We start from the raw sequence: 57392 nt of genomic DNA, 5'->3' as shown, positions 1-57392 counted from the left end.
CACCGTTCTGGTTTCGGCCGGCTACCGCAACCGCTGGGGATTCCCGAGTCCCCAGGTGATGGAACGTTACCGGCGCTTCGGCATCCGGGTGTTCGACACCGCCAGCGGCGGCGCACTGACCGTTCTGCCCGCTGCCGACGGTCCAGGGACCGAGATCCTTCCCTACCGTCTGCGCCACCGCCGCTACTGGCACGACACCGCGATCAGGACAGAACGCCCTGCCGGCGCAGCTCCTCGATGAGGTCGGCCACATCCCGACCCTCCACCGACAGCATCAGCCGTCCCTCCCCCGCACCGAAATCGGCATGCATCAGCGGGCACAAACAGATCAGCCCGGCATGGTTGACGAGTTGCGCCGCCCGGATCAGCTCGGCACCGAAACCTTCGTCCTCGAGCACCGTCGCCGGATGGCCGATGTCGAACAGGGCCCGCTCGAGCCGATAGGCCATCTCATGACGCTGGGGTCCGGTGAGCCAGACGGTGACGGCCTTCTGGCCGAAGCGGGCAGCACGCTCCTCGGCGGTGACCTTGCGGAAGCCGGTTTCGCCCTGGACGGGCCCTGCGATCATGCCCGCCCCGACCGTGACGTTGGTCAGCCGGTCGATGACGATGAAAGCGCCGGTCCCCTTGCAGCGGGCATAGGGATCGAACGCCAGCGGCGCGCTCAAGGCCAGCTCGCACAAACCGATCTCGTTGAGATTGAGCTGGCCGGCCGGGTGCCGCTCCAGGGTGTTGACGTCGATGCGGTGGCGGATGGCGGCCACCGAGCCGGAGAGGGTCCGGGTGGCGTGTTTGAGGAGGTATTGCTTCCCCGGAATCAGCGGGGCTTCGGTCATCCACACGACGTGGGCCTCGAAGCGACTGTCGAGGTACGGCAAGCGGTCCGGATGCACCAGGAGGTCGCCGCGGCTGACGTCGATCTCGTCCTCCAGCGTGAGGGTGACGGCCTGGGGCGGAAAGGCGGCCTCCAATTCGCCATCATAGGTGACGATGGACTGGATCCGGCTGCGGGTCTTGGCCGGCAGCACCAGGACCGGATCGCCCGGCCTGAACACCCCGGCGGCGACGGTGCCGCTGTAGCCGCGGAAATCGAGATGGGGGCGGTTGACGTACTGCACCGGGAAGCGCGGATCGTCGAAGTTGCGGTCCTGGGCGATCTCGAGAGTGTTGAGCAGCTCGATCAGGGACGGTCCGCCGTACCAGGGCATGGCTGCGCTCCTGTGCACCACGTTGTCGCCGTTCAAGGCGGAGATCGGGATGAAGCGCACGTCGTGCAGCTCGAGCTTGTCGGCGAAGGCGAGGTAGTCGGCGCGGATACGGTCGAACACGGCTTCGCTATGGTCCACCAGATCCATCTTGTTGATGGCGACCAGGACATGCCTGATCCCCAGGAGCGACACGATGTAGCTGTGGCGGCGGGTCTGCACTTGCACTCCGTGGCGGGCGTCGATCAGGATGATGGCCAGGTCACAGGTGGAGGCGCCGGTGGCCATGTTGCGGGTGTACTGCTCATGGCCAGGGGTGTCGGCGATGATGAACTTGCGCTGGGTCGTGGAGAAATAGCGGTAGGCGACGTCGATGGTAATGCCCTGCTCGCGCTCGGCCTGCAGGCCGTCGACCAACAGGGCCAAGTCGAGTTCGCCGCCGGTGGTGCCGGATTTGACGCTGTCTCGCCGCACCGCACTGAGCTGGTCCTCGTAGATCATCTGGGAATCGTGCAGCAGCCGCCCGATCAGGGTGCTCTTGCCGTCGTCGACGCTGCCACAGGTGAGGAGCCGCAAGAGCTCCTTCCGCTCGTGCTGGGCCAGGTATGCGTGGATGTCGGTGCCGATGAGGTCGGATTGGTGTGACATGGGCGTGATCAAAAGTCGCGGAGCGAATGCCGAATCACCCTCTCCCTTGGAGAGAGGGCCGGGGTGAGGGAAACCGTCATTGCCATCGGAATCTGCAACGGCATGGGGCACCGACGGTCAGAAATACCCTTCCTTCTTCTTTTCTTCCATGGACCCGGCCTGGTCGTGGTCGATGAGCCGGCCCTGGCGCTCGGAGGTCCTGGTCAGCAGCATTTCCTGGATGATCTCCGGCAACGTGGCGGCGTCGGATTCGATGGCGCCGGTCAAGGGGTAGCAGCCCAGGGTGCGGAACCGCACTTTCTTCCGCATCGGCACTTCGCCGGGCAACAGCGGCATGCGCTCATCATCCACCATGATCAGCATGCCATCGCGCTCGACCACCGGCCGCTCGGCGGCGAAGTACAGCGGGACGATGGGGATGTCTTCCAGGTAGATGTACTGCCAGACGTCGAGTTCGGTCCAGTTGGACAGGGGGAACACACGGATGCTCTCACCCTTGTTGATCTTGCCGTTGTACAGGTTCCACAGCTCGGGGCGCTGGTTCTTGGGGTCCCAGCGGTGATGCCTGTCGCGGAACGAGTACACCCGCTCCTTGGCGCGGGATTTCTCCTCGTCCCGGCGGGCCCCGCCGAAAGCGGCGTCGAAGCGGTACTTGTCCAGGGCCTGTTTGAGCCCTTCGGTCTTCATGATGTCGGTGTGCTTCTTGCTGCCGTGGACGAAGGGATTGATGCCCTGGCGCACGCCCTCTTCGTTGACGTGGATGATGAGGTCCAGCCCCAGCTCCTGCGCCCGCCGGTCGCGGAAGGCGATCATGTCGCGGAACTTCCAGGTCGTGTCCACGTGCATCAGCGGAAACGGCGGCTTGCCCGGGTAAAACGCCTTCATCGCCAGATGCAGCATCACCGCCGAGTCCTTTCCGATCGAGTACAGCATCACCGGCCGCTCGAACTCGCTCACCACTTCCCGAAATATGTGGATGCTCTCCGACTCCAGCTGCTTCAGGTGGGTCAATTTGTGTGCGTTCATGCGGTACGGCCGAGAGAAAAATAGGGTTCGGTGAAACCTGTAAAGAATACCACAACGTGCCCCCGGCTCATGACCGAACATTGCCGCCGCACGCAACAGGACCATTGACTCCTTCCCGCCGAAGCGCTATATGGCCGCTTGCGGAGCCGGATTTCGACGTCGCGGCCCGATGGCAATCACCCTGATATTTTTGGTGCACCAAAGCAAAATATGCCGAGGCGACCTACAGCACGGAGGATGGCATCATGAAAAATTTCGAACAGGTCAGGGATGTTCTGGATCATGGCAAAGAACTCCACGATCAAATACGAGCCTATTACGAAACCTTGAAAAAACAGACGGATCAGTCGGAAATCCGGTTGAAGATGGCTCTCGACTATCTGAGCCGGCACGAAGACGAACAGAAGGAAATGCTGGAGCGTTTCGAGGAAAACGCCCGCAGTGCCCTTCTCAATACCTGGCTGCAGTTCGCCCCCAGCGACCATGTCGAAGAGCTGCTGGCAAAGACCAAACCCCGTCCCGGCATGAGCGTGGACGAAGTGGTGCAAATCGCCTGCGCCTTCGACGACGCCCTCGTGACCCTGTACAAGGAAGCAGCGGCGGAAATGGACGATCCCAAGGCACGGAACGTCTTCAACAATCTGGCCGAGGCGAGCGAGAAGGAAAAACAGCGCATCGTCCGCGACACACAGCAGATGCTCCACGAAATATGATGCCACGCGCGGAGGGGCCTGCCCCTCCGCCCAAGTCCACGGTTTTTCTGGTATGATGGGTTCAGATCGGCCGTCAGGGAAACTTTCGTTTAACCGCGCGGTCTGACTTGTCAACCCGGGGGCGACATGGCTTCGACGTGGATCGCGAAACCTGAGGTGCATGCCGAGGTGCAGATGACCTCGTAAATCCATCTGCAAACCAAATAAACGCCAACGACGACGTTTACGCACTGGCCGCTTAAGCCGGCCGGCCTCTGATCAACAGCTCGCTTACAAGCGGCTGGTTGGGGGTAACCCAATTGTAAGCTCGCGCTGAAGTCTGTCCGGGGCCGAAGCGCTAAAACCCAACGGAATCGCCGTCCGTCTTCCCTGCCACTCGGGTAGCGTCCGGCTAAATCAATAGAGTGGATACGCATGTAGAACCGATGGCAGAGGATTTGCGGACGCGGGTTCAATTCCCGCCGCCTCCACCAATATATAAAGGTCAACCGTTCTCGGTTGGCCTTTTTTATTCGCGCCATCCTTCGCGCTCACCCTTCGGGCCGTCGCTGCGCGACGTTCGGCGCCGCTCCTGCGGCGCTCGTCTTGCGCGCTCCCGCGTGCTCGCGGGGACTCTCGCGGACGCCTGCGGACTTCCTTCCCCGGCCGTCTTGCCCACCTCGGGCCGCATTCCGCTCTCTCCCTGCCGTTATTCTCTCCAGGCTCGCCCCCCTTTAAGGCGCCGAAGTCCGCAAAGGCCGTCCGCAGCCTCCATGAATATCAACAAGTTACGTGCTGACCGTTCAAGCGGTTGGATGAAGGCATCGCTGTTCCAGAGGAAACGGCCCGCCGGCTTACTTGCTGTTGTCGTAAACAAATTGGCAGCCTTGTTGACGCAATACACAAACACGCCTACGATTGATTCAACTGAAACAAGTCATGGGGCACATCTTGGATCCGAGCAACCTCGTCGGCATCAGCGAGATCGCCGATCTCGCCAAGGTCACTCGTCAAGTCGTCAGCAACTGGCGCCAGCGCTATGATCACTTTCCGCGCCCGGTGAAAACGCTCCAGAGCGGCCCGGTCTGGGATCGAGAGGTGGTCGAGGCCTGGGTCAAGAACTTCAAGGGCGAAGCCACGCACGTCCTGAGTTTCATCAACCTGAAGGGCGGCGTCGGCAAGACCACGACCGCGGTTGGCGTCGCTGAAATCCTTGCGCAGGAAGAGCGCAAGCACGTTCTGGTCGTGGATCTCGACCCGCAGACCAACGCCAGTGTCACGCTGATCTCCGAGGAACGCTGGGCGGAGATGGACAAGGCGGGGCAGACGGTCGCCCAACTGTTCGCCGATCGGCTGAACCCCAACGATCCGCCGAAGTTCGAGATCGAAAAATCCATCGCCCGCGGCGTCTCCACCATCAACGATGGCATTGCGCGTCTCGACCTGCTGCCGTCGAGCATACGTCTGATCGACATTCAGGACCGCATCCCGATGATCGCGTTGTCGGGCAACTTCACCGTCAACCCGCTGGACATCCTGAAGCACGCCCTGCAGCCGGTCATCGACCGGTACGACTACGTGATCATCGATTGCCCGCCGAGCCTCGGCACGGTCACCAAGAACGGCCTGCGCATTTCCACGGGATACGTCATTCCCACCATCCCAGACATCCTCTCCACCTGGGGCATCTACCAGATCGTCGACAACGTCCAGCGTTTTGCCGACGACATCGATCGGCCCATCCCGTCGCTCGGCATCGTCGCCACAAAGGTTCAGGGCAACAATCTCCATCGCCGCGTCATGGATGACCTGGGCGCCGGGCGTCTCGGTCGTTTCGGCGAAGCGGGTGCGCTGCCCCAGCCGCCCCTCTTCGCCAACAGCATTCCACAGACCGTGAATGTCGCACGTGGCGCGGACGTGGATGCCGACATCCGCACATTCAAGGGAAAATACGGCACGGCATACGAATCCATCCGCGGGCTGGCCAAGGAAATCAAAACACTATGCGAAACGAGAAAGCCCTGATCAAGCTGCTGCGCGGGCTGGTCGATCTCCTTGCCGACGAAGCAGGGCGCAACCCCGACTTCGCCGCGCGCCTGGACGACGTGTTGACCGGTCTGCCGGCAGGGTCAGCCAAGCCCCCCAAGCAACGCGCCACGCCGCCCGCCGAACTGCCGGACATTCATGCTGAATGGAACCAGCGCAGCGAAACCGACTTCCGCCTGTGGCTGCGCGACCAGCCGATGCCGGTGCTACGCGCCCTGGTTCGAACCCACGACTTCGACCCCACCCGCCGCACGACCAAGTGGAAGGAACCTGAAAAACTCGCCGACTTCATCGCTGACGGCCTGAAGGCCCGCCTGGCGCGCGGGTCGTCATTCCTCGGGCGGGGGACAGCGTCATGAGTCTCAGCTCCATCAGTCCATGTAACCACTGTCAGACCCAGGAAGAGTGAACAGCCCATGTTCCACCTCACTGCACGTGTTGCTTGGCACGATTCGCGTTGGAACGGAGCCGTCTGCCGCAAGCCTTCCTGCAACTCTTTCTGCGCGGCTCTCGACCGCATCCGCTTGGAGCGCGATGACGCCCGTGAGGATGCTCTGGCAGGGAAGCGATGGAGCACTCTGGACCCGGACGAACTGCCCGCGTGCAAGGCCGAGTCGGGCGCGTTCATGAACGAAGAGGAGTGGTCGCGGCGCTTCGTCCACCCCTACGCCGGCATCAAGAAAGCCGAGGAGACGCACGGCCACCTCAAGCCGACGCTGGTCAGGGTCCCTTCCTACGCCACGTTCGTGGTGCCGTTCGCGTGGATGCTCCGTAGCGAGCAGGAGGCGATCGACGAACGGCTTCCGACACCGCTTCCGCCCGACGAGGATTCCCCGTTCGCGAGTCCTTGGGTCTTCGGCCGCGAGCGACAGGAGGCGATCCTCAAGCTGTTCTCGAGCAGGCTCACGCCAGAGCGGTCGCTGGTGTTCTTCTACTGCAAGGAGGGCCAGCCGCTCGGCGACACCATCTCGCGGCTCGTGATGGGCGTCGGGAGGATCGCGACAGTCGCGCAGCCGAAGGCCTACGACGTCACGAAGACGAAGCCCACGCACCTCATGTGGGACCTGCTCATTCGGCACACCATCCGACCCGACGGAGAGGACGGCTTCCTGCTCCCGTACCACGACTACCTCGAGCCGACAGGCGATGCCGCTGAAGACGCTCGGCGTGAACGCCTCCTACAAGAGATTGCGGTGCCCGCCGACCCGGCACACGTTCGCGTCTTCTCCTACGCCGCGGAGCTGGCACCTGCCGACATCGCACTGTCGACGCTGGTCCGTTGCCTCGAATCGGTGCGCAAGATTCGAGAGCACGGGATCGCGAAGGGGCCGTGGGAGCGTCGCGAGGAGTGGCTCAACCAGCAGATCGCGCTGGCATGGCAAGACCGAGGACCGTTCCCTGGGCTGGGCCCCGTGCTCGAAGCTCTCGGGATGCGACTCGGGACGGCCCTCGCGCTGGAGCTGCGGTCGTCGGGAATGGTCAAGGCCGACGTCGACCCGTGGCCGACCGTGGACGCGATCCTCCGAGGCAAACAGAAGCCGCCGCAGCCGGCCTATGCGGAGGATCTGAAGGCGATCCGAGAGACGTGGACGAGCCTCCCTGACGAGCGCCGCGCTCTGCTCACGCTGCTGTCGCGGTTTGCGTTTACGTCGGCGCAGGCGCTTCGCTGGTTCGATCCGAAGGAGAGAGCCAAGGGCACAGCCACCAAGGTCAGCGACGAGGACATCCTCGCGAACCCGTACCGGATGAGCGAGGTGGACCTCGGCGACTGGAACGACTCGCCAGTATCGGTGGGGCTCATTGATCGCGGCTTGCTCCCTGACGCGACCATCGCAGCAAAGCACCCGGTCCCAGCACCCTCGAAAGTGGGCTCGCCGAACGACGCGCGGCGTCTTCGCGCCGCGCTGGTTGCGGTGCTGCGTGAAGCATCGGAGAACGGCGACGCGCTCCTGAGCGTCACCGAGGCGCTGCAGCGCGTCGGCTCGCTGGATCTTGTTCACCCTTGCGTGATCGGTTCGGACTGGCCGAACACGAACCGCAGCACGCTGTCCGGCGTCATCGAGCTCGTGGATGTCGCCGGCGCCGGCGCTACATCGACCGCTGCGCTGCAGCTCACGGAGCTGAAGGGACGTGAGGATCGACTCCGCTCGGTCCTGGGCAAGCGCGCCGGCAAGCCTGCTGCCCCCGTGAAGGCCGATTGGCAGAAGCTGCTCGTCACCGCGATCTCGGAGGCAGGCGGCAAGTTCGACAAGAGGAACGAGCTGCATCGCCAGGCGATCGAGGAACAGGCGGTTGCGCTCGAACGGCTGCTGTCTCGACGGCTGAGCGTTCTCGTCGGCCGGGCCGGCACGGGCAAGACGTCGGTCATGGGCGCCTTGATGTTGTCCGAGGCACTCACGAAGGACGGCATACTCCTTCTCGCGCCGACCGGAAAGGCGCGCGTGCGCCTCGGCAAGGCGACGAATGCCGAGGCGATGACCGTCGCACAGTTCCTTCACCGGCTCGGTCGGTACGACGGCGCCCGCCAGCGACCGAAGTTCGACGGCAAGGACAAGTATCGGAAGGAGAAAACCGTCGTCATCGACGAGTGCTCGATGCTGACGATGGACGATCTCGTCGCGGTGCTGGAGGCGCTCGACCTCGCCCACGTGCAGAGACTCATCCTGGTGGGCGACCCGAACCAGCTTCCACCAATCGGCGTGGGTCGCCCGTTCGCCGACCTCGTCTCGTATCTCGAAACCACCGATGCGCAGAGCGATGACGGTTCACCCCTGGGGCACGCCCTCGCTCGGCTCACCGTCGAGGTGCGCGCAGCGGCTGCGGCCTCCGCGGCGTCGGACGCGCTGCGCCTAGCATCATGGTTCACGCGCGAGCAGCAGCCCGTCGATGCGGATCGCGTTCTCAGCGATCTCGAGCTCGGCGAGAAATTCAACGACCTCGAGATCGTGTTCTGGAAGACGCCCGGCGAGCTACGCTCGCAACTGCTCCAGACCTTTCAGAAACACCTCGGGCTGAAGAATGGCAGCGACGTGGCGGACTTCGACGCTTCGCTCGGGCTCGACGATCGCGGCTGGGTGCCCTTCGATGCGCCGGAGGGCTCCGAACGTTGGCAGATCCTGTCCCCGGTTCGGATGCACCCGCACGGCGTGTACGACATCAACCGGTGGGTGCAGCGACAGTTCCGGGCGAAGGAACTCGAAGCGGCGTCGACCGCATGGGGCGTCAGTCTTGGCGACGAGAGCATCGTAGCCAAGGACAAGGTTATCCAGACCACGAACCAACGCCGCAAGGCGTACAACTGGAGCGATCGAGCAACCGAGGAGCACTACATCGCGAACGGCGAGGTGGCACTGATCGCGAAGGTGAAAAACATGCTCAAAGGCGTATTTGCCGGACGGCCGAACCTCACTTTCGACTACTGGCCCAACCAGTTCTCCAACGGCTACGCGCCCCTCGAGCTGGCCTACGCACTCACCGTGCACAAGTCGCAAGGCAGCGAGTTCAAGAAGGTCTTCGTCATCCTACCGAAGAACTGCAGGCTGCTCTCGCGTGAGCTCGTCTACACGGCGCTGACGCGCTCACGCGAGCAGCTCGTGCTCCTCATCGAGGGCGACGACGCAACGGTCCTCTTCGACCTCACGCGACCGGAGCGCTCGGAGACGGCGCGCCGGAACACGAATATCTTCCAGGGCGTCATTCGCGTCGCTGACGACACTGTGCCGTTCGCAGAGCACCTCATCCATCGAACCGAGAAGGGCCACCTGGTTCGCAGCAAGTCGGAGCTGGTCATCGCCAACATGCTGTTCCAGCTTGGTATCCCTTACGAGTACGAGCGCGTCTGCGAAGGCACCGCAGCACCGGGCCGCCTTCGCCCCGACTTCTCATTCGTGACGGCCGATGGCGACCTGATCATCTGGGAACACCTCGGGATGCTGAGCAGGCCCGACTACAAGCGGGGCTGGGACTGGAAGCGCGAGTGGTATGCGCGCAATGGCTTCGTTGAGGGCAAGACCTTATTCATCTCGACCGAGGATGCCCAGAAGGGGCTGGACTCAGCGCTATTGAGGGAGACGGCAAACGCCATCAAGACTCTCATCGAGTAATCTGCCTCTAACATCCGGTTCGCGGCCCGCGAATCGGAGTGTTGAACGTCTGCCTGCTTCGATTGGCTGCAAAGGCCGAAAACGGATTCTGGACTCGCCTCCGTTTCTTAGCGTGGGACTCGCGCTTTCACCGTACCAATGAGCCGATCCCGCTGCTCCTCCCACAACAACGGCGTCCCCGACGCCAGATCGAACAGGGTCACCTCCGGCGGCAGGGTCTCGTCGAGGATGGCGGCGACGATGTCCGGCGCCAGGGTGGTGAGGTTCACCATCCGACTCACATAGGCCCGATCCATCCCCTCGCGTTCGGCCACCTCGGATAGCGTGCGCGCCTCGCCGGACTCCACCATCGCCAGCCAACGGTGGCCGCGGGCGAGCGCGAGCTGGATCGGCGTCGGCGTGTCGTCCCACGGGCGTGGTTGCACGGCGCCGCCGTCCGGCAGGGTCACGGCCTTGCGGCTGCCGCGGCGCTTGATCCGGATTGGCACGGTGACGGTGAGGCTGCCGTCGCTCGCGGTGATCACCTCTGGCTGGCCGGTCTTGTCGATCAGTATCTCGTTCATGCCACGGCCTCCTCAAGCGTCTCTGGGGCGGGCTCGGGGCGCAGCTTCAGGGCGAGCACCTCGATGCCGTTGGGCCGGAACCGCACCTCGATGTCGTTCGGCGAGACGATCACCTTGTCGATGAGGAGCCGCACGATGCGCTGCTGCTCGGCCGGAAAGAGCTGATCCCAGATCGCATCCAGCCGGGTCATGGCCACCGTAACCTGGGCCTCGTCCAAAGAGGGGTCGAGCCGGGCGGCGCGCTCGGCCACCCCGGCGACCATGTCCGATGCGCGCAGCACCCGGCGCATCTGCTCCAGCACGGCGGCCTCCAGCTCCCCGGCCGGCAGGCGCGGCAGCCCGGAGGCGCCGGCGTGCTCCTTGTTCTCCCGCGTCGGCAGGTAGTAGCGGTAGATGCGTCCGTTCTTCTTGCGCGTGGACCAGGGCGTGAGTGCCCGGCCATCGATTCCCACGACGATCCCCTTGAGCAGGAACGGCACCCGGGCGCGGGTGTTATTGCCTCGCACACGCGAGTTCTGCGCGAGGATCGCCTGGACAGCGTCCCACAGTTTGCGCTCGACGACGGGCGGGTGCTCGCCTGCATACCACTGATCGCGATGGCGGATCTCGCCCAGGTAGACCCGGTTGTTGAGCAGCTTGTAGACGAGGCTCTTGTCGATGGGCTTGCCCTCGCGCACCCGCCCGTCCTGGGTAGTCCAGGCCTTGGAGGTCACGCCGTCGAGGCGCAGCTCCTTCACGAGCATGGTCGAGGACCCGAGTTCGACGAAGCGCTGGAAGATGTGGCGCACGATCTTGGCCTCGCGCTCGTTCACCACCAGCCGCCGGTTCTCGACGTCGTAGCCGAGCGGCGGCACGCCGCCCATCCACATGCCCTTGCGCTTGCTGGCGGCGATCTTGTCGCGGATGCGCTCGCCGGTCACCTCGCGCTCGAACTGGGCAAAGGACAGCAGGATGTTGAGCATCAACCGCCCCATCGAGGTGGTGGTGTTGAACTGCTGGGTGACCGAGACGAAGGAGACCCCGTGGCGCTCGAAGACGTCGATCATTCGCGAGAAGTCAGTCAGCGATCGCGTCAGGCGATCGATCTTGTAGACCACCACGATGTCGACCTTGCCGGCCTCGATGTCGGCCAGCAGCCGCTTGAGCGCCGGCCGGTCCATGTTGCCACCGGAGAAGGCGGGATCGTCGTAGTCGTCGGCCACCGGAATCCAGCCCTCCGCGCGCTGGCTGGCGATGTAGGCGTGGCCGGCGTCGCGCTGGGCGTCGATGGAGTTGTACTCCTGGTCGAGCCCCTCGTCGGTGGACTTCCGAGTGTAGACGGCGCAGCGCAGGCGGCGCTTCAGGGCTTCGCTCATCGCCGACCTCCCTGCTTCTTCGGATTCTTCGCCTTGGCCGGTGCCTTCACGCCGAAGAAGAGCGGCCCGGACCAGCGGGTGCCGGTGATCTCGCGGGCGATCATGGACAGGCTCGGGTAGCGCCTACCCTCGAACTCGTACTGCCCGTCCTGGGCGACCGTCACCCGGTGCTCGATCCCCTGGTACTCCCGGGTGAGCACGGTGCCGGGCATCAGCCGGATGTCGCGATCGAGCTTGCGCGCCTTGCCGGTCTCCACCAGGGCCTTGATGCGCCGCTTGTTGCGCTCCAGCAGGTTGGGATCGACCTTGCGGAACTCGATCTCCTGCAGCTTGTAGGCGATCCGCCTCTCCATGAACTGGCGGTTGGGTGTCGGGTTCTCGCTGCCGAAGAGTTCTCGCCAAAGCGCCCTCATTTCCTCTATCGAGAGATCCGGGAGCCCGGCGATCCGGGCGACGACGCTCGGCGGGGTGGGTGGGACGATGCTTGCCTTCATGGAGCCTCCTCCAAAGTGTTGTTGACGGGGTGGCTATGAAGGCGCTGGTGGCCGGAGAAGCCAAGCTCAAACTCGCTCTCCGCGGGGCCGCCTGCGGACTGAGCGAACCCGGCCTCGCGCAGTCGGACGAGGCCGTGGGCCAGCAAGGATGCGACTTCGCGCCGGCGCTGCTCCGGCGTCATCCGTTCGGGTGGTAGGTGGTTGATCGTGCACATCGGTATCGGTCCTGAGCGTCCAACTCGCTCGATGACGAGATTGTCCGGTCAGGCCGCTACCGAGGCCATCAGGGAGTTTCGGGCCGGTGCGGACCGATGGGGGCTGCTGCCAAGGAGGACGCAAGATCGGGTCGCGGCAAGCCGCTAGAATCGCCGTTGTTTACAAAATCAATACTTGTCCGTAAACTGTAAACAAAAGAGGATGCCCCCATGTTCGGCGAAAGATTGAAACTGGCCCGCAAGCGCTCCGGCCTGTCCCTTCGGGGACTGGCCGATGCCATCGACCATGCGGTCACCGCCCAGGCGATCGGCCGCTATGAGCGCGACGAGATGCTGCCGGGGTCGGCGACCGCCCTGAAACTCGCCAAGGCGCTCGGCGTCCCGCTGAGCTACCTGTTCAGCCCCTCGGAGATCCGCCTCGAGGGGGTGGAGTTTCGCAAGACCGCTGCGACCCGGGCCCAGGAGCGCGCCATGGTGGAAGCCGCCGTCCTGGACAGCCTCGACCGCTACCTCTTGGTCGAGGATCTGCTGGAGATCGGCAGCCATGTGTGGGACAAGCCCGAAGGGGCTCCCTTCAAGGTCTCCGACCTCGATGATGCGGAGACCGCCGCCGAGAGCGTCCGCAAGGCCTGGAACCTGGGTGGCGACGCGATCCCCAACGTGACCGAGCTGCTCGAAGAGCACGGCATCAAGGTGCTCAAGCTCGACTTCCCGCTTTCGGTCGACGGACTGACCTGCCGGGTGGCGCGACCGGACCAGGAGAAGGTACCGGTCATCGTGGGTTCGGTGTCGAAATCGGTGGAACGCCGACGCTTCACCCTGGCCCACGAGCTCGGCCATATGGTCATGGCCATCGACGGTGACCTGGACGAGGAGAAAGCGTGCCAGCGCTTCGCCAGTGCCCTGCTGATGCCGCGAAAGGACCTGCTGTTCGAGGTCGGGCAGCGCCGCCATGCCTTCGGCTACGCCGAGATCATCGAGATCAAGCGCATGTACGGCGTCAGCGCCGCCGCCCTGATCGTCCGGCTGCGCGACCTCGGCGTCATCACCGAGGGGACGTTACAGACCGTGTTTCGCGGCGTCGGCCGGACCTGGCGCAAGGCCGAGCCCGAACCGCTCCCGGAGAACGAGGAACCCAGACGCTTCCAGCGCCTGGTGCTCCGCGCCCTGGCAGAGGACGTCATCTCGCTTCCCAAAGCCGCAGAGCTGCTGCGCAAGAGTACGGGCGAGGTGAGCCGGATCATGTCAGGACCCGCGGAGTGACCTATCGTGCGGGTATTGGTGAGCGATGCCTCGATTCTGATTGAGCTGGCGAAATGGTCCCTCCTCGAGGCGCTCTTCAAGCTGCCGTTTGAGTTCGCGGTACCCGACGCCCTGTACGAAGACGAGCTCATCGATCTCGGTGAGATCGATCGGGAGCAGCTCAAGGGGTTGGGCCTGCGGGTCGAGTCCCTGGATGCGGAAGGCATGGCCCAGGCCGTCTCCTATCAGACGGCCCAACCCAAGCTCACCCTCCACGACTGCCTTGCCGTCACCCTGGCCGTGACGAACGACTGGCCGTTGCTGACGGGTGACAAGCGCATGCGTGCCCTCGCCGACGAAGAGCACCTCGAGGTGCACGGCGTCTTGTGGGTCATCGACCGGTTTGCCGAGCACCGCATCGTGCGCAAGCCCACGCTCGCCAAGGCGCTGCGCGGCATGCTGGACGACCCGCGGACACGGCTGCCGAATGCCGAGATCAACAAGCGGCTCGCCCTCTTCACCGCGAAGCAAGATTGAGCGGCCGGCTCTGACGCCCGGAAAGGATTCTTCGTCACATGGGAGAACAAGAACGAATGAATGATGCTGAAAATCTGGCCAAGCTGCTCGGGCACCTGAAGCCCGAGCGGCTCCAGTCCTTCATGGCGGAGGAGTTCGGGCTCGTCATGCCGGAACTCGAAAAGAAGAAGACCAAGACGGAACATCGCCAGGTCATGGAGGCCGTGCTGGCCGCCTTGCCCGTACTGGAGCGGCAGAGGATCGAGGAGGTCGCCGAGAAGATCATCCTGTTGACTGACGGTGCGGGTCAGGACGTCGTCGAGGGGTTCCGGGACGGCAGCCCATAAAAGACAAAGGCCGCTGATTCGCTACGCGGGTTCAGCGGCCGAGACCTCGATAGGTTCAAAGCCGATAGGCAGTGAACTCAGCGTAAGAGTCTATCCCAAGCGGCATTTTTGTCAAGCCTGCTTTGGCTTGACTCAAAGCCGGGCCTATCTGCCCGCCTGGCGCCAAACCGCCGCACCAAACACCGCTCCCGAACATGCCCTAGCGAGGATGACTCACGAACAGAATAGGTGGCCTCGATGACCGGGACGACCCAAATCATGACCGAAGCCGACACCTGCCGCGAGTTCGTCACGCCCCGCCTCGTCGAGGCAGGATGGGGCACGGCTCCGCACGCCATCGGCGAGCAGCGCAGCTTCACCAATGGCCGCATCATCGTGGCCGGTGGTAAGGTCCGTCGCGGCAAGCAGAAACGTGCCGATTACCTGTTGTATTACCGCCGTGACTATCCCCTCGCCGTGGTCGAAGCCAAGGAAATCGGCCTGCCTGCCGAAAACGGGGTGCAGCAGGCGCGCGAGTACGCGGAGATCCTGGGGCTCAAGTTTGCCTATGCCACCAACGGCCACCGCATCATCGAAATCGACTACACCACCGGCACCGAGCATGAGGTAGATCGCTACGCGACGCCCGACGAGCTGTTTGACCGCCTGACTGCCGCAGCGCAGCTGCCCCCGCAGGCCACATCACACCTGCTGGAGCCATTCAACCTGGTCTCGGGCAAGGTGCCACGCTACTACCAACAGATCGCCATCCATCGAGTGATCGAGGCGATCCTGCTCGGGCAGAAGCGCATCCTTGCCACCCTGGCCACGGGCACCGGCAAGACCTGCGTGGCGTTTCAGGTGTGCTGGAAGCTGTGGAGCAGCCGCTGGAACCGCGAAGGCGCTTACCGCCGGCCAAAGATCCTTTTCCTGGCCGACCGCAACATCCTGGTCGACGACCCGATGGCCAAGATGTTTGCGCCCTTTGGCGATGCCCGGCACAAGATTGCAGGCGGCGACGTGAGCCAGAGCCGGGACATGTACTTCGGCATCTACCAGGCGCTTTCCACCGCCAGCACTGACGTCTTTCGCCAGTACCGCCCGGATTTCTTTGACCTGATCATCATCGACGAGTGTCACCGTGGCTCCAGCCGTGATGAAAGCGCCTGGCGTGCCGTGCTGGACTACTTCGAGCCTGCCGTGCAGTTCGGCATGACCGCCACGCCCTTGCGCGAGGAAGCCCGCGACAGCTACGAATACTTCGGCAACCCGGTCTATACCTACAGCCTGCGCCAAGGCATCGAGGACGGATTTCTGGCCCCCTATCGCGTCCACCGCGTCATCACCACTGTCGATGCCGCAGGTTGGCGGCCGAGCAAGGACGAACTGGATCGCTACGGCCGGGAAGTGCCTGACGACGAATACCAGACCAAGGACTTCGAGCGTGTGGTGGCCCTGCGCGCCCGCACCCGGGCGATGGCGCGACACCTGACGGACTTTCTCAAGGGCACCGACCGTTTCGCCAAGACGCTGGTGTTCTGCGTCGATCAGGAACACGCTGCCGAGATGCGCCAAGAATTGCTCAACCTTAACAGCGATCTCGCCAAGCAGTACCCCGACCACGTCTGCCGCGTCACCGCCGATGAAGGCGCCATCGGCCTGACCCACCTGTCGCACTTTCAGGACGTGGACAAACCCACGCCGGTCATCCTCACCACCTCCCAGTTGCTGACCACCGGCGTCGATGCCGAGATGGTCAAGAACGTGGTGCTCGCACGTGTCGTCGGCTCCCGAGCCGAGTTCAAGCAGATCGTCGGTCGGGGTACGCGGCTCAAGGTCGATTACGGCAAGGAATACTTCAACATCATCGACTTCACCGGCACAGCCACGCGCCACTTTGCCGATCCCGATTTTGACGGCGATCCGGCGCGGATCGAAGAAGTGACCGTGGATGAAGCTGGCGAACAGGTTGCCATCACCGAGGCGGAAGCTGAAATGCCGCAGGAAGATACGGCGGTGGAGTACGCGCTTTCCGAGGAGCAGATCGGGCCAGACACCGGCATCCTCATCAATGAACCACCGCCCGAGCCGCGCAAGTTCTACATCGACGGCGGCGAAGTCGAGGTCATCGGTCACCTGGTCTACGACCTCGACACCGACGGCAAGAAACTGCAGGTGGTCAAGTACACCGAATACTCCGGCCGCGCCGTGCGCACCCTGTACCCGACGCGCGAGGCCTTGCAGTCGGCCTGGGCCAATCCCGACACCCGCGCCGAGGTGCTGCGCGAACTGACCGAACGCGGCATCAGTTTCGAGGAGTTGGCCTCCAGCAGCGAACAGCCCGATGCCGATCCATTCGACCTGCTCTGCCATCTGGCCTGGAACGCACCGCTGCTCACCCGCCGTCAGCGTGCCGAGGCGGCCAAGCGGCAGACTCAGGACCTGTTCGCCCAGTACGGCGAGACGGCGCGCGAAATCCTCTCGCTGCTGCTTGACCGCTACGTCGAGCGCGGCATCCTGCAATTCAATGCGCTGTCCGAGTTGATGAAAGTGCAACCCTTCGACCGCTACGGCACGCCTTCCGAAATCGCCACCCGTCACTTTGGCGGCCTGCGCGGCATGAAGGATGCCGTCTCCCGACTGCAGACGGCGCTCTACCAATAACGAGAATCCGACCCGATGGCCAAAGCCACTACAAACTCCGAAAAGAAGCCCCGCGCGCCACGCAAAGCCAAGACGCCGCTCACCACCCGTGAAAACCTGTCCGCGCTGATCGGCAGTGCCCGCAAGATTCTGCGCAAGGACAAGGGCCTCAACGGCGATGTGGACCGCCTGCCGCTGCTCACCTGGGTGATGTTCCTCAAGTTCCTCGACGACCTTGAAAGGGTGCACGAGGAAGAAGCCGAACTCGACGGCAAGCCCTACCGGCCGATCATCGAGGCCCCTTACCGCTGGCGCGACTGGGCCGCCCGCGAGGATGGCCTCACCGGCGACGAATTGCTGGCGTTCATCAGCCAGGAAATCACCGTGCGCGCCGATGGCAGCACAGGCAAGGGTCTGTTCGCCTACTTGCGCGGTCTGGCGGGCGAAGGCGAGAAAGGCAGCCAGCGCGAAGTCATCGCCAACGTGTTCAAGGGCGTGCAGAACCGCATGGTCAGCGGCTACCTGCTGCGCGACATCATCAATAAGATCAACGGCATCCATTTCAGCGCCAGCGAGGAAATCCACACCCTCTCGCACCTGTACGAGTCAATGCTGCGCGAAATGCGCGATGCGGCGGGCGATGCCGGCGAGTTCTACACACCGCGCCCGGTGGTGCGCTTCATGGTGCAGGTCACCGATCCGCGCCTGGGTGAAACCGTGCTCGACCCCGCCTGCGGCACTGGCGGCTTTCTGGTCGAGGCCTATGACCACCTCGCGCCGCAAGTCACCACGCCGGATCAGCGCCGCACCCTGCAGCGCGACAGCCTATTTGGCCAGGAAGCCAAGCCGCTGCCCTACATGCTGGCCCAGATGAATCTGCTGCTGCATGGGCTGGAAGCACCGCAGATCGCCTATGGCAACACGCTCGAGCGCCGGATCAACGAGATCGGCCATGGCGAGCGGGTGGACGTCATCCTCACCAACCCGCCCTTCGGCGGCGAGGAAGAGGCCGGCATCAAGGCCAACTTCCCGCCCAATATGCAAACGGCGGAAACCGCCTTGCTGTTCCTGCAGTACATCATGCGCAAGCTGCGCGTGGCCGGCGCGCTGATACCCGGCGGCAAACCAGCCGAGCGCGGTGGCCGCGCCGCCGTGGTCGTGCCCAACGGCACCCTGTTTGGCGACGGCATCAGCGCGGTCATCAAGGAGGAACTGCTCAAGGAGTTCAATCTCCACACCATCGTGCGCCTGCCGCAGGGCGTGTTCGCGCCCTACACCGACATCCCGGCCAACCTGCTGTTCTTCGAGCGCGGCGGCCCGACCGACACCATCTGGTACTACGAACTGCCCTTGCCCGAAGGGCGCAAGAAGTACAGCAAGACCGCACCGCTACAGTTCGAGGAATTCGCGCCGGTGCTGGCCTGGTGGAACAACCGGGAGGAAGGCCCGCAGGCCTGGAAGGTGGATTTCGCGGCCAAACGCGCTGCCGCCATCGAAGCCGCCACGCCGCACTGGCAGCGGGCTAAAGCCGAGCGCAGCGCGGCACTTGCGCTTGGCAAGCCCATCCGCGAGCTGGAGCAGGCCGTGCAAAACGCCGCCAACGGCGACAAGGCCACCTTGCAGGACAAGCTGCGTGCCTTGAAAACCGAGCAACAGGCGCGCGAGCAGGCCGCCAAGGCGGCCCAGGCCGAGGGCGATGCCCTCTACTGGCCCATCTACAACCTGGACCTGAAAAACCCCCATGCCAAGGCCGGGCTGGAACACGCCGACCCGAAGGAGCTCATCGCCTCGATGCGGAGCCACGAGGCCGAGGTGATGCGCCTGCTTGCCGAGATCGAAGCCTTGGTAAACGAGGTGCAGGCATGACGGAACGTACCCCACCAGCCATTTCGGACCTAGCCGACTATGCCGCCGTCCACGCCGACATCGTTGCGCTGCTGGAAGCCGCACGCCGTGCCGCCGCGCGCAGCGTCAATGTGGTGATGACGGGGACTTACTGGGCGATTGGACGGCGCATCGTCGAAGGCGAACAAGGCGGGCAGGCGCGGGCGGCCTATGGCGAAGCCTTGATCAAGCGGCTTGGCGCTGATTTGAGTCGCCAGTTCGGGCGCGGCTTTGGCTGGCGCAATCTGGCCCAGATGCGCGCCTTCTATCTTGCCTGGCCTGCCGACCAGATTTTGCAGAGATCATCTGCAAAATCACCCGCTCTCCAGATTCTGCAGGGGCCGTCTGCAAAATCTCCTGCCGAGGCAATTCGCCCGATGGTGTCTGGCGAATCTCTCGACCTGTCCACCCTGGCCCAGGCCTTCCCCCTGCCCTGGTCGGCCTATGTCCGCCTGCTCTCGGTCAAGAACCCGCAGGCCCGCGCCTTCTACGAAGCCGAGGCGCTGCGCGGCGGCTGGACCATTGCCCAACTCAACCGCCAGATCAGCAGCCAGTTCTACGAGCGCACCGCCCTGTCCACCAACAAGGCCGCCATGCTGGAAAAGGGCGAGGTGGCCGAACCCGGCGATGAGATTACCCCCGAGCAGGCCATCAAAGACCCCTTCGTACTGGAGTTCCTCGGCCTCAAGGACGAGTATTCCGAATCCGACCTCGAAGACGCGCTGCTCCAGCACCTCGCCGACTTCCTGCTGGAACTGGGCGACGACTTCGCCTTCGTCGGCCGCCAGCGGCGGCTGCGCATCGACGACAGTTGGTTCCGCGTCGATCTGCTGTTCTTCCACCGCCGCTTGAAATGCCTGCTGGTCATCGACCTCAAGGTCGGCAAGTTCGGCTACGCCGACGCCGGCCAGATGCACCTCTACCTCAACTACGCCCGCGAGCACTGGATGAAGCCGGGCGAAAACCCGCCCGTGGGCCTGATCCTGTGCGCCGAGAAGGGCGCGGCCGAAGCCCATTATGCGTTGGAAGGACTGCCCAACAAGGTGCTCGCCGCCGAATACCAGACCGTGCTCCCCGATGAAAAGCTGCTGGCCGAGGAACTCGACAAGACGCGACGGGAGCTGGAAGCGCGGCGGATCGCGCGCGGCGGCGATGCGGAGGGCGGCAAATGAAGGCGTGGCCTGTTGTTCCCCTTCGGTCGGTGCTTCGCACATACATTGACGCCGTGCCGAGTAATCAGCTCGACACCGTGAATCTCGCTGGCGTGTATGGCTTCGGACGAGGATTGTTTCAACGCGGTCCCATCTCGCCATTGGATACGACTTACAAATCCTTCCACCGTTTGAACGCTGGTGACTTCGTCATTAGCTCACCCAAAGCCTGGGAAGGTGCAGTTGCCCGAATCCCGGAGGAGTTTGATGGCTGGTTTCTGTCATCTGTATTCCCGACTTTTCGAGCGAATTCGGAAGCGCTCGATACGCGTTTTCTTGACTGGTACTGCAAGCGCGATGCTGTCTGGCGGCAGCTTCAAGGAAAGGCGAAGGGAATGGGCGCGCGGCGCGAATCCGTCAGTCCGGATCAATTCCTCAGCCTTGAAATCCCCCTTCCGCCGCTGCCCGAACAACAAGCCCTCGTCGCCCGCCTCGACGCGCTGGCCGAGAAAACCCGGCAGGTGGAGGCGCATCTGGAGGCCGCCGAGCGCGATGCCGAGCGCTTGCTCAGAGCATACATCTTTCACCCTCCGGGTGAGCAGCCGGCGAAGCGACCGATGTCAGAATTGGTCTCACAACGTCAGCCAGATGTGATAGTGGATCGAACGGCTCAATACCGTTTTGCTGGCGTGTATTCGTTCGGGCGTGGCGTATTCCCAAGCGTCGTCAAGACAGGTAGTGAGTTTGCCTACGAACGGCTGTCGACTGTCCGGGCTGGTGACTTCACATATCCCAAGTTGATGGCTTGGGAAGGTGCCTTGGGTGTCGTGCCGCCGGAGTGCGACGGAATGGTGGTCTCTCCAGAATTCCCGGTGTTTTCCATCAACACTGACGAAGTTCTGCCTGAGCTGCTGGATATCTACTTCCGCACGCCTGAGGTCTGGCCTGAGCTGGCCGAACTTAGCGGCGGCACCAACGTCCGCCGTCGCCGCCTACAACCTTCGGCATTTCTGACCTACGAAATACCTGTTCCGTCGATGGCAACGCAACTGAAGTTGCGCGAGGTATTCAGACGCACACAAGCCCTCAAGGCCAAGCACGCCGCCATTCGCCAGGCCAACGCTGCGCTGTTGCCCGCCACGCTGGAGCGAATCTTTGCCACTTGATCCCAACGAGGTTTCCCCATGAAACTGCGTCGCCTGCATATTCACAATGTCCGCTCGATCATCGATGCCGATATCGAAGTCCACGACTACACGATGATCGTGGGCGCGAACAACGCGGGCAAGAGCAATGTGCTAGCGGCACTGCGGCTGTTTTACGACGACATCAAGTGGTCGGCCGACGATGCGCCCAAGGCCGGTCAGAGCCAAGATGACGAAAGCTGGGTCGAACTCAGGTTCGAACTTTCCGAAGGCGAATGGGCATCGCTGGCCGACAAATACAAGGAAGGCGCCACGGATCGTCTGCTGACAGTGCGCCGCTACTTTGTCTCCAAGGATCGTGTCAAGGCCAATCAGAGCAATATCTACGGTCGCGTCAAAGGAGAGCTGGCCGACGAACAGTTTTACGGTGCCAAGAACGTCGGTTCGGCAAAAGTCGGTCGGGTGATCTACATACCGGCGCTTACCACCGCCAGCGACCAGATGAAGACGACTGGGCCTTCGCCTTTGCGCGACATGCTCAACTTCATGCTCAAGCGCGCGGTTTCAGAAAGTGCCGCTTACAAGGACGTCGCACAGGCTCTCGGAGCCCTCAATGACGAGGCGCAGGGAAGCGACGGCTTTCTCAACAAGATTGTGCAGCCGATCAACAAGGCCATTGATGAATGGGGCATCCGCTTTCAGATGTCCATCACTCCGCTGTCCCCCGAAGACATCACGAAGAATCTGGTCAAGCATGCCTTTGCCGATGCGATGCTGGGTGATGCCGCGTTCGCACTGGATCGTTACGGCCACGGCTTCCAGCGTTCGTTTCTATACGAACTGATCAAGCTCGCGCCGTCGTTTGCCGACGGGAAGAAGGCTGACAAGAAGGAGTTCGACCCCGAATTCACGCTGATTCTCTTCGAGGAGCCGGAAGCGTTTCTGCACCCGGCGCAGCAGGAGAACATGGCCTATCACCTGCGCCGTTTGGGATCGGGCGAGGGGCAGCAGGTGATCCTTACGAGTCACTCGCCGATCTTCGTCGGCAAAGGGGCTGATGATCTATGCCAGATCGTGCGGGCGCGAAGAATCGAGGGAAAGACAGTTCTCGGCCAGTTGGAGCGAGAGGAATGTGCGAGCATTTTCGCCGATGGACAGGCGCTCAGGGCATGCCTTCAAGCGTTTGTTGACGATTCTTCGATTCCCGACCAGGACAAAAAGGACGCAAGAGAAATGCTCAACTCCGCGGATGCCAACGAGGACATTGCCGCCCAGGAGGAGCGGTTTCGATACCAACTCTGGCTGGACTCCGATCGTGCGGCGATGTTCTTTGCCGACCGCGTGCTACTGGTGGAAGGCGCGACCGAAAAAGCGCTCTTCAGCTGGCTTCTGGCACGAGACTGGCACGAACTGACCCGTCACCGTATTGCCATCGTCGATGTGCTTGGCAAGTACAACTTTCACCGCTACATGGCATTGCTGGACCGTTTTGGCATCCCCTATGGGCTCATCCTCGACGACGACGGTGACAAGAAACACCACAAAGCCGTCAACGAGTTGTTGCGTCACCGGCACGGCCCGCATCGTCTGGCGGCCCCCGTATTCGTTCCCACGCACATGGAAGCGTTTCTCGGCCTCAATCTCCCCGGGCGCGCCGATGTCAAGCCGGTGCAAGTCATGAAAGCGTTGGAAACGGGCTCTCTTTTACCCAAGAAACTGAATGCTCTGAGAAACAAGTTTTGCGAGGCGCTTGCACTTCCGCAGGGTTCTCCGTGATATCTATGAGCACCCCTCAACAGGTACGTTTCAGGGTCCAGCTTACCGACCTCAACTGCATAACCTCGCTCCGGGGGGCAGCCGTCTATGACTACCTCCGATTCGATCGCCAACAGCCCGGCTATCTATGGAACAGGAGCGTGTGGGCTTTTGCTGGTTGTGCGATCGACCGGCGCGTTTTCCCGCGGGAGCCCCAGTGGCCCCGCCCCCTCGCTCGTAAGCTCGGGAGCCGCTTTTCCGCTGGGTAAACCACCCGCCACCCATCACCCAAGGCCAACCCTTGTCGGTTGGCCTTGGCCGAGGCGCTGTCGCGATGTCCCGTTTGCCCGAGGATCCCAGCGCCCGCCTGCGACGGACGCACCTGATCCTCGTAGCCGCCGGGCCACTCTCCTTCATCCTCTACCTGTACGACATCGTCGCTTCCTGCATGGCCCGACGCATCACTTGGCGGGGTATCGTTTGCGAGAGGGTATATCCATCGGGATCAAGGCAATCGGACCGTCGAGTCCGGCAGGGCGCCCCTTCCGGTCCGATCGAGCCCGCCCGTTTCAAAACGGCACGTCGTCGTCGAACCCTTCGTCGAACTGGCTGCTTCCGGCACCGCTCCCGCCGGTACTGCCACCGCCATGACCGCCACCCGAACTGCGCGGCCGGGAGCCGCCCCCCGCCGGCGGCGCATCCCAGTCGGGTTCGCCCACGCCCATGCCGCCGCCCATCCCTCCCCCGGCACGGTCGAGCATCTGCATCTCATTACCGATGATTTCCGTGGCATAGCGGTCCTGGCCGGTGTTCTTGTCCTGCCATTTGCGGGTCCGGAGGCTGCCTTCAATATAGACCTTGCTGCCTTTCTTGAGATATTCGCCGGCGATTTCCGCCAGCCGGCGGTACAACACCACGCTGTGCCATTCGGTACGCTCCTGGGTCTGACCGGTCTGTTGATCTTTCCAGGACTCGCTAGTGGCAATGCGCAGATTGGCGACCGCGCCACCGTTCGGCATGTAACGCACTTCCGGATCTGCGCCCAGATTGCCGATGAGTATGACTTTGTTGACGCCTCGACTGGCCATGCTTGATTCTCCGTTGGATACCTTGTGCGGGCGGCTAGGCGCCCGCCGTTTCGTTGAGCAGTGCTTCGAGTCGGCTCCGGTCCAGCCGCTCGCGTTCGACCTTGAGATAGGCCACCCCCTCGTCGGGAACGACCACGGCGTCGGCAATGCCGGGAACGCCACGCAGCCGGGCTGAAAGATCGGCCGCCGCAGAGGCGCTGATTTCGCCGAGATTGACCATGAGGCTGCTCAGATGCCGCGGCTTCTGCATGCCGAAGGCCACCGCCAGCCACAGCAGGGCGATGCCGGCGCAGAACAGGAACACGGCCGGAATGCCATGATGCCCCTGAATCCAGCCCGCGCCGGCACCACCCACGAAGGCTCCGAGAAACTGGGTGGTGGAATAAACCCCCATGGCCGTTCCCTTAAGATCGGCCGGCGCCACTTTGGAAACCATCGAAGGCAAGGTGGCTTCCAGCAGGTTGAAGGCGGTGAAGAACAGGTAAAGCAGCAGGCCGATACCCAGCGTCGTCGGAGTGAAGCCGGCGAGGCTCACATCAACGGCGGCGGTCAGCAGGATGAAAGAGAGGAACACCGGTTTCATCTGCCGCTTCTTCTCGGCCACGATCACGAAGGGCACCATGCTGACCATCGACAGCACGAACACCGGCAAATAGATTTTCCAGTGCTCCGGCGTATCCATATGCAGTTCGTCGCGCAGGACCAGCGGCAGGACCACGAAGGTCGCGGTCAGAATGGCGTGCAAGGCGAAGATGCCGAAATCCAGACGCACCAGTTCGGGATTGGTCAGCACGCTGGAAAAACGCGCGGGCTGAGCCTCGGTGTCGCGGTGAAAACGGACCCGCTGCGGTGTCGGAACGACGGAATAAAGGACGGCGATGCCGAGCAGAGCCAAGCCGGCCACGCTCCAGAAGATGCCCCTGACGCCGATCCATCCGGACAGCACCGGCCCCGCCACCATCGAAAATGCGAACGAAATCCCGATGCTGACACCGATCAGCGCCATCGCCTTGGTGCGGTGCTCCTCCTGGGTGAGGTCGGCGGCCAGCGCCATGATGACCCCGGCGACGGCACCCGCCCCCTGCAGGGCGCGGCCCGCAACAATGCCGTAGATCGAATCGGCCACCGCCGCCATGACGCTGCCGCCCGCGAACATCAGGAGACCGATGACGATGAGCGGTTTACGCCCGAAGCGGTCCGACCAAATGCCGAAGGGAATCTGGAACACCGCCTGGGTCAGGCCATAAGCGCTGATGGCCAAACCGATCAGGACCGGTGTCGCACCGGGCAGGTCTCGCGCATAAATCGAGAACACCGGCAGGATCATGAACAAACCCAGCATGCGGAACATGTAGATCGCCGCAAGCGAAGTGGCGGCCCGGATTTCGGTGCGGGTCATCGGGCTGTCGATATCGATGGTGTGGCGCACGAGTTGCGTCTCCTTGAGGGGCGCTTCCAAACTTCCAATGGTACCAGCTTCACCGTCCCCTGGGCGTCCCTGCCGGCGGACTTCGGCACCTACATCAGAACTCCTTTCACCGCATCGAGCGGTGCCGGGACCTCGGCTTCGCCGAGCTGCTGCCGGAGGTCGATCTCGATGGTGCGGCACAAGGCCGACATGGGAGTGTCGTTGACATGATTCTCGAACGGATCGCGCAGTTCCGAGCCCAGCCGCTCGATGGTGACGAACACGAAAGCCAGCAGCGTCTCCATGATGATGGCCACTGCGTCGAAGCGCTGGTCGGTCTGGATCAGACTGAAAGGGATCAGGCTGGCGACCAGCCAGACGAAGGCATGCGTGTGAAACCGGAAACGATCGGGGAAGGCGGTGCGTTTGATGCGCTCGCAGCCGCCCTGGACGTCATAGAACAGATTGAGAGAGTCGTCAATCTGCAGCAGGATTTGCTGCTCGGCCCAGTCGCTGCCGACGATTTCGGCGAGCCTTTGAGCCTGGCGTTGGATCAACTGTGTCGGCACATTGCGCGCATGCTGCAGGCGTTCGATTTCATCGTCACCGAGCCAGTCCTTCAAGATCCGCCAGCCTTCCTCACCCACGCTGCCGCCCGAGCGCAAGCCGATGCGCAAAGCATTGGCGTAGGCGATCTGCCGGTGTATCAACTCCCGGTGCAGCGCCGTCGCCTGCGCTTCGTCGGCGAGTGCCGCGATACGCTTGGGCGTCAGCAGGGTCGTCACTTGGCGGCCGAACGACCGGCTCACGTTGACCAGTTGTCCCCACAGCCGCCGCGCCTCCCACCAGCGCTCGTAACACTGATTGATCTGGAATCCGAGGAAGATCGACATGCCGGTGATCAAAACACTCACCGGCAACATGGGGAGCGCCGTGTGTTCCAGGTGGGTGTACTCGTAGATGAACTCCGCCAGGAGCGACAACGCCAGGAAATAGAGCAGAGCGGGCCAGTCGCTGCGCAAAGCCCGCCACAGGGTGGTGCCGCTTCGAATGATCATGACGGTCTCCTGGCTCGGGAAAGGCACCGGTGAGAGGGTCGATCCAGACTGACCGCCCCAAAAAACAGGCTTCCGTCTGCCCGCAACGGCAGCCCCTTGTCCCTCCGCCGGCAGCCGGCCCGCTGGACTGCCGCCCTTGAACCGGGCGTCAGCGCCTGGGCATCGATGCCCAAGAACTCAGGAGTGGATTCGTTCCCAACGGCATGGCGGGGATGCGGATTCAGTTCGCCCATGACCTTCCTCCGGGGAGGCGCGCAGCGCCGGATCGGATGTCGCGATGGTACACCAAGTTCCGGACGTCTGTCTGGCGGCCCCGGCCGGCTCCGGGGAGCCATTGCGCCGCTTTGCCAAAGCGTCACCAAAACCCTTATATTCAGGCGTTTGACCACGCGGCGAGCGCATGGACCTCATCAGCATCCGGGGCGCCAGAACCCACAATCTCAAGAACATCGACCTCGATCTTCCCCGCGACAAGCTGATCGTGATCACGGGGCTGTCGGGCTCGGGCAAGTCCTCGCTGGCCTTCGATACGATCTACGCGGAAGGCCAGCGGCGCTACGTGGAATCGCTGTCGGCCTATGCCCGCCAGTTCTTGTCGATGATGGAAAAGCCGGACGTCGACCACATCGAGGGGCTGTCGCCGGCGATCTCCATCGAGCAGAAATCGACCTCGCACAATCCGCGCTCCACCGTCGGCACCATCACCGAGATTTACGACTACCTGCGCCTGTTGTTCGCGCGCGCCGGGATTCCACGCTGCCCGGAACACGGGGTCTCGCTGGAGGCACAGACCATCAGCCAGATGGTGGACCACATCCTGGCCCAGCCGGAAGGATCACGCTGGATGCTGCTGGCGCCGGTGGTGAGCGAACGTAAAGGCGAGCACGTGCAGGTGCTGGAAGATCTGCGCGGGCGCGGCTTCATCCGGGCGCGGATCGACGGCTCGGTGTACGAACTGGACGAACCGCCCAAGCTCGATCTGCGCAAGAAGCACAGCATCGAGGTGATCGTGGACCGCTTCAAGGTGCGCGCCGATCTGGCGCAGCGCATGGCCGAGTCGTTCGAGACCGCGCTCAAACTGGCCGATGGCATCGCCATCGCGGCTTCCATGGACGACGAATCCCGGGAAATCGTCTATTCGGACAAATACGCCTGCCCGCACTGCGGCTATTCGCTGAGCGAACTCGAACCACGGATCTTCTCGTTCAACAACCCGCGCGGTGCCTGCCCCGAGTGCGACGGCCTGGGCGTCAAGCAGTATTTCGATCCCGCCCTGATCGTCCACAATCCGGAACTGAGCCTGGCCGGCGGCGCGGTGCGTGGCTGGGACCGCCGTAACGCCTATTACTACGGCATGATCCAGTCGCTGGCCGAGCACTACGGCTTCGATCCGGAGGAGCCGTTTTCCGGTCTGCCCCCGCATGTGCGGAAGGTGATCCTCCACGGCAGCGGCAGCGAGGTGATTCCGTTCAAGGTGCTGTCGCCGAAGGGAACCGTCCTGGTGCAGCGCTACACCTTCGAAGGCGTGATCCCGGTGATGGAGCGGCGCTACCGCGAGACCGATTCCACCCTGGTGCGCGAAGAGCTGGCCAAGTACCTGTCGAGCAAGCCCTGTCCCGCCTGTGAAGGCACCCGTCTCAATCGGGGCGCCCGCCACGTCTTCATCAGCGACACCAACTTGCCGGACCTGACCCATTTGCCGGTCCGGCGCGTGCTGGAGTTCTTCGACGGGCTCGAGATGGGCGGCCGGCGCGGCGAGGTGGCGGCCAAGATCGTCAAGGAGATCCGCGCCCGGCTCCAGTTCCTCATCAATGTCGGTCTGGACTACCTCAGCCTGGACCGCAGCGCCGATACGCTCTCCGGCGGCGAAGCCCAGCGCATCCGCCTGGCCAGCCAGGTCGGCGCCGGTCTGGTCGGTGTCATGTACGTGCTGGACGAGCCCTCCATCGGCCTGCACCAGCGCGACAACCAAAGGTTGCTGGACACGCTGATCCGGCTGCGCGACATCGGCAACACCGTGATCGTGGTCGAACACGACGAGGACGCGATCCGCCTGGCCGACCACGTGGTCGACATCGGTCCCGGCGCCGGCGTGCACGGCGGCCAGGTCATCGCCCAGGGCACGCCGGAAGACGTGATGGCCACGCCGGAGTCGCTCACCGGCCAGTATCTCTCCGGCCAACGCCGGATCGCCTTGCCGGCTCGGCGCAACCCGCCCGATCCCGAACGCCGGCTGACGGTGCGCGGCGCCAGCGCCAACAACCTCAAATCGCTCGACGTGTCGATCCCGGTCGGACTGCTGGTCTGCGTCACCGGCGTGTCGGGCTCGGGCAAGTCCACCCTGGTCAATGACACCCTCTATCCCGCCGCCGCCCGCGAACTCAACGGCGCCTCGCTGACGCCCGCAGCCTGTTCCGGGATAGAAGGACTGGAACACTTCGACAAAGTGGTGGACATCGATCAGAGCCCGATCGGCCGCACGCCCCGCTCCAATCCGGCCACCTACACCGGATTGTTCACCCCCATCCGCGAGCTGTTCGCGGCGACCCCGGAGGCGCGCGCGCGCGGCTACACCCCTGGCCGTTTCAGCTTCAACGTCAAGGGCGGGCGCTGCGAAGCCTGCGCGGGCGATGGCGTCATCAAGGTGGAAATGCACTTCCTGCCCGACGTGTTCGTGCACTGTGACGTCTGCAAGGGCCAGCGCTACAACCGCGAAACCCTGGACATCCGCTTCAAGGGCAAGACCATCCACGAAGTGCTGGAGATGACCGTGGAAGAGGCGGCCGGCTTCTTCTCCGCCATCCCGGCGGTGGCGCGCAAGCTCCAGATGCTGATGGAAGTCGGTCTCTCCTACGTCACCCTCGGCCAGAACGCCGTCACCCTCTCCGGCGGCGAAGCCCAGCGCGTCAAGCTGGCCCGCGAGCTGTCCCGGCGCGACACCGGCAAGACCCTCTACATCCTCGACGAACCCACCACCGGCCTGCATTTCCACGACATCCAGCAGCTCCTCAACGTCCTGCACGAACTGCGCGACCGCGGCAACACCGTCATCGTCATCGAGCACAACCTGGACGTCATCAAGACCGCCGACTGGATCATCGACCTCGGCCCCGAAGGCGGCGAAGGCGGCGGACGCCTGGTGGCGGAAGGCACGCCGGAACAGGTCGCGGCGAATCCGGATTCGCATACCGGGAGGTTTTTGGCGCCGTTGTTGGAGCGGGGGCGCTGAGTGGAATGGAGTGCTGTACTATACAGAATCTCTCTAATTAGCGATTCTGTTTAGTAACAAGTTAAATTTCCAGAATATTAGGAGGCTACATGGATTTGGAAACGTTCATCAAAGAAGCGCTTCTCCAGATATATCGTGGAGTCGAGAATGCAAACGAAGCACTTAATGCTGTTCGTAGCAAGAAAGGCAGCACTAAGCTCCCAAGCAAGCAAGGAAGGCAGCACTGAGTTCCCAAAAATGTTTTTGCTATCACCAGGCGCGGATCGCGAAAAGGGGAACGGCGTGTTTTTTGATATTGCTGTTGCAGTAAAAGCAGACAAAAATGCTGGTGCCGGCGCGAAAGCTTCAATTCTCTCCGTAGTGGAGATTGAAGTAGGCGGCAAACAGACATCAACGTCGGAGCAAACCTCAAGAATCACCTTTGCCATCAATATAAATCAATGGCACGGTTAATCATGCAATCTAACTCATTACGGTCAATTTGCCGCAGCGCTACGGCGACGACCCATTGGACCGCGGGACCGGTTGTCACGCGAGGCGGTGAGGCGGGTGCGTTCGCGTCACCCGTTTTCGAATCGAGGCCTGGTTGGTACTGCCGGATCACCTGCATTGCGTGGGGAACCTGCCACCCGATGACGGCGATTTCAGCAGGCGATGGCGATTGATCAAGAGCGGCCTCTCGCGTGCATTGCCCAAGACCGAACGCCGGTCGGATAGCCGCAAAGCCGCCGGGGAGCGCGGAATCTGGCAGCGTCATTAGTGGGAGCATTTGATCCGAGACGATGCCGACTATCAACGGCATGGGGATGATGTGCACGTGAATCCGCTGAAACATGGCGACGTCCTGCGTATACGGGATCGGTCCTATTCCACCTTTCCCCGGTACGTCGCGATGGGAACTTATCCGGCAGACCGGTGCGGCGACATATCGGACCTACGCGCACTGACGGCGGCGCAGGCCGGGCATGGCCAAGAACGCCGCCCGGGCGTTTACCCGCATGGGGTCGCCCCATCTCTACCTGAAGCGCTACGCATCGATGGGCTGACGGGCGAGGTGCGTCCGGAATCCGCCCCCACGGGCGCATCCGGACGGGAATCGCCACGGTAAACAAGGGTCTGCGGTACCCTTTTCACCCATTTTCAAGGCCTGATTGTCGCCGGGATGTGTTTTTGCCGGCCAAACCGGGTTCGTTCAGAGGTTCCCCAACGCTTCTTTCATGGCTCTTGGCAATCGGCGAAGGTATCATGGCGTCATGCCAGCTCGTAAAGCCTTCGCAATAGGCGACGCATTGTGAAGCCATCCCCCGCCAATTCAAGAACCCGCCTGAGCGCCACGGTCGACCTCCAGGCCCAGCGCCTGCGCCGGGCCGAGCGCGAGCGCCGCGGGGTGCTGGCGCAGACGGCCTATCTCGGCACGCTGGGGCTGGTGTTCATGTTGCCGCTGGTGGCGGGGGCCTATCTGGGACGATGGCTGGACCAGCACAGCGCGGGCTACTCGATCCGCTGGACCCTGAGCCTGTTGTTCCTCGGCCTGGTCGTCGGCGCCTGGAACGCCTGGCAGCTGATCAAACGGCATGATGATTGAACGGCGATGGAACAAATCGATTTTTTCGCCCGAGTCCTCGGCCACCTCGGCCCGGTGACGGTCAGTGACAGCCTCCTCACTTCCGTGCTGGTCGCGGGCCTGCTCTCGGCGGCTTCGGCGGTCCTGACCCGACGCCGAACGGCGCTGCCGGACCGCGTCCAGGTGGTACTGGAGGGCATCGTGTCGGCTTGCGAAAACGCGGTCCGCGACGTGATCCCGACCGCCTACCGCGAGGTGACGCCGTTCATCATGAGCCTGTGGCTGTTCCTGGCAACGGCCAATCTGATCAGCCTCGTCCCCGGCTTCGACTCGCCGACGCGCGATCTGTCGGTGACTTCCGCGCTGGCAGTGCTGGTGTTCTTCTCCGTGCACTGGTTCGGCATCCGCCAACAGGGCTTGTCCGCCTACCTGAAGCACTACTTGACGCCCAACCCCGTCCTGCTGCCCTTCCATCTGATCGGCGAGATCACCCGCACGCTGGCGCTGGCGATCCGGCTGTTCGGCAACATGATGAGCATGGAGCTGATCGGGCTGCTGCTCCTGATCATCGGCGGGCTGTTCGTGCCGGTGCCGGTCCTGCTCCTGCACGTCGTCGAGGGCTTGGTGCAGGCGTATATTTTCGGCATTCTGGCACTGGTCTACATCGCCGGCGGCATACAGTCCGGCCCGCAACAGGAGAACCATTCCCCATGAACGACATGTCCGGGTTCGTCAGTCTCTCCACCGTGGCCGCGGTGGCCGGCATCGCCGTAGCGGTGATGATGCCTGCGCTCGCCATGGGCCGCGCCATTGCCACGGCCTTGGAGGCCCTCGCGCGCCAGCCGGAGGCGGAAAAGTCCATCATGCGCACGCTGTTCATCGGACTGGCGATGATCGAGTCGCTGGCCATCTATGCACTGGTCATCGTACTGATCGTGCTGTTCCGCAATCCGCTGATCGAATACCTCGGCCGCTGACCGTGGATCTGAACCCTTCCACCTTCGTTCTGGAAATCGTCAACTTTCTGGTCCTGGTGTGGCTGCTCAAGCGTTTTCTGTACCAGCCGGTGAGCGCGGCCATCGAGGAACGGCGCCGGCAGATCGCCCGGACGATGACCGAGGCACGCGATACCCAGACGGCGGCGGAGACCTTGCGGATGCAGTACGAGTCGCGACTGGCCGACTGGGAAAGCGAAAAACGGCAGGCGCGCGAAGCTTTCAAACAGGAGATCGAGGCGGAACGCCAGCGCGCCCTGGACGAGCTGGAAAAGGCGCTGGATGCCGAACGGGAAAAAGCCCGGGTACTGATCGAGCGCCAGCGCCGCGACATGGAATCGGACCTCGAGCGCCAGGCCCTGCGTCTGAGCCGGCAGTTCGCCAGCCGTTTCCTTGAGCGGCTGGCCGGGCCGGAGATGGAAGCCGCCCTGCTCCGGATGTTCGGCGAGGACCTCGCCGCCATGAGTCCGGAACAATGGCAGGCGCTGACCCGCGCACTGGAGGAACAGGAGCATCCCGAGGCCGAAATCGCCAGCGCATTTCCCTTGAAGCCGGAATCCTGCGCCGAGCTGACGGAGATGATCGAAGCCCGCACCGGCCGGGCCGTCGCCTGGCGTTTCCGCGAGGACCCGGCCCTCATTTGCGGCATCCGGCTGCGGGCGGGCCATCGGGTGCTCGCAGCCAACGTCGGCGAGGAACTGAAGTTTTTCGCGGACGGTGCGGAGAACTCCCTCGGCGGCGGGTGACCCCCGGCCGCTCCCGAGTCACTGCAGGCACTGCACGGCCTCGACGACCGCACGGGCGTCGACGATACCCGCGCCGCACGCGCCCAGAAGATCGGGCGCGCACCGGGTCTCCTCCAGGAACGGACGAGCCGTCGCCGTGAGGATGTCCCTGACGCGGCCAGGGAGACTCATCGTCCGAAGTCGCTGCAGTCGGCCAGGTCGCCATCGGGGCAGACCGAGGCCACGGCGATGACGCCATGGCCATTTGCCGGCTCCTCGTGGAAAGAACCGGATCGCCCCTCGACCCCGACCACCGGCTCGCTGCCGATCGGCCACGGTCTGGCATCGGCGGGGGGAGCGGTGGGAGGCGTTAGGCCGGCACGGGTGGTCCCTCTGCCGGCGGGGTCGCGCCCGGACAGTGGCTTCGGCTGTGGTTTCGACGGAAGGACGACAGGCCACGAACCCTTGCCTGCCAGGCCCGACATTCCGCCCGACCCACTTGAAGCAGGTTTTCCGCGCTCACTTGTCAATCCCGAGAGCCCGAAAGTCCACGGATGACCGATTTTATGAAGGTATTGATCTCGGTGTTGCCGACGCGCGCATAGACGGTGGGTCGGTCTGCACACCCCTCCCCCCAGCTGACGACGCCGACTTGAATGACCTTTCCCGAGACCCTTCGGAACAACGGACCACCGCTGTCGCCTTGACAGGCGCCCTTGGCACGAACGGCGGCACACAGTTGAACAGTGCCGTCGAACTTGGAACCGTAGGCCGTGATATCGCAAAGCGCATCTTCCATGACGGGCATGGAAACTTGGCGCATTTCTGCCGGGAAATAGGGGGGTGGAACGTGATCGTCGTTCCAATACCAGGCGACGATACTGCCCCATCCCGCGACCGTGACCCATGTGTTGGCGCTGTCCTGCCCTGCGGTCGCCAGCCGGACGGTCTTGGCGCGCGCCACCTTGCGATCGAGTTCGAGCACGGCGACATCATAAGGAAGCCTGACATCCCCGGGTTCCCTGTATTTCGGATGCACATGAATCGCCGAAACGCGCCGTGCTCGTCCTTGATGCCTTCCGTAGGTCGTCATACCGACCATGGCCGTATAATCCGACGGATCGTTGACGACATAACCGCCATCATCAAAATTCTCAGTGACACAGTGGGCGGCCGTCAAAACATGACGAGAGGAAATCATACTCCCTCCGCACACATGACCGTACGGATCGGACTCGGATCTTCGCGACTCCCGCTGAAGCGCCACGACGAAGCCATAACGCCCTTCAACCACCGGATCACCATTGACCACCTCAGGTCTCATCGCCAGATTCCAGTCGGTCTCCGCCGCCTCGGAACCGGCGCCCATGAGAGACATGCACGACACAACGATCGACCATCCGCCACACCACGGCAGCCTCATTGAATCACCCTCATGGATTCAGGAGTCATCGGACTGGCACGCCAAAAGCGGGAAGGCGCCTCGGCATCATTGCGCACGGGGGCCGAGCACCCGGACGGGTTCGATGCGGGCACGCCGATACCGTTGTCGGTGACGGCGCCGATGATGCCGGCGACGTGGCTGCCGTGCCATTCGGCAGGCTTGAACTCCGAAGGCACGGGTCTTCCATCCTCTTTCCCGCACCAGCCCACCGTCTCCCAGTCGCCCTCGTCCTTCGGCTTTTTGTCGCGGGCATTGCCGTCCCGCGCGAATCTCGGATTCCGGATCATGTCCCAGCCGACGATCACGGTTTTGTCCGTATTCCGGTATGCCAGCCGGTTTTCGAGGTCGGGATGGGTCGGGGCGAACAGGACGCCGCTGTCCAGCACGGCAACCGTGATTTCGGGCGCCCCCCGGGTGAGTGACCAGGCGGCCTGCACATTGGCCGAGCCGGCAACCGCCCCGGGACCGCTCTGAAGATGCCACTGCTGGGGGAAATATTCGTCGCTGGGCGTGACCGGCTCGGCAGTCGCCTGTGCCTTCATGCGTGTCACCGGATCGGCATAGCGCACCTCCGGCAGGGCTTCGAGGCGCCGCTCGATCTCGCCCGCCTCCGTCAGGCTCACCGGACGAAGGAGGCGGTACACCTGCGCCGCGCCTACGGTTTCCGGTGTCGGGACCAGACCTGCGCCGGCGACGGCCGAGAGTTTCGCGGCATCCAGCGGCAGCGAGCCAGCCCCGCGTTTGAATCTGATGATGAAGTCCTCGATACCGGCAACGGCGGGCAAGGCCGACCGGGCATATACCGTGCCCTGCCCGGCTTCGACGGCAGCCCACAGCACACCGTCCATGACACCGATCCTTCGTGCCAGGGCCGTCGCCTCATCTCGGGTCAACGCAGCGGGCGTCCGGAAAATCCTCGCGTTGGTCCGGGTATTCCCCACCCATTCGAAATCCAAACCGGTGTCCGCCTGCAGCCGACCAAGCTCGGCGGCGCTCACCGCCCCGAGCTCATCCCGGTCGACATCGCTTTCGAACATGACGACGATCGAAACCGGCGCATCCGCCGCCCCACTCGAGATGGCCGCTGCAGCCAGCAGCAACGATGCCATGGAAACCGCCGACAGCCTTTTCATCGCAACTCCCGTTTTCCCGAAAGGTGGTACCCCGTTGACCTTGCCGCTGGCACTTTGGCGTTTCGTGAAATCCGGTGTGATTCAGTGCGTTCGAGGACCAATATCGCATCCGGGCCAACATCATAGATAAAATCGGGACGCCGGATCGTTCTCTGCGTCCACGATTTCTTGCCTTCGCGTCCAGGACGCCAGCGGTTCGTCTTCCCGTCGCTGCCACGGCGAGCGGATACGCGATCACCGGACCCTCGACAAAGCCGAAGAAGGCAACGAAATGGGGAATAGCTCCGAACAGCTTCAGGACAAGGTGCCGATCGCCCGCCTCGATCTGGGCAGTCTTCCAGCAGAGGACCGCTATTCGATCTGGAAGGAGAGCATCTCCGTCATTTTCGACGTGGAGCGGGAAGTCGAGACAGGCTCTGCACCCTTTGCCGCAACGCTGACGACCTGTCATCTCGGGTCCATGCTACTGGCGGATACGGCCAGCGTCGGACAGTGCTTTCAGCGCAAATCGCCACTGATCGCGCGCGACGGCTTGGATCATTGCATCATCCAGGTCTACCAATACGGCACGACCCGCGGCCGATGGGGCGAGAGACACAGTACCGTGCAGCCGGGTGACGTCTTCCTGCTCGACCTGACCCAACCGCTGGATTCCTGCGCCAGCGATTTCCGCAATCTGACACTGATGCTGCCGCGCGATCTGCTGGCACCTCATCTTGGCGCACCCGAGCGACTGCATGGCCGGTCACTGCCCCGAGACTCGGCCTGCGGACGCCTGCTGAGCCAGCACATCGCTACGCTGTGGGAGGTCGCGACGACCCTGAGTTCCGACGAGGCCCAATGCATAGCTCGGGGACTGGTCCATCTGATCGGCGCCTATTTCGGCGGCGGCCGGGTCGAGGAAGACCGTCCGGAAACCGGGGCCGTCTTGCTGGAAACGGTACGCAGCCACATCGGGAATCATCTGGGCGATCCCCGGCTGACGCCGGAATCCCTGGCGGCGTACTTCCGCGTGTCGCGTTCCTACCTCTATTCCCTGTTCCAGCCACTGGGGGGAATCACCCGTTACATCCAGCAGCAACGGCTGCGGCGCGCTTTCCTGGAACTGACCCGACCGGCCTCCCGGCCAAGGCGTGTCAGCGAGATCGCTTACCGGGTGGGTTACCGCAACGAGGCCCATTTCAGCAGGAGCTTCCGTCGTGCCTTCGGCATGAGTCCGAGCGAGGCGCGGTTCATCGGCCGGCAGGCCGTCCGCTATACTGCCAGGGGTCATGACCAACCCATCGATCGCAGCTATGAACGCTGGGTCAGAGAACTCAACGCCCCGGATTTCTGAGCCGGCTTCCCCGCTCGCGCAGACGGTCCACATCGGCGACTACCGGCCCCGCCTGCGCATCGGCGAATACGGCACAGTGGCCTCCGTCGGGGACGGCATCGCCTGGGTGACCGGCCTGCCCTCGGCGGCGATGGACGACGTACTGATGTTCGAGGACGGGAGCTGGGCCGTGGTGTTCGCCCTGACCAAGAAACGCATCGGCGCCGTGCTGCTGCACCAGAGCGAAAACCTGACCGCCGGCACCCCGGCCCGGCTGACCGGGAGGACGCTCGACGTGCCGGTCGGCGAGACTCTGCTCGGGCGGGTGATCGACCCGATCGGCAATCCGCTGGACGGCGGGCGTCCCCTGGAAACCCGCAACCGTCGCCCGCTCGACAGCCCTTCGCCCCCCATCATTGCGCGCGACTTCGTGCAGCAGCCGCTCTACACCGGTACCCGGCTGGTCGACACCCTGGTGCCGATCGGCAAGGGCCAGCGCCAGCTGATCATCGGCGACGAGGGAACGGGGCGCAGCAGCTTGGCGATCGACGCGGTCCTGAACCAGAAAGGCCGAGAGGTACGCTGTGTCTACGTACTGATCGGCCAGAAGCGATCCACCGTGGTCGGCACCATCGAACTGCTGCGCAACTACGGAGCACTCGCTTACACCACGGTGGTGGTGGGCGAAGCCGGCTCTTTGCCGGGCCTCAAGTACCTGGCCCCGTTCGCCGGCTGCGCCATCGCCGAAGACTGGATGGCGCGCGGGCACGACACACTGGTGGTCTACGACGACCTGAGCACGCACGCCCAGACCTACCGCGAACTGTCGTTGCTGCTGCGGCGCCCGCCAGGGCGGGAGGCCTACCCCGGCGACATCTTTTATCTCCACGCCCGGCTGCTGGAGCGCGCCACGGCGCTGAACCCCGCCAACGGCGGCGGCAGCATGACGGCCCTGCCCATCGTGGAAACCCGTTTGGGGGAAATCGAGGCCTATATCCCCACCAACCTGATTTCGATCACGGACGGCCAGATCTACCTGGACTCCGACCTCTTCGCCGCTGGCTTCAAGCCAGCAATAGACGTCACCCGCTCGGTCTCCCGCATCGGCGGCAAGGCCCAGCATCCGCGCATCAAGGAGGAAGCCGGACGGATGAAGCTGGACTACCTGCAATTTCTGGAGCTCGAGATCTTCACCCGGTTCGGGGCGCGGCTGGAAAGCGGGATGGAAGCCCGGATCAGACGCGGCCGGCTGCTGCGGGAGATCCTCAGGCAGGAGCGCCTGCAACCGCTGCCGCCGGAATTCCAGCTCGCCTGGATGACCGCCTACAACGAAGGGCTTTTGGACGCCATGCCTCCCGGCAGTGTTCAACACGCCTTGAACGAACTGAACTCCGCCCTCCGGAACGGATCGCCGCCGCTGGAAGCCTCGCGCACCGACTGGCTGACATGGCTGAGGCAGAACCTGCCGGAACCGGCGCGAGGCGAAGCATGAGCCGCCGCCACGTCCTCCGGCGGCGGATGAAGACGCTCGGAGAAATCGCCGGCATCCTCGATTCGATGCGCATGCTGGCCGTGATCGAAAGCCGCCGGCTGACGCGTTCCGTGGAATGTCAGCGTCAGTTGGAAGCGGCGCTGCGAGGCCTCGGTCGGGAGCTGATGAGCCATCATCCGGCACTCACGCCCGTCGAGCCGCCGAACACGGCATGGCTGGTGGTGGGCTCCGAGCGGGGTTTCTGCGGCGACTTCAACACCCGTCTGCGCGCCGCACTGGAACAGCGACGATCTCCCGGGGAACCGGTGATCGTCATAGGCAGCCGGATCGGCGCCGAACTTTCCCAGCAGACTGTTTGCGAGAGCCAACTGCCCGGTCCGCTCACGGCGGATGAAACCGCCGAACGGCTCCCGGCCCTGATCGACGCCGTCAACCAGCTCCTCGAAAACCTCGGCCCGCTGCGGATCATCGCTCTCCACCATGCCGACGATGCGGAAGCGGTGCTGGAAACACGGATCGTTCCGCCTTTCGGCAAGGCCTCCGCCGCACCCGGCAATCCGTTTCCGCCATTGCTGTACCAGCCGCCGGAAGCGGTATTCCACCACCTCGTCGAACATTATCTGTTCGCCTTGCTGCACTGGCTGCTGGACCGCTCCCTTTTGAGCGAACACCAGTACCGCATCCGCCACCTCGACGGGGCCACCCGCCGCATCGAAGACACTCTGAATGCCTTGCGCTCGGCCAACAACCACCTGCGCCAGGAGGAGATCACCGAGGAACTGCAGGTCATCCTCCTCGGCGCCGAAGCCCTGGATCCGGCTTGAAACGCACTGGCCTGTTGCGCAAACTGGCCAAGCCGTCCCGGTTTCTTGCCATTTGGATACGTCCGCCTCTTGCGGGTGCGCCAGGGCCAAACCGCCGGAAGACACACCGCCAATGCCGACGGGAAGCCGCCTGCGAAATCGGGCACGAACCGGCTCGAGCAAACCGTCCGAAGCATGAACCGAAGCGTCCGCCTGATCACGATCGCCCTGTTGCTCGCCGCTCTGGCCAGCCTGACCTATGCGGTGGTGCGGCCTTTCCTGGTTTCGATCGGCTGGGCGGTCCTCGTTTCCTACGTCGCCTGGCCGCTCCATGCCTGGAGCCAGCGGCGGTTCGAGGGCCGGAAGACCCTTTCGGCCCTGGTGACGACGGCGCTGCTGGGGTCCGTGGTATTGGCGCCCTTGATCTGGCTCGCCGTATTGCTGCAAGGCGAGGTCTCGGAACTGATCCGCTCGCTCCCGGACTGGCTGGAACAAAAACCCAGGCTGCCCGATTTCGTCTCGCACATTCCCTATTTCGGAAACGAACTCCAGGCCGTGGTCGACCAGTTCGAAGACCTCCACGGCCTGCTGAAACGGCATGCGCCCGAGTGGGTCCGACGCCTCGGCTCCCCGGTGCTCGGAATCATGACCACCCTGGTGCAGAACGCCGCCGTGTTGTTCATGACACTGTTCACCCTGTTCTTCCTGTTCCGCGACGGCTTGCAATTGGCTTCGGATGTCCGGCGGGTGTTTACCCGAGTGCTCGGTGAACGGCTGAAAGGATATTTCGCCACGATCGAAGCGACGGTCAAGGCCGTCCTCTACGGCATCGTCCTGACCGCCCTCGCGCAGGGTTTCCTCGCCGGCCTGGGCTACTGGATAGTCGGCGTGAAAGCGCCGATCGTGCTCGGGATCGCGACGACCCTGATCGCAATGATCCCGTTCGGGACGCCGTTCGCCTGGGGCTCCGTCAGCATCTGGCTCTTATTGCAGGGCGAAACCTGGGCCGGCGTCTCTCTGGCCCTTTGGGGCACGCTGGTGATCAGCTGGATCGACAACATCATCCGTCCCCTGGTGATCAGCAGCGCCACGCACATACCGTTCGTGCTGGTGATGTTCGGCGTGCTGGGCGGGCTCGCCAGCTTCGGCTTCATCGGCCTGGTCCTGGGGCCGGTGATCCTGGCGATGGCGCTGGCGGTGTGGCGGGAATGGCTGCAGCAGGTGCGGGAGGCGGGACTGCGGGGCGAAGACGGGAGCGGCACCGGGCCGGGGGAGCGCCGCTAGCTTCGGAATCGCCATCCGGACGGAATGCTTGAAATCACCCCTTCGATGCATTACCGTGAGCGGTCCGTAAGGCTGGGGGTGCCTGGCGAATGGCCGGGCTGAGAGACACCCTTCGAACCTGATCCGGCTGATACCGGCGTAGGGAAGCTGAGCTTTCGAGCCGTTCGAAGAACCCGATCGACATCCTCCCCCGCGCGCCTTATCCGTGTCCAACCAGGAGCCAACGATGAGCGCGATCCCCCAAGAAATCCTGCACGAGGCCGTCACCGCCAAGAAAGCCTCGATCCAGCCGTTCGCGGCCTCGGAAAAAGTTTACCTCCAGGGCAGCCGCCCCGACCTGCGCGTCCCAATGCGCAAGATCAGCCAGTCGGACACACCCACCAACACGGGCCGGGAAAAGAACCCGCCGGTCTATGTCTACGACACCTCCGGCCCCTATACCGACCCCACCGTATCGGTCGACCTGAGACTGGGCCTGCCGCCCTTGCGCGAGCCCTGGATCGAGGAACGCGGGGACACCGAGCTGCTGAAGGGGCCCTCGTCATCCTACGGCCTTCAGCGCCAGCGCGATCCGGCTCTGGCGTCCCTGCGCTTCGAGCATATCCGCGCGCCCCGCCGGGCGAAGGGCGGCGCCAACGTCACCCAGATGCACTACGCCAGGCAGGGCATCATCACGCCGGAGATGGAGTTCGTCGCCATCCGCGAGAACCAGAAACTGGAAGCGCTGGCGGAGACATACAAGTTCCAGCATCCGGGAGAAGCCTTCGGCGCGGCCATCCCCCAGGTCATCACCCCCGAATTCGTCCGCGACGAAGTCGCCCGCGGCCGGGCCATCATCCCCAGCAACATCAACCACCCGGAATCGGAGCCGATGATCATCGGCCGCAACTTTCTGGTGAAGATCAACTGCAACCTCGGCAATTCCGCCGTCAGCTCTTCGATAGAAGAGGAAGTGGAAAAGATGCTGTGGGCGATCCGCTGGGGCGGCGACACGGTGATGGACCTGTCCACGGGCAAGAACATCCACGAGACCCGCGAATGGATCATCCGCAATTCCCCGGTGCCCATCGGCACCGTGCCGATCTACCAGGCGCTCGAAAAGGTGGACGGCAAGGCCGAGGAGCTGACCTGGGAAATCTTCCGTGACACGCTGATCGAGCAGGCCGAGCAGGGGGTGGACTATTTCACCATCCATGCCGGCATCCGCCTGCCCTTCATCCCGCTGACCGCCAAGCGCACCACCGGCATCGTGTCCCGGGGCGGCTCCATCATGGCCAAATGGTGCCTGGCCCACCACAAGGAGAGCTTCCTCTACACCCATTTCGAGGACATCTGCGAGATCATGAAGGCCTACGACGTGGCCTTCTCCCTGGGTGACGGCCTGCGCCCCGGTTCCATCGCCGACGCCAACGACGAAGCCCAGTTCGCGGAGCTGCGCACCCTCGGCGAGCTGACCCAGATCGCCTGGAAGCACGACGTGCAGGTGATGATCGAAGGCCCCGGCCACGTGCCCATGCACATGATCAAGGCCAACATGGAGGAGCAGCTCAAGCATTGCCACGAGGCGCCCTTCTACACCCTGGGACCCTTGACCACCGACATCGCGCCGGGCTATGACCACATCACCTCGGCCATCGGCGCCGCCATGATCGGCTGGTACGGCACGGCCATGCTGTGCTACGTCACGCCCAAGGAGCATCTGGGCCTGCCGAACAAGCAGGACGTGCGCGACGGCATCATCGCCTACAAGATCGCCGCCCACGCGGCGGATCTGGCCAAGGGCCACCCCGGCGCCCAGGCGCGCGACAACGCCCTGTCCAAGGCGCGCTTCGAGTTCCGCTGGCAGGATCAGTTCAACCTGTCGCTGGACCCGGAGAAGGCGTTGGAATTCCACGACGAGACACTGCCCCAGGAAGGGGCGAAACAGGCGCATTTCTGCTCCATGTGCGGCCCGCATTTCTGCTCGATGAAGATCACCCAGGACGTGCGCGACTATGCCCGCGAACACGGTCTGGACGAGGCGCAAGCCCTGGCGAAAGGCATGGAAGAAAAATCGGACGAGTTCGTGAGGTCCGGGGCCGAGGTCTACCAGCGCACCTGACCGCGACGATGAGCCATCCCCCTTCGAACACACCGCCGGTCAAGCCGGGCGGCCTGCCTTTGCTGGGCCATATCCTGGAATTCGGCAAGAACCCCCATGCATTCCTGATGGCCCTGCGGCACGAGTTCGGGGACGTCGCCGAGTTCCGGATGTTCCACCAGCGCATGGTGCTGCTCACCGGCAGCCGGGCCAGCGAGGCCTTCTACCGGGCCCCGGACGAAGTGCTCGACCAGGGGCCAGCCTACCGGATCATGACACCGATCTTTGGCCGCGGCGTGGTGTTCGACGCCCGGATCGAGCGCAAGAACCAGCAGTTGCAGATGCTGATGCCGGCGCTGCGCGACAAGCCGATGCGCACCTACTCCGAGATCATCGTCGCCGAAGTCGAGGCCATGCTCCGGGACTGGAAGGATGCCGGCACCATCGACCTGCTGGAGCTCACCAAGGAACTCACGATCTACACCTCCAGCCACTCCCTGCTGGGCGCGGAGTTCCGCCACGAGCTGAACACCGAATTCGCCGGCATCTACCGCGACCTGGAAATGGGCATCCAGCCGATCGCCTATGTCTTCCCCAACCTGCCGCTGCCGGTGTTCAAACGCCGCGACCAGGCGCGGGTAAGGCTGCAGGAACTGGTGACCCAGATCATGGAGCGGCGCGCCCGCTCGCAGGAGCGCAGCACCAATGTGTTCCAGATGCTGATCGACGCCAGCTACGACGACGGCAGCAAGCTGACGCCCCATGAAATCACCGGGATGCTGATCGCGACCATCTTCGCCGGCCACCACACCAGTTCGGGGACCACCGCCTGGGTGCTGATCGAGCTGCTGCGGCGCCCGGAATACCTGCGCCGGGTGCGGGCGGAGATCGACGCCCTGTTCGAGACCCACGGTCGGGTGACTTTCGAATCGCTCCGGCAGATGCCGCAGCTGGAGAACGTCATCAAGGAAGTGCTGCGGCTGCATCCGCCGCTGATCCTGCTGATGCGCAAGGTGATGAAGGATTTCGAGGTCCAGGGGATGCGCATCGAGGCCGGCAAGTTCGTTTGCGCCGCACCTTCGGTCACGCACCGGATTCCCGAGCTGTTCCCCAACCCCGAACTGTTCGATCCCGACCGCTACACCCCGGGACGGGCCGAGGACAAGGACCTGTACGGTTGGCAGGCCTTCGGCGGCGGCCGCCACAAATGCTCGGGCAACGCCTTCGCGATGTTCCAGATCAAGGCCATCGTCTGCGTCCTGCTGCGGAACTACGAATTCGAGCTGGCCGCGGCGCCCGAATCCTACCGGGACGACTACAGGAAAATGGTGGTCGAACCGGCCTCGCCCTGCCTGATCCGCTACCGCAGGCGCGACGCGCCGGCTGCCGTGGATGCAAAGGCGAGTGCCGGTGAGGCGCCTGCCGAAACGCTGCGGGGCGCCTTCCGGGTGACCGTCGACCGGGACCTGTGCAAGGGCCACGGCAACTGCATGGCCGAAGCACCGGAGATTTTCCGGGTCGACGAAGATGGCCGACTGACGCTGCTCAGCGAGACGCCCGATCCCGTCCTGGCCGGAGCCGCCCTGGCTGCGGAAAGATTCTGCCCGGCACGGGCGATCAAAATCCTGCCTCAGCGCGATCCCGCCACGCGGGATTGCTCCCTCTCGCCTTCGGGCGAGGATTAGGGTGAGGGTGTCGAAAAAATTTTCTTCCAGTCTCAATCGCTAGCAAGATGCTGCTCTCGCTCCGCTACAACTTCCTGTTCGTCCATATCGCCAAGACCGGCGGAACCAGCGTGCGGGACTCGCTGTGGCGCTACAAATGGACCGATCCTGCCCGTATCCCGCAGTTCCTGTGCAGCAAGCTCAGTGCGCTCACCGGCCACGAGATCGGCGCCAAGTTCCCGCGCCACGCCAAGGCCATCGCCGCCATGGAGATGCTGCCGCGCGAGTTGTATCAGAAGCTGTTCAAGTTCGCCTTCGTGCGCAATCCCTGGGATCTGCAGGTCAGCTCCTACCATCACATCCGGCGCGAACGGCCCGATCTGCTGGAAGGCCGCGACGACTTCGAGGCATTCCTGTGCTGGAAACTCGACCCCGAGCGCGCACCGCAGTATCACGCCGACATGTCGATCGAACTGCAGACGGACTATCTGATCGACCTGCATGGCAACCTCATCGTCGATTTCGTCGGCCGTTACGAACGCCTCGCCGAGGACTTCGAGGAAGCCTGCCGCCGCATCGGCATCGCCTGCCCCAAACTGCTGCACAGCCGCAAGGCCACCGACCGCAACAAGGACTACCGGCGCTATTACAACGACACCACCGCCGAACTGATCGAAGCGCACTACCGCCCCGACATCGAGCGCTTTGGCTACCGCTTCGACGAGCCATTCCCGTGACGGACCGCCCCGGCTCCATCCTCATCGTCCGGCTCGGCGCCATCGGTGACATCGTCTTCGCTTCCGCCCTGATTCCGGTGCTGCGGCAGACGTTTCCCCAGGCCCGGCTGGTCTGGCTGGCCGACGAAGCCAACCAGGATCTGCTGAGGCACAATCCACGGCTGGACCGGGTCGCGATCTGGCCGCGCGCCCGCTGGGCCAGGCTGCGTAAGGAAGGGCGTTACGGCGCCCTGCTCGAGGAATTCCGCAACTTGGTACGGAGCCTGCGGGAAGAGCGCTTCGACTGGGTCCTGGACCTGCAGGGACTCCTGAAGAGCGGCGTGTGGGCGGCTCTGGCCGGCGGTAAGACCCGCATCGGCCTCGGCTCACGCGAAGGCAGCCAATTCCTGATGACGAAGCGCATCGACCGCCGCACCGAGTCCAACGCCATCGGCAACGACTACCTCAAACTGGCCGTCGAACTTGGACTCGACACCGAGTCCTTCGCCATGGATTTCGCGCCGGGAGACGAGGCCATGGCGGAGGCCGCAAAGATCCTGGATTCGCTCGGGATCACCGGCCCTTATGCGGCGATCTTCCCCTTCACCACCCGCCCCCAGAAGCACTGGATCGACGGGAACTGGTCGACACTGGCCGATGAGATCAGCGCCCGTTACGGCTGGCCCGTCGTGATGCTGGGCGGGCCGGGCGACACTGAACGGGCCGAAAGAATACGGAGCCGCTGCCGATCGGACCTGGAGAATCTCACGGGAAGAACCGGACTGGCCGTCAGCGGCGCATTGATCCGGCGCGCCGGTTTAGGCATCGGCGTGGATACAGGTCTGACCCACATGAGCATCGCCCTCGGGCGCCCCACTGTCGCCCTGTTCGGCTCCACCGCCCCCTATCTGGAAACGGGGAGGGAAGATGCAGTGGTGCTATACGAAGCCCTGCCCTGCTCGCCCTGCGAACGCCGCCCCACCTGCGGCGGAGCCTTCACCTGCATGGCGCGACTCACGGTCGAGAAGGCCCTCGCCGCAATCGACGGCATCCTGCACCGGCCTTGAGCCCTCAAACCAGAGCCCGCCCCGTCAGCCGCTCCAGTATCCTGAGCGGGGACGTGGCCGGATCGCGCAGGGCTTCGACCGGCACATAGAAGGTCTGCTCCAGCAGGTACTGGCCGGACATCACGGCATGCGAGGCCTGGTCGGTGAACACCAGCCAGGTTGTCGAAGGAGGAAAATCGAACGACACCTGATCCACCTCCGCCTGATAAGCCATGTCCGCCTTCATTCTGTCATGCAGTTGCAGCATGTAGTGGTCGTAGTTACTGCGGCGGCTCTTGGTCAGCCCCAGCCACTGCAGGAGGGGAGCACTGCCGGGAAACGGCGCCGGAATGGAGGGCAGGAAGCGCCTGGCCATGGGCTCGAACGGCTCGCCCAGCCGCCAGCAGCGGGGGCGGCCTTCCGGGTTCACGTTGCTGAACACGCGCAGGAGCCTTCTCCCCTGCACGGGGGACGACGGAAAGGCGTCGACATGCAGCCGGGTGTCGTCCTTGCGCCAGGAACTCGCGCGTCCGGCGGCTTCCACCGGCCGGAAGCTGGTGCGGCCCTGCACCAGGGCGGCGCTGTATGCCGGCAGCAGTCTCGCCACCAAGCCGGCGGCCCGGCCGGCGAACCGCGCCATCATGCTCCGCAGCGCCTCCACATCGGCCACCGCCGGGCCGATACCGTGCAGGTCGCCAGTCGCGGCATCGAAGCTGACGTTCTTACTCCTACCCACCGTCTCCGGTGAAAGGAAGGCCTTCTCGTGCTCCTCGATCGCGAATCCGAGTCGGGGGAAGTACAGGATCTTGCCCTGCTCGATTTCATTCAATGCGTCGGCACGCTCCTTCGCGGAAAAAGACGCCTCCCAGTCGGCGCCGCCGAACTCGAATATTCTGCTCATATGCTGTACCTCTCTCCTGATGCCTTGTCGTTATCCGGATTCGTCCGCCCCTACGGCACGCCATAAGGCTGGGCCGGCACGATCGGCGGACGGCCGAGAATCAGGTCGGCCACGAGCCGGGCCGAGGCGGGGGCCATGGTCAGGCCGTTGCGGAAATGGCCGCAGCTCAGATACAGATTGGCGAACGACGGTACCGGACCGATGAACGGAATGCCTTCGGGCGATCCCGGACGCAGCCCGGCCCAATGGCCGACGACCTCCGCGTCCGCCAGCGCCGACAGCCAGCGGCAGGCGAATTCCAGCAAGATCCGCCGCCCTTCGACATCCGGAACCTTGTCGAACTGGCGCTGTTCCACGGTGCTGCCGCACAGCACTATCCCATCCCGCCGCGGAATGAGGTAACGATCTCCTGCCAGCACGATGTGCTCGACGAGCCCGCCCGACGCCTGGAACGCCAGCATCTGCCCCTTGACCGGAACGACGGGCAGGTTCGGGAGCAAAGCCCCGAGCACTTCCGCGGACCAGGCACCGGCCGTGACGAGATAGGTTTCTGCCACGAACACCCCCTTCGCGGTCGCCACCCTCGAGACCCTCCCGTCCCGCGCTTCGATAGCGGTCACCGCAGCGTCTTCCTCGATGGCGATGCCGAGTCGGCGGACATCGGCCAGGATCGCGCGCAACAGCCGGGGATTGCGCACCTGCGCGACCCCGGGCAGACGGATCGCCGGCCGGGAGGACGGCGCTAGCCGGGGTTCCAGCGAGGCCAGGGCGGCGGGCTCGATCCACTCGCGCCGGACCCCGTGCGCGGCGCACCAGGCATCGATTGCCGCAGGTTCCTCCGGATCCAGTATCAACAGCCCGCTTTGCCGCCATTCGGGATCCAGACCGGTCGATTCCAGCAACTCTTCCACGAGGCCGGGATAGCACTGCTGGCTCCAGGCACAGAGCGCAGTGACGGCTTCCGGCATGCGCCAGGGACGAAGCGGCGACAGAATGCCCCCCCCCGCCCAGGATGACTCGCGTCCGGCCGGCCCCTTGTCCACGATCCTGACCGACCGGCCCGCCGCGGCCAGTTCACGCGCCGCCAGGAGGCCGCTGATCCCAGCGCCGATGATGAGAACGTCGGTCGACTTCACTGCCTACGGTGTCCCTGACGCGAGTGGCGCGAACATCCGCCTCACATGGGATGCATGCCGGGGGAGTCGCGCACCGGGGACACCGGCACGATCCCTCTCGCCTTCTGCAAAGCGATGAGCCGCTCTTCCAGCTTGTTCAGCGCCGCCTCCAGAGAGGTCTCCATCACCACGATGTCTCCCATCGACAAGATCACCCGCGCGAGTTCCGGAATCTTGACGCTGCTGGTGGACTCGATATAGACCGGTTGGACGTACAACAGCGATCGCCCGATGGGCACGATGATGATGCGGCCGCGGGTGAGATGCGAGCCCTTTTGATCCCATAGGGCGAACTCTTTGGCGATTTCGGCATCCTGATCGATCATCGCGCTCACCTGCGCCGGACCGTCGACCTGGACGTCCTTACTGTACTTGTAGAGGACGATAGACTTCGAGTAAGGCATGCCGCAGGCGTCTGGCCGCAATGCACCGCCGATCGCCAGCACGCTCATGTTGTTGCGCCCGATCGGCGTCATCGGATTGATCAGCACGAAATTCTGCATGTTTTCGCAGCCATCGAGCTGAGTCGTGAAATAGTAGGGTGCCACCGTCCGCATCACGGTCCGGCCATCGCGCAGCCGGACGCCGACCTTGGCGAAATCCCAGGTCTCCGCCTGCTGATAGAACAGTTCCGGCTGGGTCTGGTGGTATTTGGCGTACATCCGCATCTGGATCTCGAAGAAGTCATGCGGGAACCGGAGCTGGTCGCGGATCAGCGGCGGCATGGCGCTGGCATCCTGGAACAGACCGGGATAGGCCTTGATATAGCCTTTCAGCACCGGATCGTCGTGATCCACGACGTAATAATCCAGCGACCCGTCGAAAGCATCGACCACGATCTTGACCGAGTTGCGAATGTAATTGAATTCGCGCTCTTCGGTGTCGCCGCGGAACTTGTAGCGCATGCGCTTGGAAACCGGATAGGAATTGAGCGTGGTATAGGCATCGACGATCCAGAAAATCCGCTGTGGGGTCACCACGATGTAGGGATCGCGATCCAGCGCCAGGAATGGCGTGACCGTGTTGATACGCTCGATGATGTTGCGATGGAACAGCGCCTGGCTGCTCTCGGTGATGTTGAGCGAGAAAAACAGCCGCTCATCACGGAAATAGATGGACAGAAGCAGACGCCTGAGGAGGGAGGAAATCGGCACGCCGCCATTGCCCGAATAGTTTTGGCTGGACCCCTGATCGAAACTGGCGATGTCGACGATGTTGAGCCGGTTGGGAACGATCGCGTAATCCAGGTTTTCCAGGCCGAAATAGATGTCGGGCTTCTCGGTGGTCAAACCGACGTCCGAATGCATGTTCAGATCCCTGAGCCACCACTGCATCGGCTGGTCGCCCGACTGCGCCGCCGGCGTGATCACCGCACCGTAGCCATGGGTATAGCGCAGATGGATGTTCTCCCAGTTCCTGGCCTCCTCGGGCAGCTTGGCAAGGTTGATTTCGCGGGCCGCCAGATTGACCTGTTCGATCTGCCCGTTGACGAGATAGCGCGCGGTGTCGACCTCCGTGAAACTGTAGTACGGCCGTATGCCCTGAAGCTGCTGGTACACGTCATCCAGGTATTCCGGATCCCAGACCGGGATGTTGTGCAGATGCTCGCGGACATGCGGATCGATGGTTTCGGACCCCTCTGGCGCCGCCGTGATGTCGATGGTCCGGATTTCGTCGAGGTCGAATGCCGCCAGCGTCGCCTCGATGTTGTACTTGATGAATTCGCGCTCGGTTTTCACCGGATTCGGCTTGACTACGAAGCGGTCGATCAGCTGCGGCACCACGTCGATCTTGCGAAGTGCGGCAGCGGAAACCCATACCAGCGCGCAGGTCAGCGCCAGCTTGAGACCGCGATGACGCTGAGCGAACCACAGTGCAGCAACCACGCCGACGACGAGGGAGACGATCTCGACCCAGATGAGAGGCAAATGGTAGCGGAGCTCGATCAGACCAGGGCCGAAAAACACGGGCTCATGGGCGTCGACGTATAGCAGTTCATCCCGCTGCAGCACGTACCCCCAGGCCGCCACCACGGCAACCAGCACCACCAGCAGATTCAAATGAATGCGGGCGCCCCGGGGCCACGGTCGCCGGTGGGCCGGCGAGAATTCGTGCTCCACCCAGTAGAGTGCCGCCACCATGACGGCCAGCACACTGGCACACACCAGTAACTCTGACTGGATCAGGACCAGGATCGGGATCCGGAACATGTGAAATCCGGCGTCCTCCCCAAACACCGGCTCGGTGACGCCGGCAGCGGGGGCGAAAAAGAACAGGAGACCGGCCTCCCACTCGTGGTAGAACGGCAGTGCGACCAGCACCGCCAAAAACACCGACAGGGGCAGATAGACCGGCAGCGCTCCTGTCTGAAACATGCGCAGCCAGCGCCGGTAGCGCGATTCTTCCGACCCTGCGGCATAAATCGCCTGATCGACCCCCAGATACTGGGATGCAGCCCAGAAATTCAAGAAAAAGATCAGGAAGAAGAAAAGGGTCACCCCCCCGGACAAGATGTAGCGGTACAGGAAGCGCAGCCAGAAATATGCACCGAGGTCCAGCGACTTGAACCACCACCACTCGACCAGGAAATGCGTGGCGGCTAGCACGATCGCCAGCAACAGTCCCGCCAACACCACCATGACCACGGCTGCGGACGTCAGCAGTCGTTTCCAGTTTCCCATATCGTCCTCGTTCGGCGTCTTGTCACTCTTATGGAAGGGCTTGCAGGAGGATGGAGCGCAGGCGGCAGGCGCATGCTATGGCGCGAGCAGCCTTGTTCGCGCGGGCGTGCCAAGCCCCTAGATGATACCTGACTGCCCTGCAATCCGGTAGGCGACGCCGGGCGGAGCCGGCATGCGCCGGGCGGGCGATTTCGGGTATACTTAAAAAAGTGCGGAAGCGATCGCAAGCTTCCCCGAAACTGCCGAGACGGCTGCTCAACGCCTGCGGAATGGGGTTCCCTTCTTTGAATCGACACACCCGACTCCTCACGCTGTGTGTCCTGGTACTGATCCAGGTGTGGGCACCTTTGGTCCATGCCCATCCGGCCGACGGCGAACCCTGGGGCAAATTCCATGTGCCCGGTCTCGAGTTTCTCGAGCGCACGCCGGGGGAAGGATGGCACGTCCCGGATGCGGGGGCCGAGACTTCCGTCGTGGTGGCGATGCAGGGCGGCATCCTGGAACCCTCTCGTGTCTCATCCCCCCGCTGGACGCACGAGCAGACGCCGGACCATCCTCCCTGCCACCACGACACCGCCCCAGTGACACTGGAGCGCGCGGCAGAGTTCCCCCGTGATCCATTCATCCCGCTTCCTTACGGCTTCCCGGTAGTCCAGCCGCATTCGGCACGCGCCCCGCCGGCCGACGCCTGATCTTCGCATCGCGGCTTCCCCGCACATAACGGCGCCCACCGACGCTCCCTCGAAACCGAGACGGCGGCGGGCATGCTGACACCATGAATCCGGTACTGCCGATGATCCCCCTTCATGGACTCCTCGGTGTTCTCCTCGTGATCGCTTCGGCTTCCGCCCGCGGCGAGGAGGACGCCATGGCTGAGCCTGCCGGGCTGCTGCCTTTCGACCCACGGCTCAGTCTACACAGCGTGGTGCAAACCACTTTCGAAAACTATCCGCAAACGGCGATGATCGACGCCATGCGCCTGGAAACCAGCGCTCTGCAGCAGCGCAGTGACAGCTGGATTCCTGGCTACCCGATGGTCTACATCCAGAACAACCAGAACATCGCCGGCGACGGCGAGGGCATGACGCAATGGGGCTACCAGGTCCCCCTCTGGCGCTGGGGACAGCGGGATGCGAGCCAGGCAGTCACCGACCGGGCGGCCGAAAGCACCGAACGGTTCGGCCTGGGACTCAAACACGAGGTCGCGGGCCTGGTCCGGGAGAGTCTGTGGAATCTCAAGATGATGCAAAACCGTCATCAGTTCACCAGGACGGTGTATGAGGTGTCGCTGAAACTGGTCGAAACGGTCAAACGTCGGGTCGAGCTCGGCGATCTCGCCCAGGCCGACCTGCTGCTGGCACAAAGTGACTCTTTGGAAAAGAAGACCGCGCTCACCCAGGCTGCCGTCGACCTTCAGCACGCCCACCAGGCTTTCGCTAACCTGACCCGAATGCCGGCGGCACCTGACAAATTCGATGAAGAGCTCTCCAGGCTGAACGCCATCACCGAGGAACACCCCCAGCTGGCCGCCCTGAATGCCATGATCGAGCGCGCCCAGGCCGATGTGGAATTCGTCCGGCAATGGAAGCAAGGTACCCAGCCCACCGTCCTGATCGGCGCCCAGCATCGCGCCTTCTTCAACAAGAACCTGCAGAACGACACCAACGTGGTCCTCCAGATACCGATCGGGGGCGATGCTTATAATGAACCCTTCGTCGCCCAGGCGAATCTCGCGCTGACTCAGAAGATCACGGAACGCGACAACCTGATCCGCCTGCTCCAGCGATCGCTCAAGCAGGCGCAGCAAACCCTGGAGGCGGACCGCAAGGCCCTGGACATCGCCAGGAACCGGCGCCAGATGGCCGAGACACTGATCCGGATGAACCGCATCGCCCTCGAAACAGGGGAAATCCAGATGATCGACTTTCTGAAGGTCCAGACCACGGCACAGGCGGCCATCTGGGACGCGATGCAGAAGGAAATCCAGTTGAAGCGGGACATCGCCGCTTATAACCAGGTGGTGGGGGTGACACCATGAAGCTTGCGCTTTTCCCCGCGGTGATGAGTCTCCTGACGGCGCCAGCCCTCGCGGCCGACACCCTCGTCAAGATGGACGCCCAGCAGATCGAGCACCTCGACGTGCGTGTCGCAAAACCCGAAATCGTCAATGCCTTGCCCCTGGCGTGGGCACCGGCGCGCGTCGTCATTCCGCCGGACCGGGAGTTCATCGTCAGCGCACCGCAGGCCGGTGTCATCACCCGGATCGACGTGGCGCTGGGATCCTCGGTGGCACCGGGACAGGTCGTCGCGGAAATGCAAAGCCCGGACCTGCTGACCCTCCAAAGAGACCTCCTCAATGCCGCCACCGAATACGAGCTCGCCGGCTCCAAGCTGAATCGGGACCAGAAGCTGCTCGACGAAGGGGTCATCTCGAAGCTGCGCTGGCAGGAGACCCGTAGCACCTTCGACAAGGCCCAGGCCAATCTGCGCCAGGCCGAGCAGGTGCTCGATGCCAGCGGGATGTCGGCGAAGGACATAGCAGAACTCAAACGGACACGCAGCATCAGCAATACCCTGTTGCTGCGCACACCGATCCGTGGCGTGCTGCTGGAACGCCTGGCCACCGTGGGTCAGCGGGTCAGCATGCTGGCGCCACTGTTCCGTATTGGCAATGTCGACCAGTTGTGGCTGGAAATCGACATGCCGCAGGAGCGACTGAGTGAAATCCGGCTGAAAGACCGGGTCGAACTGGATTCACCGCGAATCCGGGCGACGATCATAGAAGTCAGCCAGAACGTACGGCCAGACAGCCAGACGGCCCTGGTGCGCGCGGTCATCGACGAGCACGACGACAGTGTCCGAGCCGGCCAGAACGTCAACGTCCAGGTCATGCACGCTAGTACCGACTTCATCTGCCGGGTACCGCTCGCCGCAATCATCAGCCAGGACGGGCGGCAATACGTGTTCGTCCGGACCTCCGACGGCTTCGCGGTACGACCGGTGAAGGTCGCCGCCGTGGACGGGCGCAAGGCCATCATTCACGAAGGACTGACGGCCGACGACCGGGTCGCCGTCCAGGGCGTCGCGGCGCTGAAGGGCGCCTGGACCGGTCTCGGCGGAGGTGACGAATGAGCCGGCTGATCCAGTTCGCTCTGACGCAGCGCCTGTTGGTCGTCCTTCTCACTGCGCTGCTGGCGGGTGCCGGTTATGTCGCCACACTGCGGATCCCCATCGACGCTTTCCCCGATGTCTCACCCACCCAGGTCAAGGTCATCGTAAAAGCCCCCGGCATGACACCGGAGGAGGTCGAAACCCGCATCACCGCCCCCATCGAGTTGGAACTGCTCGGCATTCCGAAGCAGACCATGCTGCGATCCATCGCCAAATATGCGCTGACCGACATCACCATCGACTTCGAAGAAGGCACCGACATCTACTGGGCGCGACAGCAGGTCGCCGAACGGCTGAACGGCGTCTGGGGCAACCTGCCCGACGGGATCGAAGGCGGCATGGCGCCGATGACAACCCCGCTGGGTGAAATGTTCATGTTCACCGTCGAAGGTGGAGACCTCACTTTGATGGAGCGGCGGAACCTGCTGGACTGGGTCATCCGTCCGGCGCTTCGCACGGTGCCCGGCGTGGCCGACGTCAACACCCTGGGCGGAACGGTGCGAAGTTTCGAGGTGATCCCGAACAACGCGGGCATGTCCTCGCGCGGCATCACCATGGAAGCCTTGATCGGAGCGCTCAAGCTCAACAACCGTAACGACGGCGCAGGCCGCCTGCCGGAGGGAGAAGAAGCGTTGCTCGTCCGCGCCGAAGGCCAGATCCGGGATCTGGACGATGTCCGATCCATCGTCATCGCCAACCAGAACGGTGTCACCATCACCATCGGCGATGTGGCCGAAGTACGGATCGGCGCCCTGACCCGCTATGGCGCGGTCAGCCGGGACGGCCGGGACGAGGCCGTGGAGGGGCTCGTACTGGGACTGCGCGGCGCCAACGCGCGGGAGGTGGTCCAGGGCGTCAAACGGAAACTCGAGGAAATCCGTCCCGCTCTCCCTGAAGGCGTCGTGCTCGATGTGTTTTACGACCGCAGTGATTTGGTGAACCGTGCCACCCATACAGTCGTCCGCGCCCTGGTGGAAGCCATCGTCCTCGTCGTCGTCCTCCTCCTCCTGTTCCTCGGCGATCTGCGCGCCGCCTTGACCGTGGCTTGCATACTGCCACTTTCAGCGCTTTTCACCTTCCTGCTGATGCAGCAGTTCGGCCTTTCGGCCAACCTGATGAGCCTCGGCGGTCTGGCCATCGCCATCGGCAAACTGGTCGATCCGGCCGTCGTGGTCGTGGAGAACATCACGACGCATCTGGCCGATCCCAGAATGCAAGGCAAACTGCCGCGGCTACACCTCATCTACCGGGCCATGCGCGAGGTCACCGCCCCAGTGGTGTCGGGCGCCCTCATCATCGCCATCGTCTTCGTACCCCTCCTGTCGTTGCAGGGACTCGAAGGGAAGCTGTTCAAGCCCGTGGCCTTCACCAACGTATTCGCCATGGGCGGCTCGCTGTTCATGTCGCTGCTGGTCATCCCGGTCCTGGCGTCGTGGCTGATGCGTAGGGTCAAACACGAGGAACCGTGGCTCGCCCGCAAGCTCCATGAATACTATGAACCGGTGCTACGGTGGGCGCTCGACCACAGCCGCCCGGTGATCGTCACCGCCGCCATCCTGCTCGCGCTGACAGGGGTGATCTATACCCAGATCGGCAAGACCTTCATGCCGACCCTGGATGAAGGCAGCATCATCGTCCAGGTGGAAAAACTGCCCTCGATCAATCTGGAACAATCGGTCCGGCTGGATCAACAGCTCCAGAAAGCGCTGCTCGACCACATTCCCGAGATCGAGCGGGTCATATCGCGTGTGGGCTCGGATGAAATCGGACTGGACCCGATGGGACTGAACGAAACCGACAACTTCGTCGTTCTCAAACCCACCGATCAATGGAACGGCAAAACCCGCGAAGCACTGGTGGAAGACATCCGGAAAGTCCTGGAAACCCTGCCGGGTATCGCTTTCGGCTTCACTCAGCCGATCCAGATGCGGGTCACGGAGATGCTCACGGGAGTGCGCGGTGACGTAGCCGTCAAGCTGTACGGTCCCGACATCGCGGTGCTCAACGAAAAGGCCGAAGCCATCGCCGAGGTGATCCGGTCAGTGGAGGGCGCCTCCGACGTGTTCACGATGCGCAATGCTGGCATGCAATACCTCCGGGTTCGGATCGACCGCCTCGCGACGGGACGCCTGGGACTCGACGGCGACACCCTGGAACGCATGCTGCGCGCCCAGATCGAGGGGCTCAAGCTGGGCATCGTGCAGGAAGGCGTCAAGCGGACCCCTTTACTGCTCCGTGCGGCCGCCGACCCCGAGCAACTCGCGTTGCTGCAGGTGACCCTCCCCGACGGTCGCCGCGTGCCACTATCCGCCGTCGCCCGCGTCGAGCGTACCGAGGGACTGGTTGCCATCACCCGAGAGCGCGGTCAGCGGTTCTCGGTGGTCCGAACCAACGTCCAGGGCCGTGACCTGGTCGGCTTCGTGGAAGAAGCACGCAAGGCGGTGGGCGAACGAATCTCCCTCCCCAGCGGCTATTACCTCACCTGGGGCGGACAGTTCGAGAACCAGCAGCGTGCGGCGCAACGCCTGTCCATCGTCATTCCCATATCGGTCGGTTTGATCTTTCTGTTACTGTTCACCACCTTCGGATCGGTCCGGCAGGCAATACTGGTCCTCACCAATGTCCCCTTCTCGCTGGTCGGCGGGGTCACCAGCCTCTGGCTGTCCGGCGAATACCTGTCCGTCTCCGCTTCCGTGGGATTCATTTCCCTCTTGGGCATCGCCGTCCTCAACGGCGTGGTGATGGTGACCTACTTCAATCAGCTTCGGGCCATCGGCCTTCCCCTGGATGAAGTCGTCCGCCTAGGCGCATCACGGCGGCTGCGACCGGTGCTCATGACCGCCAGTATCGCAGCATTCGGGCTCATTCCCCTCCTGTTCGCTACCGGCCCCGGATCGGAAATCCAGCGACCGCTGGCCATCGTCGGGGTGGGAGGATTGGTCACATCGACGCTTTTAACCCTCGTTCTGCTCCCCATCCTCTACCGCCGCTATGGCGAAGGGAAATGACCCATGTCCGATCTCGTACTGCTGACGCTTCTGGCCCCCCCGCAGCTTGAAGACCCTCTGGTGGACTGGCTGCTGAGCACTCCAGCCATACAAGGATTCAGCAGCCAGGCGGCCTCCAGCCATTCGAGCCGAACCGAAGGCATGAGCCTGAACGAGCAGGTCGCTGGACGGACCCGGCGCATCCGCTTTGAGGCCCAGCTTTCCGCCGACGGCTTGAGAGACACCCTAAATGTGTTACGTACGGATTTCCGAGGCAGTGGCATCCACTACTGGGTGACACCGGTACTCGATGTTGGCGGTTTATGACCGCGCCGGCGCCGAACTGGCCCTAAATAAAAACCCCGAGTTCCTGTGGAGGGACTCGGGGTTGATTGGGATGAGAGCCTGGCAGTTCCCTACTTTC

At 63.5% G+C, this 57392-nt stretch carries 48 protein-coding genes, 1 other RNA gene and 1 riboswitch (1 of these 50 running past the window's edge); of the genes, 34 read left to right on the top strand and 15 right to left on the bottom strand.

The features are described 5' to 3' along the window. Positions 1 to 241 carry the end of a DNA internalization-related competence protein ComEC/Rec2 gene (locus tag ACSHWJ_RS08715; protein WP_256996548.1) on the top strand. 2117 nt of this gene lie to the left of the window's left edge, so 241 of the gene's 2358 nt are visible here — the last part of the coding sequence; its start codon lies beyond the left edge, outside the window; its stop codon occupies positions 239 to 241. Here ACSHWJ_RS08715 and cysN read toward each other — a convergent pair. Together cysN and cysD are read right to left on the bottom strand one after the other, a co-directional pair. Beyond that, positions 204 to 1853, bottom strand: a complete 1650-nt coding sequence (cysN, locus tag ACSHWJ_RS08710; protein WP_218798286.1) for a sulfate adenylyltransferase subunit CysN — start codon at positions 1851 to 1853, stop codon at positions 204 to 206. The two genes, ACSHWJ_RS08715 and cysN, sit on opposite strands and share 38 nt — an antisense overlap. Positions 1854 to 1970: 117 nt before the next feature. Beyond that, positions 1971 to 2879 (bottom strand): sulfate adenylyltransferase subunit CysD, encoded by a 909-nt coding sequence (gene cysD / locus ACSHWJ_RS08705; RefSeq protein WP_010961842.1) that lies wholly within the window; start codon positions 2877 to 2879, stop codon positions 1971 to 1973. A 245-nt stretch (positions 2880 to 3124) separates the two neighbouring features. On the opposite strand from cysD, the gene ACSHWJ_RS08700 reads away from it, so the two are divergent. The 5 genes from ACSHWJ_RS08700 to ACSHWJ_RS08680 all read left to right on the top strand — a co-directional run bounded on the left by ACSHWJ_RS08700 (position 3125) and on the right by ACSHWJ_RS08680 (position 9720). After that, positions 3125 to 3592, top strand: a complete 468-nt coding sequence (locus ACSHWJ_RS08700) for a hypothetical protein (RefSeq protein WP_017364127.1) — start codon at positions 3125 to 3127, stop codon at positions 3590 to 3592. Between the two features lie 117 nt (positions 3593 to 3709). Then, positions 3710 to 4065: a transfer-messenger RNA gene (gene ssrA / locus ACSHWJ_RS08695) on the top strand. 445 nt (positions 4066 to 4510) lie between these two features. Continuing rightward, positions 4511 to 5596 carry an AAA family ATPase gene (locus ACSHWJ_RS08690; RefSeq protein WP_432539707.1) on the top strand — a complete coding sequence of 362 codons (1086 nt, stop codon included), beginning with the start codon at positions 4511 to 4513 and terminating at the stop codon, positions 5594 to 5596. Beyond that, on the top strand, positions 5575 to 5976 hold the full coding sequence (locus ACSHWJ_RS08685; protein ID WP_432539708.1) for a hypothetical protein: 402 nt from the start codon (positions 5575 to 5577) through the stop codon (positions 5974 to 5976). The genes ACSHWJ_RS08690 and ACSHWJ_RS08685 overlap by 22 nt, the downstream gene beginning before the upstream one ends. 57 nt (positions 5977 to 6033) lie before the next feature. Continuing rightward, positions 6034 to 9720, top strand: coding sequence for an AAA family ATPase (locus tag ACSHWJ_RS08680; RefSeq protein WP_432539709.1), 3687 nt, complete (start codon positions 6034 to 6036; stop codon positions 9718 to 9720). Positions 9721 to 9827: 107 nt separating this feature from the next. Here the strand turns inward: ACSHWJ_RS08680 and ACSHWJ_RS08675 are convergent, their stop codons facing one another. The 3 genes from ACSHWJ_RS08675 to ACSHWJ_RS08665 are packed head-to-tail and all read right to left on the bottom strand — an operon-like array spanning position 9828 to position 12132. Then, positions 9828 to 10283: a hypothetical protein gene (locus tag ACSHWJ_RS08675; RefSeq protein ID WP_432539710.1), complete on the bottom strand. Its 456-nt coding sequence runs from the start codon at positions 10281 to 10283 to the stop codon at positions 9828 to 9830. Next, positions 10280 to 11638 (bottom strand): recombinase family protein, encoded by a 1359-nt coding sequence (locus tag ACSHWJ_RS08670; RefSeq protein WP_432539711.1) that lies wholly within the window; start codon positions 11636 to 11638, stop codon positions 10280 to 10282. The genes ACSHWJ_RS08675 and ACSHWJ_RS08670 overlap by 4 nt, the downstream gene beginning before the upstream one ends. Then, positions 11635 to 12132 (bottom strand): DUF2924 domain-containing protein, encoded by a 498-nt coding sequence (locus ACSHWJ_RS08665; RefSeq protein WP_218798292.1) that lies wholly within the window; start codon positions 12130 to 12132, stop codon positions 11635 to 11637. The genes ACSHWJ_RS08670 and ACSHWJ_RS08665 overlap by 4 nt, the downstream gene beginning before the upstream one ends. A gap of 35 nt (positions 12133 to 12167) precedes the next feature. Here ACSHWJ_RS08665 and ACSHWJ_RS08660 point away from each other — a divergent pair, with 35 nt between their 5' ends. The 9 genes from ACSHWJ_RS08660 to ACSHWJ_RS08620 all read left to right on the top strand — a co-directional run bounded on the left by ACSHWJ_RS08660 (position 12168) and on the right by ACSHWJ_RS08620 (position 23030). Then, complete coding sequence (locus ACSHWJ_RS08660; protein ID WP_218798293.1) at positions 12168 to 12329, top strand: hypothetical protein; 162 nt, start codon at positions 12168 to 12170, stop codon at positions 12327 to 12329. A 228-nt stretch (positions 12330 to 12557) separates the two neighbouring features. Next, positions 12558 to 13610, top strand: a complete 1053-nt coding sequence (locus tag ACSHWJ_RS08655; protein WP_218798294.1) for a helix-turn-helix domain-containing protein — start codon at positions 12558 to 12560, stop codon at positions 13608 to 13610. A gap of 6 nt (positions 13611 to 13616) precedes the next feature. Next, positions 13617 to 14126 carry a hypothetical protein gene (locus tag ACSHWJ_RS08650; RefSeq protein ID WP_218798295.1) on the top strand — a complete coding sequence of 170 codons (510 nt, stop codon included), beginning with the start codon at positions 13617 to 13619 and terminating at the stop codon, positions 14124 to 14126. 56 nt (positions 14127 to 14182) lie between these two features. Then, a complete protein-coding gene (locus ACSHWJ_RS08645; protein ID WP_218798296.1) occupies positions 14183 to 14452 on the top strand; it encodes a hypothetical protein in 270 nt (89 codons plus the stop codon). Positions 14453 to 14710: 258 nt separating this feature from the next. Then, positions 14711 to 17095, top strand: a complete 2385-nt coding sequence (gene hsdR, locus ACSHWJ_RS08640) for an EcoAI/FtnUII family type I restriction enzme subunit R (RefSeq protein WP_218798462.1) — start codon at positions 14711 to 14713, stop codon at positions 17093 to 17095. Positions 17096 to 17110: 15 nt separating this feature from the next. Further along, positions 17111 to 18940: an HsdM family class I SAM-dependent methyltransferase gene (locus ACSHWJ_RS08635; protein ID WP_218798297.1), complete on the top strand. Its 1830-nt coding sequence runs from the start codon at positions 17111 to 17113 to the stop codon at positions 18938 to 18940. Continuing rightward, entirely contained in the window at positions 18937 to 20130 is a 1194-nt protein-coding gene (locus tag ACSHWJ_RS08630; protein ID WP_218798298.1) for a PDDEXK nuclease domain-containing protein, read from the top strand. The genes ACSHWJ_RS08635 and ACSHWJ_RS08630 overlap by 4 nt, the downstream gene beginning before the upstream one ends. Continuing rightward, positions 20127 to 21275, top strand: a complete 1149-nt coding sequence (locus tag ACSHWJ_RS08625; protein WP_218798299.1) for a restriction endonuclease subunit S — start codon at positions 20127 to 20129, stop codon at positions 21273 to 21275. The genes ACSHWJ_RS08630 and ACSHWJ_RS08625 overlap by 4 nt, the downstream gene beginning before the upstream one ends. A gap of 18 nt (positions 21276 to 21293) precedes the next feature. Beyond that, on the top strand, positions 21294 to 23030 hold the full coding sequence (locus ACSHWJ_RS08620; protein ID WP_218798300.1) for an ATP-dependent nuclease: 1737 nt from the start codon (positions 21294 to 21296) through the stop codon (positions 23028 to 23030). 548 nt (positions 23031 to 23578) lie between these two features. On the opposite strand, the gene ssb is transcribed toward ACSHWJ_RS08620, so the two are convergent. From ssb to ACSHWJ_RS08605, 3 genes are all read right to left on the bottom strand, one after another. After that, positions 23579 to 24097, bottom strand: a complete 519-nt coding sequence (gene ssb, locus ACSHWJ_RS08615; RefSeq protein WP_010961902.1) for a single-stranded DNA-binding protein — start codon at positions 24095 to 24097, stop codon at positions 23579 to 23581. Positions 24098 to 24131: 34 nt separating this feature from the next. After that, positions 24132 to 25496, bottom strand: coding sequence for an MFS transporter (locus ACSHWJ_RS08610; protein WP_432539723.1), 1365 nt, complete (start codon positions 25494 to 25496; stop codon positions 24132 to 24134). A gap of 119 nt (positions 25497 to 25615) precedes the next feature. Further along, positions 25616 to 26563, bottom strand: coding sequence for a bestrophin family protein (locus tag ACSHWJ_RS08605; protein ID WP_017364640.1), 948 nt, complete (start codon positions 26561 to 26563; stop codon positions 25616 to 25618). 400 nt (positions 26564 to 26963) lie between these two features. Here ACSHWJ_RS08605 and uvrA point away from each other — a divergent pair, with 400 nt between their 5' ends. Continuing rightward, on the top strand, positions 26964 to 29792 hold the full coding sequence (gene uvrA, locus ACSHWJ_RS08600; protein WP_432539712.1) for an excinuclease ABC subunit UvrA: 2829 nt from the start codon (positions 26964 to 26966) through the stop codon (positions 29790 to 29792). Between the two features lie 147 nt (positions 29793 to 29939). Next, positions 29940 to 30245 (top strand): hypothetical protein, encoded by a 306-nt coding sequence (locus tag ACSHWJ_RS08595; protein ID WP_218798302.1) that lies wholly within the window; start codon positions 29940 to 29942, stop codon positions 30243 to 30245. On the opposite strand, the gene ACSHWJ_RS08590 is transcribed toward ACSHWJ_RS08595, so the two are convergent. Next, the gene (locus tag ACSHWJ_RS08590; RefSeq protein WP_218798303.1) at positions 30220 to 30627 is read right to left on the bottom strand and encodes a hypothetical protein; all 408 of its coding nucleotides are present in this window, start codon (positions 30625 to 30627) and stop codon (positions 30220 to 30222) included. The two genes, ACSHWJ_RS08595 and ACSHWJ_RS08590, sit on opposite strands and share 26 nt — an antisense overlap. 456 nt (positions 30628 to 31083) lie before the next feature. On the opposite strand from ACSHWJ_RS08590, the gene ACSHWJ_RS08585 reads away from it, so the two are divergent. Genes ACSHWJ_RS08585 through ACSHWJ_RS08570 form a run of 4 tightly spaced genes read left to right on the top strand, consistent with a single transcriptional unit; the run spans position 31084 to position 33097 of the window. Beyond that, a complete protein-coding gene (locus ACSHWJ_RS08585; RefSeq protein ID WP_010961909.1) occupies positions 31084 to 31377 on the top strand; it encodes an AtpZ/AtpI family protein in 294 nt (97 codons plus the stop codon). 6 nt (positions 31378 to 31383) lie between these two features. Next, entirely contained in the window at positions 31384 to 32070 is a 687-nt protein-coding gene (locus ACSHWJ_RS08580; RefSeq protein WP_010961910.1) for a F0F1 ATP synthase subunit A, read from the top strand. Next, complete coding sequence (gene atpE, locus ACSHWJ_RS08575) at positions 32067 to 32333, top strand: ATP synthase F0 subunit C (protein ID WP_010961911.1); 267 nt, start codon at positions 32067 to 32069, stop codon at positions 32331 to 32333. The genes ACSHWJ_RS08580 and atpE overlap by 4 nt, the downstream gene beginning before the upstream one ends. Before the next feature lie 2 nt (positions 32334 to 32335). Further along, on the top strand, positions 32336 to 33097 hold the full coding sequence (locus ACSHWJ_RS08570) for a F0F1 ATP synthase subunit delta (RefSeq protein ID WP_218798304.1): 762 nt from the start codon (positions 32336 to 32338) through the stop codon (positions 33095 to 33097). 18 nt (positions 33098 to 33115) lie between these two features. Here ACSHWJ_RS08570 and ACSHWJ_RS08565 read toward each other — a convergent pair whose 3' ends face one another. The 3 genes from ACSHWJ_RS08565 to ACSHWJ_RS08555 form a co-directional block, all read right to left on the bottom strand. Beyond that, positions 33116 to 33268 carry a hypothetical protein gene (locus ACSHWJ_RS08565; protein WP_187148237.1) on the bottom strand — a complete coding sequence of 51 codons (153 nt, stop codon included), beginning with the start codon at positions 33266 to 33268 and terminating at the stop codon, positions 33116 to 33118. Between the two features lie 334 nt (positions 33269 to 33602). After that, positions 33603 to 34445: a S1 family peptidase gene (locus ACSHWJ_RS08560; RefSeq protein WP_432539713.1), complete on the bottom strand. Its 843-nt coding sequence runs from the start codon at positions 34443 to 34445 to the stop codon at positions 33603 to 33605. Between the two features lie 50 nt (positions 34446 to 34495). Further along, entirely contained in the window at positions 34496 to 35653 is a 1158-nt protein-coding gene (locus ACSHWJ_RS08555; protein ID WP_432539714.1) for a S8 family serine peptidase, read from the bottom strand. A gap of 271 nt (positions 35654 to 35924) precedes the next feature. Here ACSHWJ_RS08555 and ACSHWJ_RS08550 point away from each other — a divergent pair, with 271 nt between their 5' ends. From ACSHWJ_RS08550 to ACSHWJ_RS08515, 8 genes are all read left to right on the top strand, one after another. After that, on the top strand, positions 35925 to 36989 hold the full coding sequence (locus ACSHWJ_RS08550; protein WP_432539715.1) for a helix-turn-helix domain-containing protein: 1065 nt from the start codon (positions 35925 to 35927) through the stop codon (positions 36987 to 36989). Then, positions 36949 to 38460, top strand: coding sequence for a F0F1 ATP synthase subunit alpha (locus ACSHWJ_RS08545; RefSeq protein ID WP_432539716.1), 1512 nt, complete (start codon positions 36949 to 36951; stop codon positions 38458 to 38460). Before ACSHWJ_RS08550 ends, ACSHWJ_RS08545 begins: the two co-directional genes overlap by 41 nt. Continuing rightward, positions 38457 to 39284: a F0F1 ATP synthase subunit gamma gene (locus ACSHWJ_RS08540; protein WP_432539717.1), complete on the top strand. Its 828-nt coding sequence runs from the start codon at positions 38457 to 38459 to the stop codon at positions 39282 to 39284. Before ACSHWJ_RS08545 ends, ACSHWJ_RS08540 begins: the two co-directional genes overlap by 4 nt. Positions 39285 to 39458: 174 nt before the next feature. Beyond that, entirely contained in the window at positions 39459 to 40547 is a 1089-nt protein-coding gene (locus ACSHWJ_RS08535; protein ID WP_432539718.1) for an AI-2E family transporter, read from the top strand. Between the two features lie 64 nt (positions 40548 to 40611). After that, a riboswitch (TPP riboswitch) is annotated at positions 40612 to 40709 on the top strand. A 64-nt stretch (positions 40710 to 40773) separates the two neighbouring features. Next, entirely contained in the window at positions 40774 to 42648 is a 1875-nt protein-coding gene (thiC, locus tag ACSHWJ_RS08530) for a phosphomethylpyrimidine synthase ThiC (RefSeq protein WP_017364650.1), read from the top strand. A gap of 8 nt (positions 42649 to 42656) precedes the next feature. Further along, positions 42657 to 44312 carry a cytochrome P450 gene (locus tag ACSHWJ_RS08525; RefSeq protein WP_432539719.1) on the top strand — a complete coding sequence of 552 codons (1656 nt, stop codon included), beginning with the start codon at positions 42657 to 42659 and terminating at the stop codon, positions 44310 to 44312. Between the two features lie 47 nt (positions 44313 to 44359). Continuing rightward, the gene (locus ACSHWJ_RS08520; protein ID WP_218798313.1) at positions 44360 to 45028 is read left to right on the top strand and encodes a sulfotransferase family 2 domain-containing protein; all 669 of its coding nucleotides are present in this window, start codon (positions 44360 to 44362) and stop codon (positions 45026 to 45028) included. Then, on the top strand, positions 45025 to 46074 hold the full coding sequence (locus tag ACSHWJ_RS08515; RefSeq protein WP_218798314.1) for a glycosyltransferase family 9 protein: 1050 nt from the start codon (positions 45025 to 45027) through the stop codon (positions 46072 to 46074). Before ACSHWJ_RS08520 ends, ACSHWJ_RS08515 begins: the two co-directional genes overlap by 4 nt. 4 nt (positions 46075 to 46078) lie before the next feature. Here the strand turns inward: ACSHWJ_RS08515 and ACSHWJ_RS08510 are convergent, their stop codons facing one another. From ACSHWJ_RS08510 to ACSHWJ_RS08500, 3 genes are read right to left on the bottom strand one after another with little or no spacing between them, the layout of a single operon-like run. Then, entirely contained in the window at positions 46079 to 46954 is an 876-nt protein-coding gene (locus tag ACSHWJ_RS08510) for a Kdo hydroxylase family protein (protein ID WP_432539720.1), read from the bottom strand. Between the two features lie 50 nt (positions 46955 to 47004). Beyond that, positions 47005 to 48090, bottom strand: a complete 1086-nt coding sequence (thiO, locus tag ACSHWJ_RS08505) for a glycine oxidase ThiO (protein ID WP_282213171.1) — start codon at positions 48088 to 48090, stop codon at positions 47005 to 47007. 41 nt (positions 48091 to 48131) lie between these two features. Continuing rightward, positions 48132 to 50810, bottom strand: a complete 2679-nt coding sequence (locus ACSHWJ_RS08500; RefSeq protein WP_238536815.1) for a UPF0182 family protein — start codon at positions 50808 to 50810, stop codon at positions 48132 to 48134. A 284-nt stretch (positions 50811 to 51094) separates the two neighbouring features. Here ACSHWJ_RS08500 and ACSHWJ_RS08495 point away from each other — a divergent pair, with 284 nt between their 5' ends. From ACSHWJ_RS08495 to ACSHWJ_RS08475, 5 genes are all read left to right on the top strand, one after another. Next, complete coding sequence (locus tag ACSHWJ_RS08495) at positions 51095 to 51502, top strand: hypothetical protein (RefSeq protein ID WP_010961926.1); 408 nt, start codon at positions 51095 to 51097, stop codon at positions 51500 to 51502. Between the two features lie 176 nt (positions 51503 to 51678). Next, positions 51679 to 52848: a TolC family protein gene (locus tag ACSHWJ_RS08490; RefSeq protein WP_218798317.1), complete on the top strand. Its 1170-nt coding sequence runs from the start codon at positions 51679 to 51681 to the stop codon at positions 52846 to 52848. After that, positions 52845 to 53942, top strand: a complete 1098-nt coding sequence (locus tag ACSHWJ_RS08485) for an efflux RND transporter periplasmic adaptor subunit (protein ID WP_218798318.1) — start codon at positions 52845 to 52847, stop codon at positions 53940 to 53942. The genes ACSHWJ_RS08490 and ACSHWJ_RS08485 overlap by 4 nt, the downstream gene beginning before the upstream one ends. After that, the gene (locus ACSHWJ_RS08480) at positions 53939 to 56989 is read left to right on the top strand and encodes an efflux RND transporter permease subunit (protein WP_218798319.1); all 3051 of its coding nucleotides are present in this window, start codon (positions 53939 to 53941) and stop codon (positions 56987 to 56989) included. The genes ACSHWJ_RS08485 and ACSHWJ_RS08480 overlap by 4 nt, the downstream gene beginning before the upstream one ends. A 3-nt stretch (positions 56990 to 56992) precedes the next feature. Further along, a complete protein-coding gene (locus ACSHWJ_RS08475) occupies positions 56993 to 57295 on the top strand; it encodes a DUF3240 family protein (protein ID WP_017364659.1) in 303 nt (100 codons plus the stop codon). Positions 57296 to 57392: the final 97 nt, after the last annotated feature.

Origin of the sequence: Methylococcus sp. S1M (assembly GCF_051295855.1) — a bacterium.
Lineage (GTDB): Bacteria > Pseudomonadota > Gammaproteobacteria > Methylococcales > Methylococcaceae > Methylococcus > Methylococcus capsulatus.
This window is presented reverse-complemented; position numbering and strand designations above follow the sequence as displayed.

Excerpts from the sequence above, each read along its gene's own strand:
- cysN (WP_218798286.1), bottom strand. The coding sequence starts at position 1,853 with ATGTCACACCAATCCGACCTCATCGGCACCGACATCCACGCATACCTG.
- cysD (WP_010961842.1), bottom strand. The coding sequence starts at position 2,879 with ATGAACGCACACAAATTGACCCACCTGAAGCAGCTGGAGTCGGAGAGC.
- ACSHWJ_RS08700 (WP_017364127.1), top strand. The coding sequence starts at position 3,125 with ATGAAAAATTTCGAACAGGTCAGGGATGTTCTGGATCATGGCAAAGAA.
- ACSHWJ_RS08690 (WP_432539707.1), top strand. The coding sequence starts at position 4,511 with ATGGGGCACATCTTGGATCCGAGCAACCTCGTCGGCATCAGCGAGATC.
- ACSHWJ_RS08685 (WP_432539708.1), top strand. The coding sequence starts at position 5,575 with ATGCGAAACGAGAAAGCCCTGATCAAGCTGCTGCGCGGGCTGGTCGAT.
- ACSHWJ_RS08680 (WP_432539709.1), top strand. The coding sequence starts at position 6,034 with ATGTTCCACCTCACTGCACGTGTTGCTTGGCACGATTCGCGTTGGAAC.
- ACSHWJ_RS08675 (WP_432539710.1), bottom strand. The coding sequence starts at position 10,283 with ATGAACGAGATACTGATCGACAAGACCGGCCAGCCAGAGGTGATCACC.
- ACSHWJ_RS08670 (WP_432539711.1), bottom strand. The coding sequence starts at position 11,638 with ATGAGCGAAGCCCTGAAGCGCCGCCTGCGCTGCGCCGTCTACACTCGG.
- ACSHWJ_RS08665 (WP_218798292.1), bottom strand. The coding sequence starts at position 12,132 with ATGAAGGCAAGCATCGTCCCACCCACCCCGCCGAGCGTCGTCGCCCGG.
- ACSHWJ_RS08660 (WP_218798293.1), top strand. The coding sequence starts at position 12,168 with ATGAAGGCGCTGGTGGCCGGAGAAGCCAAGCTCAAACTCGCTCTCCGC.
- ACSHWJ_RS08655 (WP_218798294.1), top strand. The coding sequence starts at position 12,558 with ATGTTCGGCGAAAGATTGAAACTGGCCCGCAAGCGCTCCGGCCTGTCC.
- ACSHWJ_RS08645 (WP_218798296.1), top strand. The coding sequence starts at position 14,183 with ATGAATGATGCTGAAAATCTGGCCAAGCTGCTCGGGCACCTGAAGCCC.
- hsdR (WP_218798462.1), top strand. The coding sequence starts at position 14,711 with ATGACCGAAGCCGACACCTGCCGCGAGTTCGTCACGCCCCGCCTCGTC.
- ACSHWJ_RS08635 (WP_218798297.1), top strand. The coding sequence starts at position 17,111 with ATGGCCAAAGCCACTACAAACTCCGAAAAGAAGCCCCGCGCGCCACGC.
- ACSHWJ_RS08630 (WP_218798298.1), top strand. The coding sequence starts at position 18,937 with ATGACGGAACGTACCCCACCAGCCATTTCGGACCTAGCCGACTATGCC.
- ACSHWJ_RS08625 (WP_218798299.1), top strand. The coding sequence starts at position 20,127 with ATGAAGGCGTGGCCTGTTGTTCCCCTTCGGTCGGTGCTTCGCACATAC.
- ACSHWJ_RS08620 (WP_218798300.1), top strand. The coding sequence starts at position 21,294 with ATGAAACTGCGTCGCCTGCATATTCACAATGTCCGCTCGATCATCGAT.
- ssb (WP_010961902.1), bottom strand. The coding sequence starts at position 24,097 with ATGGCCAGTCGAGGCGTCAACAAAGTCATACTCATCGGCAATCTGGGC.
- ACSHWJ_RS08610 (WP_432539723.1), bottom strand. The coding sequence starts at position 25,496 with ATGACCCGCACCGAAATCCGGGCCGCCACTTCGCTTGCGGCGATCTAC.
- ACSHWJ_RS08605 (WP_017364640.1), bottom strand. The coding sequence starts at position 26,563 with ATGATCATTCGAAGCGGCACCACCCTGTGGCGGGCTTTGCGCAGCGAC.
- uvrA (WP_432539712.1), top strand. The coding sequence starts at position 26,964 with ATGGACCTCATCAGCATCCGGGGCGCCAGAACCCACAATCTCAAGAAC.
- ACSHWJ_RS08595 (WP_218798302.1), top strand. The coding sequence starts at position 29,940 with ATGCAAACGAAGCACTTAATGCTGTTCGTAGCAAGAAAGGCAGCACTA.
- ACSHWJ_RS08590 (WP_218798303.1), bottom strand. The coding sequence starts at position 30,627 with ATGTTTCAGCGGATTCACGTGCACATCATCCCCATGCCGTTGATAGTC.
- ACSHWJ_RS08580 (WP_010961910.1), top strand. The coding sequence starts at position 31,384 with ATGGAACAAATCGATTTTTTCGCCCGAGTCCTCGGCCACCTCGGCCCG.
- atpE (WP_010961911.1), top strand. The coding sequence starts at position 32,067 with ATGAACGACATGTCCGGGTTCGTCAGTCTCTCCACCGTGGCCGCGGTG.
- ACSHWJ_RS08565 (WP_187148237.1), bottom strand. The coding sequence starts at position 33,268 with ATGAGTCTCCCTGGCCGCGTCAGGGACATCCTCACGGCGACGGCTCGT.
- ACSHWJ_RS08560 (WP_432539713.1), bottom strand. The coding sequence starts at position 34,445 with ATGGGCGCCGGTTCCGAGGCGGCGGAGACCGACTGGAATCTGGCGATG.
- ACSHWJ_RS08555 (WP_432539714.1), bottom strand. The coding sequence starts at position 35,653 with ATGAAAAGGCTGTCGGCGGTTTCCATGGCATCGTTGCTGCTGGCTGCA.
- ACSHWJ_RS08550 (WP_432539715.1), top strand. The coding sequence starts at position 35,925 with ATGGGGAATAGCTCCGAACAGCTTCAGGACAAGGTGCCGATCGCCCGC.
- ACSHWJ_RS08545 (WP_432539716.1), top strand. The coding sequence starts at position 36,949 with ATGAACGCTGGGTCAGAGAACTCAACGCCCCGGATTTCTGAGCCGGCT.
- ACSHWJ_RS08540 (WP_432539717.1), top strand. The coding sequence starts at position 38,457 with ATGAGCCGCCGCCACGTCCTCCGGCGGCGGATGAAGACGCTCGGAGAA.
- ACSHWJ_RS08535 (WP_432539718.1), top strand. The coding sequence starts at position 39,459 with ATGAACCGAAGCGTCCGCCTGATCACGATCGCCCTGTTGCTCGCCGCT.
- thiC (WP_017364650.1), top strand. The coding sequence starts at position 40,774 with ATGAGCGCGATCCCCCAAGAAATCCTGCACGAGGCCGTCACCGCCAAG.
- ACSHWJ_RS08525 (WP_432539719.1), top strand. The coding sequence starts at position 42,657 with ATGAGCCATCCCCCTTCGAACACACCGCCGGTCAAGCCGGGCGGCCTG.
- ACSHWJ_RS08520 (WP_218798313.1), top strand. The coding sequence starts at position 44,360 with ATGCTGCTCTCGCTCCGCTACAACTTCCTGTTCGTCCATATCGCCAAG.
- ACSHWJ_RS08510 (WP_432539720.1), bottom strand. The coding sequence starts at position 46,954 with ATGAGCAGAATATTCGAGTTCGGCGGCGCCGACTGGGAGGCGTCTTTT.
- ACSHWJ_RS08500 (WP_238536815.1), bottom strand. The coding sequence starts at position 50,810 with ATGGGAAACTGGAAACGACTGCTGACGTCCGCAGCCGTGGTCATGGTG.
- ACSHWJ_RS08490 (WP_218798317.1), top strand. The coding sequence starts at position 51,679 with ATGGCTGAGCCTGCCGGGCTGCTGCCTTTCGACCCACGGCTCAGTCTA.
- ACSHWJ_RS08485 (WP_218798318.1), top strand. The coding sequence starts at position 52,845 with ATGAAGCTTGCGCTTTTCCCCGCGGTGATGAGTCTCCTGACGGCGCCA.
- ACSHWJ_RS08480 (WP_218798319.1), top strand. The coding sequence starts at position 53,939 with ATGAGCCGGCTGATCCAGTTCGCTCTGACGCAGCGCCTGTTGGTCGTC.
- ACSHWJ_RS08475 (WP_017364659.1), top strand. The coding sequence starts at position 56,993 with ATGTCCGATCTCGTACTGCTGACGCTTCTGGCCCCCCCGCAGCTTGAA.